Source organism: Bacillus sp. ISL-35, assembly GCF_018613355.1.
In the GTDB taxonomy this organism is placed as follows: Bacteria; Bacillota; Bacilli; order Bacillales; family Cytobacillaceae; genus Mesobacillus.
Window position 1 is genome coordinate 41,729 of sequence record NZ_JAGGQK010000028.1, and the last position, 57,671, is coordinate 99,399.

Consider the following 57,671-nt stretch of genomic DNA (forward strand, 5'->3'; position numbering starts at 1 on the left):
ACATGTTTCCCTTTTTTGTACCCGTCAGCTCTCTCTTTTCCTTCTCACGGGCACATGTTTCCCTTTTTTGTGACCGTCAGCTTTCATTTTTCCTTCTCACGGGCACATACAGATGGACTTGATAGCTTTCTTTCAACCGAACACGGGTCAGCGTCAATATATCTGATAAAAAAGCTTTCCTGGAGTACACCCAGGAAAGCAATAAAATAAATCTCTTAGTTCGTCTTAACCGCTCCTGAATAAAGCTCGAATGCTTCATGCAATGATTCGACGGCATGGACCATTTGTTTTTCGTTTACGACTGTGGAAACTTTGATTTCTGATGTGCTTACCATCTTTACCTGGATGCCGTTTCCTTCGAGGACTTCGAACATCTTCGCGGCTACACCTGGATTTGAGACCATGCCTGATCCGACGATCGATACCTTGGAAAGGCCTGTTTCTGATTCGACGGCCTGGTAGTTCAATGTTTCTTTATTGCGTTCCAATACGTCAAGTGCCTCTGAAAGGTCGTTGCTCTTGATGGAGAACGAAATATTGGCTAATCCTGCTTCTGTGCGGCTCTGGACGATAATATCCACGTTGATATGATTTTGCGCCAGTGTTGTGAAGATCGTGGAAAGCCCTTTTAATGAAGTGCTTACTCCCAAGACTGAAACTCTTGTGATCTGGTCTTCAAATGCTACTCCGCGTACAATTAGATTTTGTTCCATTTCATTCTCCTCCTCGATGATCGTGCCTCTTTCTTTTTCCATGCTGGATCTTACTTCAATCGGCAACCCGTAATTCTTGGCGAATTCGACCGCACGCGGGTGGAGCACACCTGCTCCCAGGTTCGCCAGCTCAAGCATCTCGTCATAAGAAACGCTCAGTAACTTCCTTGCGCTTTTCACAAATCTTGGATCGGTCGTAAACACGCCTGTTACATCTGTATAAATATCGCATTTGTCAGCCTTCAATGCGGCTGCAAGCGCGACAGCTGTCGTATCTGATCCGCCTCGTCCAAGTGTCGTGATTTCACCGTCATCCGTTACTCCCTGGAATCCAGCGACAATAACGATCTTTCCTGACTCTAGTTCTTTGGAAATCCTGTCTGTGTCAATATCGATAATCCGGGCGTTTCCATGGATGGCTTCAGTCTTGATTCCAGCCTGCCAGCCTGTAAATGAAACGGCCTCTATGCCACTTTGTGCAAGAGCCATCGAGTAAAGCGCGATGGTGATTTGCTCTCCCGTCGTCAAAAGCATATCCATTTCCCTTTTGGATGGCGCCTTGGAAATATCGTTCGCCATGTCGACAAGATGGTCAGTCGTCTTGCCCATTGCTGATACGACTACGACGACATTATTGCCGTTCTTCAATTCTTCTGCTGTCCTTGAGGCAGCATTCCTGATTTTCTCAACACTGCCAACCGATGTTCCGCCGAATTTCTGTACAATCAATCCCATAAGTTTCCCCTGCCTCTTTTTCAGTATTTTGCCTCTGTAAGAGCTTCATGGCTTATCCGCATATGTATTTTCCCCGTGCCTTTTAAAAAAAGAGCCGTAAAAACAGAAAAAGCAATGGAAGTGGCTCCCATTGCTTAATAAACGTCTATATACGCTGCAACATGAGATAGCACTCCAAGATGGCAATCTTGACAATCCAGCGTTTATTCAACGAAGGACCAGCGAGAAAATGGATAGGCATCTCCCCACTTCGGCAAGCATCCCCTTTCAAAGCCTTCCTCGAATCCTATAATTCTCCGGACTTTTACTCTTGAAGCTTGCACCTCTATCTTCACTTTAATACTCTAAAGTGATAGCAATATGAAATTTTTATCATTATAGCATACAAAAAAATAGATTGCTACCTTAATCCTGTAATTTCTGATATAGTTCCTGCGCAACATTCGCCGGCAGCCCGGCTGCACTCAATTCCTCAATAGAGGCTTCACGCATTTTTTTAACTGATCCGAAATGCTTCAGCAATGCTTTCTTGCGCTTCTCACCAATGCCTGCAATATCATCGAGGATCGATTGGAAAGCGCTTTTGCCTCTCAGCTGGCGGTGGAAGGTGATGGCAAAGCGGTGCACCTCATCCTGAATCCTTTGCAGCAGGTAAAATTCCTGGCTGTTCCGCGGCAATTCGATCACCTGCAACGGATTGCCATAAAGCAGCTGAGAAGTCCTGTGCTTATCATCCTTGGCCAGACCGGCTATCGGAATATCAAGACCTAATTCATTCTCCAGGACATCCCTGGCGGACTCGATATGCCCTTTCCCGCCATCGATGATGATCAAATCCGGCAGCGGCAAACCCTCTCTCAAAACACGGGTATACCGGCGGCGAACGACTTCCCTCATTGACTCGTAGTCATCCGGCCCTTTCACTGATTTGATTTTATATTTCCGGTACTCCCTTTTCTCGGGTTTTCCATCAATGAATACGATCATCGCCGAAACCGGGTCAGTCCCCTGGATATTAGAGTTATCAAATGATTCGATCCGATGCGGTGTATAAATCCCCATTTGTTTCCCAAGGTTCTCCACTGCGTTGATGGTCCTTTCCTCATCGCGCTCGATCAAGGAGAACTTTTCTTGAAGGGCGATACGGGCATTTTTTGAAGCCAGGTGGACAAGCTCTTTTTTCTTGCCGCGCTGGGGCTTGAGGACTTTTACGCCAAGCAGCCCCTCAGCCAATTCGAGATCGACGCTTTCGGGCACCAGTATCTCCTTTGGCTTGAAATGCTCATTTTTCGAATAAAATTGGCCAAGATATGTGAGAATATCTTCTTCAGGTTCATTATGGATTGGGAACATTGAAACTTCCCTTTCAATCAATTTCCCCTGGCGGATAAAAAATACCTGAACACACATCCAGCCTTTATCGACGGCATAGCCAAACACATCACGGTCGGTAAAGTCTGTCGTGGTCATCTTCTGCTTTTCCATTGTTGCTTCGATATGTGCAATCTTGTCGCGGAACTCCTTTGCCCTCTCAAAATCAAGTTCTTCGGCAGCGGCAGCCATTTTTTCCGTCAAATCAACCTTGATTTCCTTGTAACCGCCATTCAGGAATTTCGTGATTTCATCGGTAATCTGCTTGTACTCTTCCTTGCTGACGTCCTTGACACAGGGTGCCAGACATTGGCCCATATGGTAATAGAGACAGACGCGGTCTGGCAGTGTCGAGCACTTCCTGAGCGGATAAATCCTGTCGAGCAGCTTCTTCGTTTCATTCGCTGCCTGGACGTTCGGATATGGTCCAAAATATTTGCCACTGTCTTTTTTGACCTTTCGGGTAATGATCAGCTTTGGATGCCGCTCTGCAGTCAGCTTGATAAAGGGATAGCTCTTGTCATCCTTGAGCATGATATTATATTTCGGGTCATGTTTTTTGATCAGATTGATTTCAAGAAGCAGGGCTTCCATATCGGAGGAGGTGACAATATACTCAAAATCCTCGATTTCATTCACAAGCCTGAGCGTCTTGCCGTCATGCGATCCGGTAAAATAAGAGCGCACCCTGTTTTTTAAAACCTTGGCTTTTCCCACATAAATGATGGTTCCCTGCCTGTCCTTCATTAAATAACATCCTGGCTGCGCAGGGAGAAGCGCAAGCTTATTTCTGATTTGCTCATTCATGTCATTCACCTCCTGTTACGGTGTCCATTTATATAAAACAATCTCATGATAGACCGGGTCGAAAATTTCATTAGATGTAAATGTTTTTACTTTTTCAAGCTTCCCGCGAGGATAGATTCCCTGGGAGCGGAAGCCGTCTATTACACTATTTGTTAAATAAATCGTTTTTCCTTCATATAATCCCTGGTCATGAAAAAAAATCTCATAGGTGTAGATTCTTTTATGGGGATAGTGCATTCCCAGGAACTGCAGCACCCTTGTTTCCTCCCATGTATACAGGACAAAATCATCAGGCTGCCCTTCGAGATAATGCGCGAGCTGGTAGACAGCAGGTGATGACTCAGCCTGTTCCTGCACATAGCTTGATGAAACAATTGCCTGGGCAATGATTACGGCAAGAGCTAGATAGCGTGTTAAGCCCTCTGCTCTTTTTTTAAAAAAGACAAGCAAGCAAAAAAATACAATCAGCAGCGCCACGGGCAATATATGTCTCGGCTTGTCGATATTCTGGGCAAAAAGCGCCCAGCCTCCATAAGCCAGCATCAGCAATAGACTTAATTGGACACTGCTTTCCTTGAAAATCCCGCTTTTGCGAGACGGCAATAAAATAATGCTGCCAATAACTATATATAATACCATCAAAACAGTTGTTCGTGAAAATATTCCCCACCACAAAATGTTGGTAAACAAGAATGCCTTCAGTCTTGCAAAAAAGGAAAGTTCATTCGATGCCGAGGTGCCTCCCCATTCCTGAAAATGCCCGCCGGTGAATCCGAATGCAAGCTCGAGGAAGTTGGCGATGCTTCCCTCGGTTAGAATCAGTCCGCCGACCCAAATCAGCTGGAACAGGCCGGCGATGACCGCAAGTTTGATCATACCCGGAAAAGTAAGCTCCTGTTTTGTCCATTTTTTATAAAAAAGATAAATGAGGCCAATTCCCATCGGGATATAACTCAATCTGATCCCCAGCAGCACACTGAATAGAAACAGGGGAAGGAGCATCCATTTCCCTGAAGGTTTTGACTCTGCTGCTGTTATGCTCCAGAAGAACCACCAGAATGCGGCAAGTGCAGCACCTTCAGACATCGGCTGATTGACGATAATCAGAGGGTAGCTAGCCGTGTAAATGGCGGCAGCGACAAGAACGGCACTTTGCTTTGAAACGATTTTTGAGGCCAGCAGGTATACAGGCAGGATCGAGCTCGCATATACGAGTACATTGAATGCCACCAACGCCTGTCCTGGATTTTGCACGAAATTTTCCGTGAGCAATCCTCCTAAAATGAAGTAAGGATAGCCGGGAAAATGTGGTTGCATCGCCCTTAAATCGAAGCGGTCAAGCGCAAGGGCAAAATCGACCTGATCCCAGGAAGAGACGAAGGGATTCAGATTGCCAAGCTGAGTCATGAAAACATAAAGGATGGCAAGCAAACTGAACCCAGAAATGATGGTTTTGTTTAGTTTCGTGAAATTCATGGTCCAAACACCAACTTTGTTTTTACGTATGAAAAAAGTACAAGGAATTTCCCTGTACTTTTTCTGGAGAGAGGAGATTTATACCTCAAGCTTTTATTTTACCTGTGGATTCAATACATTGACCTGCTTTGCTTCGGCCGTTTTTTCAGCAGACTGCTGCTTCTTGGTGCTTTTTGATGATGTCAGCAGGAAGATTGCCGCAAAATAGCCAATATACGCGATGACTTCCTCAATGGATGGCATCGATGAATATCCGAACAACGCCTTCAGGAAGATTCCGACATCACCAGAGATAAGCGGTGCTACACCGTTGTCGCGTAGATAGTGGGCATAATCAATCGGGTGTTCAGGCAGCAGCCATGTAATATCGTAAACGTGGTACATGACGCTTCCAATCAGGTTAATGTCCTGCATCATCGAGATTGCCTGTACAAGCAAACCGGCTGAAATCAGGATGATGAATGCTCCAGTGATCTGGAAGAATGTCTTCAGGTTTACCTTCATTGTTCCCTTGAAGAACATGTAGGATACGACTACAGCAATCAGTGTTCCGGTAATCGCTCCCCATCCCTGCATTGCAGCACCGATGTTTCCGCCAGTGATCGCTGCAAAGAAGAAAACCGTCTCGATTCCTTCACGCAAGACAACGAGGAATGAGTGGATGACCATGCCGACAATATTGCCTGTCGAGATGAATTTATTCATTTTCCCTTCCATATTGCCTTTAAGGTTCTTGCTGTGGCTCGCCATCCAAAATACCATCTGGGTCAGAAGGACCGTTGATACAATCATAATTCCAATCTTCAGGTAAATCTCGCTGCCCATTGCGGCGAATCCGGTGAACACGACCTGGAACAGGATCGCTACCCCGATACTTGCCAGGACAGCTAGGCCTGCACCCAGCCACACATATTTCGTATACTTGGAATGATCCATCCTCTTTAGATAGGTTGTGATGATCCCGATAATTAACAACGCTTCCAATACTTCACGAAAAGTAATCAATAACGCTTGAACTTCCATTGCTGATTCTCCCCTCTCCAAGGTGTCATCAAAATTTATGATCTTCTTCTCTTAATGCCAATGGCCACTACTGCCGCAATCACTCCAATGATGATGATGATTGGAATCCAGTTGCGGAAATTCGATAAATCCGTCCAATCCTTTTTGCCTGTACCTTCTTGTTCAGTTGCACTTTCAGCAAAGTGACCTACTTCCAGGCTGGCAAGATTGAACTCCTTTTGTAATGAATCGAGGATTGCTTCTTTTTTTTCTTTAAAAGTCTCGATGTCAGATGGTTTTTTCCCGACTCCAAACAATCCGGGATTCCCCAATGCTTCCAGTGCAGCATCAAAATCAGCTTTGATCTGTTGATCCACTTCTGCATTTTGTGCTTCCACCTTAGGCGATAATGCCTGATATGTAGCAAATCCTTTTGCAAGGAGCTTTTTGGAATTGTCAAATTCCTCAAAATTCTTTTCGATGCTTTCAAGCCTTCTCGCTACATTTAATACGAGGAGTTTTTCCATATTCTCAATGGCTGCTTCTTTATCTTCATCATTCAGACTTTTCATGATGACTTCCCCTGGCTCAGTTCCCATATGCATGTCGATTTCTTCCTTGACTGTTCCGAACAGGGATTTAGCCGCTGAGAAATTCGGAGGGTTCTCATCCAGTTTCAATTGCATTTCCTTGTAAACTTCTGCAACTTTTTCTTCATTGGGATCCCCATATGAATACGCGCTGGCAGACAGCGGAATGCTAATGAGAATCAATATCAATGAAAAACAAAAAAATATAGCTCTTTTCATTTGTTGTTTCCCTCCTACAATGATAATGATAATGATTATCATTATGAATGTCAATCATATTTGATAACCGTCACCTTTTTGTCACTATTTTCACTGCTTTTACGTTGATATATCTCTTCTCCAGCGAGCTTTGATACCGGCCTGGACATTTCTCGATAGACGGCAGGAACCACATTCGTCATATATTTTTTAAACGAAATAAAGGATGTTCCTGTTGTCCTCACCCGGTATTGGATCGGCACCTCAAGCACCCTGAAGCCTTTTCGGACAAGGTTCAGCGTCAATACTTGCGCATAATTGTAATCATGGATGATTTCCGCATGTTTAAGGACCTGCCTCGAAAACGCCCTCATTCCTGATTGTCCGTCAAAAAGCCATTTTCTCAATAATAAGGTTTGCAAAAATGTGAAAAAATAATTCCCCATCCTGCGGTGAAATTTCATTCCTTTTATTGTGCCCATAAATCTTGAGCCCATCGTATAATCTGCTTCACCAGTCAAGATTGGTTTGACGATATCAGGAATTTGCCATGCCGGATATTCTCCATCTGCATCGATCATCACACCGACATCTGCACCCATCTTATAACACTCTTGTATTCCCTTTCGGACCGCGGCACCCAGGCCGCGGTTTTTTTCAAAGGTGATGATATGGTCTGCCCCTGCTTTTTTCGCTTCAGCAACCGTTCCATCGGTTGACCCGTCGTCGATGACCAGCACTTCCACCTGAGCAGCACCGGCAAAACTGCGGGGGATATTTCCAATCACTTCAGCTATAGATTCTTCTTCATTAAAAGCCGGCAAAAATACGATCACTTTATTCAAATCAATTCTCTTCCTTCTCTGCTTTGATTGCGTCCATTAATACTTTGCCCCTGCTGCTGGCTGGATACGGCGCTCCCATCAGATAGGAAATCGTCGGAGCCAGTGAGACAAGACTATGCTTTTCCTGGACTTTATTTCCCTTCCTGATATGCGGCCCATGCATGAAAAATGGAACAAATCTTTCACCTTCATCAAGGTGGCCATGGCCCCCAATGCCATCAGCCTGTCCATGGTCAGCACAAACGACAAGCGTTGTATTCTCCATTTTCCCTTCTGCCTCAAGCCATTCAACAAACTCCTTAATCAGCGCGTCAGCTTCTTCAATCTTTTCAATATAATCATCATAGAGTACCCCTCGGCTGTGGCCAACCTGATCTGTCCCGATCATTTGCACGATAAACAGGTCAGGATCCTGCTCGTCCATGATCTTTCTGGCCCTCGCCAGCATATTGGTGTCAGCCTTATCCTTATGCATGACAGCCGTCACGGTCTCGACATCACTTCCCATGGCATCAACAAGATGGGCAATGCCAAGCAGTCTCCCTCTTTTGCCAACTTTCCTGAGCGAGTCAAAAATGGTTTCCGTATTTACCCCAAGCTTATAGACCATATTCGACTTTATTCCATGCTCAAACGGATAGGTACCAGTAAACATGGAACTAAAGCATACCACTGTTCTCGCAGGGTACAAGGTTTCCATATTCAAATATTCCGTGCCATTCTCTTTTAACTGGTCGAGAAAAGGCGTATTCGCCTCATAAAAACGTTCCTTGCGCATGCCATCGATGACAATGACAATCACCTTGTCCGACAGGCCATTTTCAGGTACTTCAGGCCCTCCATCCTTTGTATAGGTATCGTACGCCTTCGGTTTCCAGTCAAATAAATATCTGTGCAAAATAAAGGCAAACAGCAATATAAAGCCATAAAACATTGCTAGGTCCGCCAGCGGCATACCAGAGCCGCCAGAGATCGCAGTATAAGACAATTCCCATACGGAGAGCAGCAGCAAGAACTTCGGAAGCTGTTCCTGGGCATTCCCGCTGGTCGAATCACTGTTCTTTAAAACGAGCTTCCAAAACCTCGTGAAGTTCAACCAGGAAGTGCCAATTCTTAAGTGATAATAAAACGTCCCCCAGAAAAACACAGTAAAGAAGAAATAAAGGCCGGCCGCAAACAGCAGCAAACTTAAATTTAGATTAGGCCAAACAATGATGAAAACAATAAACGGAAGCCATAGATAGTTTCTCAAAAACAACGGAAAATCATAAATAAAATACATGATAAAAAGCGGCAGGACTGTAAGCAGGGCGAGAAGAAACTCTGTGAATCTTCCAGCGCTGCCAAAATCACCGAGATGGAATAACATCATTGTGCCAACCGTGAAAATTGGCGTGAATGGCTTCCCTTCATTAAGCAGGTTCCAGCTTCGGGCCGCGAATTTTTCAAATTTAGATGCGCTTTTCATTCTAATCCTTCTTTCTTCCTGCCCCGATATTCCTTAGCTCCCTGCGAAAATATGCAGGAGAGGAAATCAATAAGAGCAGGCCAGTAAAATATGAAAAAACAAATTTAAAGCCATGGCTTAAAATGGAAGCTGTATAGGCCTCCCTGGTCCCAATATCCAAAATGGCCAAAGCGGCTGTCATAACTGATTCATATGTCGATATTCCGCCAGGAGTGATTTGGAATACCTGGCCTCCTACAGTAAGGGAATTAACCCACAAGCCTTCAATGAAAGATAGAGATATCCCCATGGACTTTGAGATATTCCAGATGACGAAGCTTTCCAACACCCAGCTGATAATGACCATTGGCAATAGATAGAGACTCCTCTTTTGGGACAAGGCATTCTTCAACATTATCAGCTGCTTTTGGACAAAACCAGGAAAAAATCGGTTCAGAAGCATAATTGCGATTATGGCGAGAATCGCGAAAGCAGCCAATAATGGCAAGGAGAGATTGAATACAAGATCTTTGCCTAAGATCAATAACCCTGCTCCAGCAATGGATGCCAATGTAACGATATCGAGGACTCGCATAAAAATGACGGAATTGGCGGATTCATCGAGGGTCAATTCCTGCTCCTTGGCGGCGAGGAAACCTGCACGGAAGAGATCTCCAGCTTTTACAGGCGTAATATGATTGATGAACAAACTTAAAAATACTCCCTGTACACAGTTCGTGAACTTTACTTGTTTCGGAATATATATTTTCCATGCCAGGGCCCTCATTAGGAAGGCAAGGAGATAGGTAAATGCAGCACCCCAAAACAGAGAAGCCGACCTCCAAAAATGAAGGCTCTCGTCTAACAATGTGCCGATATGGAAATACCTGAATGATAGTATTGCAAAAATGATCACGAGAATCATCGCAACCATTTTAAGAAGTAAGGACTTATTCCTTGCCATAGTAATCAACTGCCCATCTCACTGTCCTGGCCAACCCTTCATCAAAAGGTACTTTGGCCTGGAAATCCAGCAGTTCTTTGGCTTTTGAAGTATCAGCCCAGGTCGAGGTCACATCACCCTGCCTGAAGCCTGCATGGTGAATCTTCATATCTGGAAAATGTTTTGCAATGGCTTCAATCAATTCCTCGATGGAAACTGGCCGGGAAGATCCTAAATTCATAATATTGGTTCCGCGTGCTTTATGGATCGCTGCATAAATTCCTTCAATTATATCATCTATGTACGTATAATCACGTGACGTCCCATTGCCAAATACCGTGATTTCTTCACCGTTCAGTATTCTTTCTATAAACTTTGTGATCGCCATATCTGGCCTGCCCCAAGGGCCATACACTGTAAAGAACCTGAGGATTGTCATATCATACTGATACATGCTTGCGAATGCATGGCAAAAGGCTTCGGCACCATATTTAGCCGCAGCATAGGGGGAAATCACTTTGCCGGTTGCCATTTCTTCAGTTAACGGTTCATTCGCCTGTTCCCCGTATACAGAAGATGAGGAAGCATAAATGACCTGCTTCACATTCGACTCACCAGAGAACTTCAGGACATTGACCGTCGCTTTTACGTCATAATCCACATACTGCCCGGGGGCTTCAAGTGAGTAGCTGACTCCAGGCAAAGCTGCCAGGTGAACAACACAGTCTGCCTGAAATTCAAGGAAAATTTCCCGGATATCATCTTCATCATCCAGCAGGTTCTTTTCCTCAAACCGATACGGGCCCGCTTCTCCAATATAATTCAGCTGGTCGAGTTTTCTTTTTTTTGAGTAATAAGAATGGATTGCGTCTATGACCAGTACCTCATTGCCTTCTTCCACTAATTTTCTTGATAGGTGGCAGCCGATAAAACCAGCCCCCCCCGTAACGATAATTTTCAAAGAATACACCTCAGTCAACATTGTCTCTGCCATTCTATATTATAGAGAAATTTAGAAGCAGAGTAAAAAAGGAAAAACCTTGTCAGGGTACAAGGTTCTTCCGGCAAGCATTATTTTGCTGAATCGATTACAGTTTGGAGAGCTGCTACTACTTCTTTTCTCAAAGCCTCTCCATTTTCTTTATCCTTTGCTTTGGCAGCTTCGTAATATTTTTGGGCGTTCTCTGAAAGTGAAGCATATTCCTCTTCACCGACCAGACGCTTAATGTCTTCACCAATCATGTCAGTGAACAAAGCACCTTCAAGAGCTGTGATTACCCCTTTATCCTCGCCCCAGTTCTCTTCACTTTCTTCCAACTCATGCAGGGCGATCTTCGCAAACCCTCTGACTGCAGCATGATTGACAGCTGCCGGATCGATCGTCTTCACATCAGTCTCCAAGTTAAATTGTTTTTCAATCTTTTCTGCTTCTTCCGGCGCGTTCTTTACTAGGTAGCTGGCAATGGACTGATAAAATGCCCATCCTTCTGCCTGTTCAACTTTTGCAGCTTCAGCATCTTCTTTTGCCTTAGCTTCAGCTTTCGTTGCGTAACCATTTGGAAGTGCAGCAGTTGCAAGGTAGAATGTCTTCATTAAAGTTTTATCGACGACTTGTTGTCCAAGCTTGAAGGCCAATTGGTCATCTGCGTCTACAGCCTTTTCCATTTCAGCAAACCCGCCAGAAATGGCATCCTTCATGTTCGTGCCATAAGCGTCATCGCGCTTTTGCACAGTACCTTCAATGATTGCATAAAATTCTTTTGCCTCTTCAATTTCTTCCTTCACTGCTTCTTTATCATCCCAGTTTTCGGCTACTTCGATAAATTCATGTTTCATCGTTGTATAAAATACTTTTTGCATTAGCTTATCGAAAATTTGTTTAACAACTACCTTATCCATTGAACCGTCTTTTCCAGCCTGCAGCGCTGTCGTGATGTGCTGGTCAACTGTATCGTCAAATTCCTGATCCCTGTTTTGAACCAGGCTTTGAAGGTTTTCCGTATAAAGTTTCGTTACTTTATCAAAGTCTACTTCCTTACCTTCTTTAGCTTTTTCAAGCTCAGCGACCGCTTCCTTGTATACATCACCATATTCGACTTCAGTTTCAGCTTCTTCCGTTTCCGCTGATTCTTCCTTATTGACAGTTTCTTCTTGCTTCTTCTCATCAGGCTTTGATGCTGTGTCATTATCCGCTCCACAGCCTGCCAATACGGCACTTGCCATTATGAAACTTGCAAAAACAATTTTAAGGTCTCGTTTTTTCATGATTGTATGCCCCCATATGATTAATTTGATTTTTTAAATGATAATGATTTTCAATCACAGTTGTTATTATAATCGAGAATGATTTTCACTGTCAACGAACTTTGTGAGAAAACTTTGACAAACTATTGAACAATCCAAATGATTATACCCTATTTCAATTGAAGTTCAGCCAAAAAAAATCCCGCCTTCCAAGGGAAGGCGGGACTTCTGTATGAGATTAAATATGCTGTTGAAGACGTCCTGCAAGTGCTTCTTTTGGCTGGAAACCGATTACTTTATCAACCGGCTGTCCATCTTTAAGGACAAGCAATGTCGGGATGCTCATGATGCCGTATTGTGCTGCAGTTTCCTGATTGTCATCCACATCAAGCTTCACGATTTTGACTTTGTCGCCCATTTCTGAATCTAATTCTTCAAGCACAGGAGCGATCATCTTACAAGGGCCGCACCATGGTGCCCAAAAATCAACAAGCACTAGGCCTGATCCTGTTTCGTTAGCAAAAGTTGCGTCAGTAGCATGTGTAATAGCCATTTGAATGCCTCCTAAATAAATCTGGATAATACCGTCAGTATATCATCGTTTACCAATTGATGCTATTTATATGCTCTTGTTGTAATTTACCCTCTTTGCATTTGAATATTCCTATAAAAAATGAAAAACGGACGCTGTTCACGTCCGTTTTCATAGGTTATTTTAAGCATTGACTTTAAGCTTCTTGAACTCTTCAGTGAGCATTGGAACGACTTCGAATAAGTCACCAACGATCCCGTAGTCTGCCACTTTAAAGATGTTGGCTTCTGGATCTTTGTTGATCGCGACGATGACTTTGGAGTTTGACATACCTGCAAGGTGCTGGATTGCTCCAGAGATACCAGCAGCGATATACAGGTCAGGTGTAACAACCTTGCCTGTCTGCCCAATCTGAAGTGAATAATCACAATAGTCAGCGTCACAAGCACCACGGGAAGCGCCAACCGCTCCGCCGAGGACGTCTGCCAGTTCCTTAAGAGGTTCGAAGCCCTCTTCGCTCTTGACACCGCGTCCTCCAGCTACAACGACCTTTGCTTCTGACAGGTCTACGCCTTCAGTTGCTTTGCGGACAACATCCTTGATGATTGTTCTCAGATCCTTGATTTCTGCTGAAACAGTTGATACTTCACCAGATTTGCCTGCATCCTGTTCCAAAGGAGCAATATTGTTTGGACGGATTGTTGCAAACACTAATCCATCAGTGACAATCTTCTTTTCAAAAGCCTTCCCTGAATAGATAGGGCGAGTGAATACAAGATTGCCGCCCGCTTCCTCTACCGCTACCGCATCTGAAATGAGTCCTGAGCCCAATTTGCTTGCGACTTTCGGTGCAAGGTCTTTTCCAAGGGATGTATGTCCGAAAATGATTCCCTCAGGATTTTCCTGCTCGATGACAGCCATCAATGCCTGTGAAAACCCGTCTGGTGTATACTGTGCCAGCTTGGCATCTTCTACTGCCACAACTTTGTCGGCACCATATTGATATAGGTCATTGCCTAATGAACTTACAGATTCGCCAAGCAATACTCCAACTACTTCTCCGCCCTCAGCAACAGTTTTTGCAGCTGCGATTGCTTCGAAAGAAACATTTCTTAGTTGTCCGTCACGTGCTTCTCCCAATACTAATACTTTTCTCGCCATTTGATTTACCTCCTGCGTATTTATTCTTCCTTTATGTCTTAAACGACTTTTGCTTCTGAGTGAAGCAGGCTGACAAGTTCCTTAACCTGGTCGGCTAGCTCGCCTTGAAGGACTTTTCCTGCCTCTTTTTGCGGAGGAAGATAAATTTCGATTGTTTTCGTCTTAGCTTCCACATCGTCTTCATCCAGATCAAGATCATCCAGCTCTAGCTCTTCAAGAGGCTTCTTCTTCGCTTTCATGATCCCCGGAAGAGATGGATAACGCGGCTCGTTCAAGCCCTGCTGCGCAGTTACAAGAACTGGGAGGCTTGTCTCAATGACTTCAGAATCCCCTTCTACATCTCTAGTGATCGTAGCAGTAGTTCCGTTGATTTCCAGCTTCGTAATGGTTGTTACATATGGCATTCCAAGCTGTTCAGCAACTCGTGGCCCTACCTGTCCTGATCCGCCATCGATTGCGACATTACCGCCAAGGATCAGGTCAGCTTCTTTATCCTTCAGGTATTCAGCAATGATTTTCGCTGTAGTAAACTGGTCTCCGTCTTCAACATCGTCCTCGATATTGATCAATACTGCTTTATCTGCTCCCATCGCCAATGCAGTACGAAGCTGCTTCTCGGTTTCTTCATTCCCGACAGAAATGACTGTTACTTCTCCGCCGTGAGCATCCCTGACCTGGATTGCTTCCTCGATTGCATACTCATCATATGGATTGATGATGAATTCAGCGCCATCTTCATTGATTTTGCCGTTTGATAGTGTGATTTTTTCTTCTGTATCGAATGTCCTTTTCATTAGAACGTAGATATTCATTTGTTCCCCTCCTAAGTATTCAAACATTTTAGCTGTTCTAAAGATTAGAAAAATTTATAACAAAAAAATATTGATGCTAAAAGTTTGCTTATCTGCCTTTGAACTCCGGCTGCCTCTTTTCAAGGAATGCGCTGATCCCTTCCTGGCCATCCTCTGACAGGAAGACATCGCCGAAGAGTTTTGCCTCTTCCTTGACCCCTTTGTAAAAGGCTTCATGCTTGGTATAGTTCAAGAGTTTGATAGCTGCCCCAATGGATACAGGACTCTTCTTCGCAATCTTGCCAGCCAGCTTGTATGCGTTTTCAAGCAATTCCGCTTCTGGGTAGGCATGGTTTGCGAGGCCGAATTGGACTGCTTCCACCCCTGTGATTGGATCGCTTGTGAACAGCATTTCAGCCGCTCTCGCAACGCCGACATATCTTGGAAGACGCTGGCTTCCTGCAAACCCAGGAACCAATCCGAGCTGCAATTCTGGCAAGCCTAATTTCGCATTTTCAGCCACCAGCCTGAAGTGGCAAGCCATGGCAAGCTCCAGACCTCCGCCCAGTGCCGCACCATGGATAGCTGCGATAATCGGCTTCGGAAAATATTCCATACGTTCGAAAAGATCTTGTCCATACTCTGCTAGTTTCGCAAAGTCTTCACCAGTTTTGATTGTGGTGAATTCCTTAATGTCAGCACCTGCAGAGAAGAATCTTCCTTCCCCATGAATCAGGACTACTCTGACTTCTTCATTTCCCTCGATTTCATCAAGCACAGCTGATATTTCCTTTAGCAATCCTGAAGCAAGGGCATTCGCCGGCGGACGGGCAATCGTAATCGTTGCAATCCTGTCCTCCGCAGACCATTTGAGATACTCCACATTTTCCCCTCCTTTTACATGAAGACAGGCCTCGCACAAAGGCTTCTCCCTATGTGCGATACTGCCTTTTACGGACCATTTCCAAAAGACCTGAAAAACAGGGCATTGGAACGGACTTGATTAAAGGACCGGTTTGGCACCGTGGTAACCGCAGCCGTTGATCAGCAGCTGGTGTACCGCTTCAGCCAGGTCAGGCAGATTGTATTTCTGTTCATTCATTACCCATGAAGTCACAGTTTCATCCACCGTACCAAAAATCATTTGCCTAGCAAGACGCAAATCCAGGGAGCCTGAAAACTCACCATTCTCTATGCCTTCCAAAATGATTTTGTCGATCAGCATTAAGTAGCCTTTCAGCACCTCGTTGATTTTATGGCGGAGGTCCTTATTCGACTGCCTTAGTTCCAGCTGGGTCACAATTGCAAGATGCCGGTCCTGGGAAAGCATTTTGAAATGCGTTTCGACCAACATGTATAATTTCTCTGTTGCTGTCTTTTTTCCTGCAATTTTTTGTTCGATATTTTCTACGAAGTAACCCATCTTCTCCTGGAACAGAGAAATCAGTATGTCTTCTTTATTCTTGAAATACAAATAAATGGTCCCGTCAGCCACTCCAGCCTGCTTCGCTATTTTAGACACTTGCGCCTGGTGATAGCCGTTTTCTGCGATAACGACGACTGCTGCATCAATTATTTGCATATACTTCGGCCTGTTTTTTTTCAATTTTTTCACTCCCGCTCCAGGAAAAGCACAAGCAATAAATGCTAAAGTGGCACACTCCCGTTTACGATTTTGTCTGCATTATTTTTCACTGAATGAATCGTCATTCATATTTTTATAATAGTATTCACTCACATTTCTGTCAAGGAAATGTGTTTCATTTGGACAAGCTTTCTTTGCCAAAAAGAAAGAGCCGAGTAAGCCGGCTTTTGAAAGTTAAGCTCGCTTCTGCTGATCTTCTAAAGTTTTTGCTTTTTCTTCGTCTACAAGTGCTCTTCTGAGAATCTTGCCGACTGCTGTTTTCGGCAATTCTTTTCTGAATTCATAAAGTCTTGGGACCTTATAGGCTGCCAAATGCTTGCGTGAATACTCGTTAAGTTCTTCCTCGGTCGCTTCTGCGCCTTCTTTCAGCACAATATAGACTTTAACCGTTTCTCCTCTATAAGGATCTGGTATTCCTGCCGCCACTACCTCCTGGACCGCAGGATGCTCGTAGAGGACTTCCTCGATTTCACGCGGATAGATATTGAATCCTCCGGCAATGATCATGTCCTTCTTCCGGTCGACGATATAAAAATACCCTTCCTCATCCATATAGCCAAGGTCGCCAGTCAGAAGCCAGCCATCCTTTAGGACCTGCTCCGTTTCTTCTGGCCTGTTCCAGTAACCCTTCATTACCTGCGGACCTTTCACGGCTAATTCGCCGATTTCACCAGGCGGCAGCGGCTCACCACTCTCCATTGAGAAAATAGCGGCATCTGTATCCGGCCACGGGACGCCTATGCTTCCTTTCACACGCTTTTTATCCCATAGGAAGTTAGCATGGGTAACCGGTGACGATTCAGTCAGCCCGTATCCTTCTACAAGCTTCCCGCCAGTTACTTCCTCGAATCTTTCCTGGACCTCCACTGGCAGCGGAGCAGAGCCGCTGATACAGGAATCAATCGAAGACAGATCATATTTCTTAATATCAGGATGATTCAGCAAGCCAATGTAAATGGTTGGAGCACCAGGAAAAAGTGTCGGCTTTTGTTTTTGAATCGTCTTTAACGTCGTTTCGGCTTCGAATTTCGGCAGTAGCACCATTTTTTGTCCCTGCATGACAGACAGAATCAACACAGCTGTCATTCCATACACATGGAAAAACGGAAGGATCCCAAGGACGGTTTCTTCACCCTCTTTGCATTTATACAGCCAGGCATTGCTCATTGCCGCATTTGCTATCAGGTTTTTATGAGTCAGCATGACCCCTTTCGGAAACCCGGTTGTTCCCCCTGTATATTGCAATAAAGCCAAGTCTTCTTCAAAGTCAAGATCGTATTCCTTGATCTTGCCCGCAGGCTTTTTCATAATCTCGGTAAAAAGATGATTCTGCCCTTCATGCTTCACGTTCACGATGAGGCCATACTGTTTTTTCTGGATGTAAGGATAGACAAGATTCTTCGGGAATGGCAGATAATCTTTGATAGCGGTTACAATTACATTTTCTAAATCCGTATTGGCAATGACCTTTGACACCCTCGGGAATAAAATATCCAGGGTGATGATTGCCTTGGCACCGGAATCCTTCATCTGGTACTCCAGCTCTCGTTCCATATACAGCGGATTGGTTTGGACCACGATTCCGCCGGCCATCAGGATAGCATAGTAACTGATGATTGACTGAGGGGTATTAGGGAGCATGATCGCGACTCTGTCCCCTTTTTCAATTCCCAAGTCTTGTAAATAGGCAGCCAGTTTTTTCGCATAGTTGTAGACTTGCTTATACGTCAGTTCCTTGCCCATGAAATGGATGGCAACCTTCTCAGGATATTTCTCAGCAGTTTGCTTGAGGTAATCCTGGACAGTTGCTTCTTGGAGATCCAAATGAGCAGGGATTTCCGGGGGGTATTGCGACAGCCATGGCTTTTCTACTTCCATCATGACGCCTCCTTATTTAAAATTTTTTGAAAATTCTATCTCTCATTATAATATAATGGTCTTTTTATGACAATTAGAATAGTTTTTTGTAGGATAATAGGGACAAACACCCAGATAATAATCTACTATTCAAGATTATTCCCACTAAAAAAACCGCCAGGATAGGCGGTTTTCAACAATTTTACGCAAAAAACATCATATAGATCATGCCGACCAGCAGAAAGACTCCGCATAGGATCAGCAAGATTTTTGCCAGTTTTTCCATCTATTGAGATCCTCCTGTTTAAATTCCCGCCCCGATGATATACGACAGGCCGACAGAGATAACCATTGAAATCAGTCCAACTGCACGGTTGTCCTTTTCTATTTCTTTATCGATATTGAATTTCGGTGTCAGGAATTCAAAAATAAAGTATCCAATCAAAAGCAGCACGAAGCCGAAAACTCCCCAGCTGATCATAGTGAGAAGTGAATCATGCTGGTTGATGGAATGGCGGAATATATTCGCTACACCGAAAATTTTCCCTCCGGTGGCCATCGCGACTGAAATATTCCCTTTTTTGATTTCATCCCAGTTCCGGTATTTAGTGACCAATTCAAAGACAGCCAGGAATACAACCATGCAGAGAATTGCCACACTGTAATAACCTGCTGTCACAACATATTCATTTTCCCAGAAATGCTCCATGTCCAATCTCCCTGAATATATTTTACCCCTAAGCCTATTATAATGGTTTCTGGAGTGTATTAGTATTTTTTTATCGAGTCACTATTTGAATTCTACTACCGTTACACCTGTTCCGCCTTCTCCGGCGTCTCCGAAGCGGATTTTCTTGACGGAGCGGTGGTTGCGCAGATATTCCTGGACACCCTGTCTTAATGCTCCTGTTCCTTTTCCGTGGATGATGTTGACGCGCGGGTAGCCGGCAAGCAAGGCATCATCGATATATTTCTCGACCCTCATAAGCGCATCTTCATAGCGCTCTCCTCTTAGGTCAAGCTCAAGGCCTACATGGAAGTCCTTCCCTTTCACGGTGGCGATTGGTCTGGTTTCCACTGGCTTAGGCGTATTGATATATTCCATATCGGACTCTTTCACTTTCATTTTAAGAATGCCAATCTGGACTTGCCATTCCTTATTATTCACGCGGTCCACCAGGTGCCCTTTTTGGCCAAAGGTCAGAACATTGACCTCATCCCCTGGCTTGAATTCATGCCGCGCAGGCTTCGCCTTGCCGGCATTCTTCACCTGGTTGAGTTCCGGTGTTGCCTCACTTAGGCGCCTTTTGGCATCAATCAATTCATGCTCCTTGATTTCAGCACCTTTTTCCAGTCGCAGCTTCCTGAGCTCACGGATGACTTCTTCTGCTTCATCCTTCGCTTTTTCCACGATGGATGCTGCTTTTACTTTTGCCTTTTCGGAAAGTTCATCTTTTTTCTGATAATATTCAGCCATCTGTTTTTGCATGTCTCTATGAAGGTTTTCGGCATCCTTCAGGAGCTGATGCGCCTCATCCCTGTCCCTTTCCGCCTGCTTGCGGCTTGATTCAAGGGAAGCAATCATATTTTCAACCTCATTGCTGTCAGCGCTGATATAGGACCTGGCTGTTTCGATGACAGAATCCTTCAATCCTAGTCTCTTTGAGATCTCAAAAGCATTGCTTCGTCCTGGTACACCAATCAGGAGTTTATAAGTCGGACTCAGTGTTTCAACATCGAACTCGACGCTTGCATTGATGACACCCTCGCGATTATAGCCATATGCCTTAAGCTCCGGATAATGTGTCGTCGCAATGACTCTTGCTCCGCGCTTGTATACTTCATCGAGGATGGAAATTGCCAACGCCGCACCTTCCTGAGGATCAGTCCCGGCACCAAGTTCATCAAATAGAACAAGGCTGTTATAATCCACCTTATTTAAGATTTCCACGATATTGACCATATGGGACGAAAAGGTACTTAAGCTTTGCTCAATTGATTGTTCATCCCCGATATCCGCGTATACTGAACCAAATACAGCGACTTCCGACCCATCAAGCGCCGGGATTTGCAATCCGGCCTGGGCCATCAGTGTGCAAAGGCCGACTGTCTTCAATGTAACAGTTTTACCCCCGGTATTCGGTCCGGTTATGACAATCGTCGTATAATCACTTCCCAAAGTAACGCTGTTCGGGACAACTTCGTCCATTAAAATCAATGGATGCCTTGCCTGAAAAAGATTGATTCGGCCTTCGTCATTGACGATCGGCTTCGAACCCTTGATCTTGCTTCCATATCGGGCCTTCGCAAACATGAAATCAAGCTCGGCCATGATGCCCACGATCTCCAAGAGCTCATCATGGTAATCGGCGGTCAGTGCCGACAGTTCAGCCAAAATCCGTTCGATTTCCTGCTGTTCTTTCACCCGGATGTTCTGCAGCTCATTATTCAGCTGGACAACCGATTGCGGCTCGATGAACAGCGTCTGGCCGGAAGAGCTCTGATCATGTATGATCCCGCCGTAATGGGAACGGTATTCCTGCTTGACCGGAATGACGAAACGATCATTCCTGATGGTGATGATGGCATCAGAAAGCATTTTCGATGCATTGGATGAGCGGATCATGCTCTCCAGCTTCTCCCGCACCCTTGCTTCTCTTGTCCGCATTTGCTGGCGAAGCGACCTGAGCGCTTCACTCGCGCCATCCAGAACTTCGCCGCCTTCATCAATCGCATTCCTGATCGACTCCTCCAGGTTTGCCAGTACAATGATGCCTTCGGTGTAGCTCAGCAAAATCGGCACTTCGGTCACTTCCTGTAGATCTTCGACGAAACGCTTCATCTGTCTGCTGGCATGCACCGTGCTTGCCACTTGTACCAGTTCATGGGGACTTAGCATCCCGCCAATCTGGGCTCTTTTCACATGTGGCCTGATGTCGTGGATACCGCCTAACGGTACATTCCCTTTTAGCCTTAGAACCTTTGCTGCTTCATCCGTTTCTTCCTGCAAGCGTGAAACTTCGGCAAAATCGATTGAAGGCAACAATGCCACTGCCTTATCCCGTCCCAATGAGGATGATGTATGTTCTACCAGCTGGCTCCTGATTTTATCAAATTCCAATGTTTTCAAAACTCGTTGCTGCACAAAAATTTCCTCCTTCTTCCTAAGCGAAGGTTATTAGAAAAGCGTAAGCGCTTTGGTCAGCCCCGACAAGCGCTGCCCGCCCAAAAACGCCACGTCCTCCCAAAAGCTACCGCTTTCGGTCGTGCGATGCTTTGCTTCGAAGCTTTCCTTATCCTGTGGCTGGCGGGTCTAGCACATCGTGTGCCACGGAGGGCCGAGCAGTGAAGTCGATCTTTGACTTCATTGACAGGACCGAAATCGAAAAGTGTAGCCGACTGCCCAGAAACGCAGAAACTGGAGACTCCGACAAAGAAGCGCTTTTTGCTTCTGCCGGCGGAGTTGAAGTTTCGGAGTTTCTAGGAGGCGACACTAGACAAACGTCTCCAGAGGCTAAGCGCTGGAGCTAGACACTTCTACAAAGAACTGAGAGTCCTTATTGATCCCTGCCGTGCAGGAAATCAAGTAAACCCTTCAATTCCAAAGCATTCAGTACGGATGATTCCTTGATCCAGCCCTTTCTGGCGGCCGTTACGCCGATCTCCATATGTTCCAGCGTGTCCACTTTATGCGCGTCCGTATTGATGACGATTTTAACGCCTTCATCCTGCGCTTTTCTTAAGTATTCCGCTGCCAGATCAAGCCTGTTAGGATTGGCGTTCAGTTCAAGCGCCGTATTTGTTTCCTTCGCGAGCTTGATCAGCATATCGATATCAACAGAATATCCTTCTCTGCGGCCAATCAGCCGGCCAGTTGGATGGGCGATGATATCTACATGCGCATTCTCTAAAGCCGTCTTCAGCCGGTTCATGATTTTTTCTACCGGCTGTGAAAAAGAGGAATGGATCGATGCGATGACTAAATCAAGCTCAGCAAGCAATTCATCCTCGAAATCCAGTGTTCCATCCGGTAAAATATCCATTTCAATTCCGGTCAAAATCGCGAAGTCATTGAATTTCTTATTCAGTTCTTTCACTTCTTCTATTTGCTTCCTTAAGCGTTCGGGTGTCAAACCGTTCGCTACCTTCAGGTACTGGGAGTGATCGGTGATAGCCATGTATTTATAGCCTCTAGCGATACATTCCTTCGCCATTTCTTCAATTGAATGGCCGCCATCGCTCCATGTTGAGTGCATATGAAGATCCCCTTTGATGGCATCAAGCGCAATGAGTTCCAAATCTTTTTTGTATAACTCTACTTCCGAGCCATCCTCCCGCAATTCTGGCGGAATGAAAGGAAGGCCAAAATATTGATAAAATTCCTCTTCTGACTTGAATGTGGTGACTTCACCCGTTTCTACGTTCTCCACACCATATTCGCTGATTTTTTCTCCTTTTTCCTTCGCCAGCTGCCTCATTCTCACATTGTGGTCCTTGGACCCAGTAAAATGGTGAAGGGCGGTCGCGAATTCCACAGGATCAACAAGACGGAAATCCACATTCACATCATAATCAAGCCCAAGAGTGACAGAAACCTTCGTTTCGCCAGCAGCGATGATTTCTTTGATTTTCGGAAGCTTGACCAGCTCGTCCTTAACAGCAGAAGGATCGGTGGAAGCGATGATGAAATCAAGGTCCTTGATTGTCTCCCTCATCCTTCGCAAGCTGCCCGCTCTAGAAAATCGTTCGATATCTTTTATCTTTTGAAGATACGACTCAATTAATTCGGCAACCGGAAGCATATAGGCGAGCGGCAGCCTCTCTGGTCTTGTTCCAAAGTTTTCAACCCCAGCAAGAATCTTTTCTTCTGATTTTTTACCGAAACCTGCGAGGTCACGGATTTTCCCTGCCTTCGCAGCTTCCTCAAGGTCATGGATACTCTCCACACCCAGCTCTTTATACAGCTTGGCAATCTTTTTGCCGCCCATTCCAGGCAATTGCAGCAGCGGAATGAGGCCGCTCGGTACCTCTTCCTGCAATTCCTTCAGCTCGGTCGACTGACCTGTTTCCATGAACTCTTGGATGACTCCTGCAGTGCCTTTGCCAATTCCTTTGAGTTCAGTCAGATCGCCCATTTCCGACATGCTGCGTTCATCACCCTCAAGAGCAGCTGCAGCTTTCCGGAATGCGGAAACTTTAAATGGATTTTCTCCTTTTAATTCCATATATATAGCAATTGTTTCAAGCAATTGCACGATATCCTTTTTATTAACAGACATGATCTCCACCCGCCTTCTCAATTTCTCGACCGGTTTTATACTCCGGACTTGGTCATTGTCTTCTATTTTATAGAAAACATGCCCCACTGTGAAATTAAATGAAAATTTTTCGGCCCGATAAAAAAAACTTCTCCGCAATAGAGAAGTTATGCAGCCATGTATTCAATCCAGAGTTGTTTGATTTGCTGAGAGAATACCGGGGTATTTTTTATGATGTTTTCGGCTAGAATTGAATCGTTCAATGGTCCCTGGATCGCCTGGATTGGCAGCAGGGCCGCAATGTAAAGAACGATGAACAGCAGCAGGTAAACTTCGATAAAACCAAGAAATCCTCCTGCCCAGACATTCAACTGCTTCAAGATTGGCAGATGTGCCACAAAATCGAGCATGGATCCGATAATCTGGAGCAGGATTTTCACTGCGAAAAAGATGGCCGCAAACGCGATAGCCCGATAATAGGCATCTTCTAAATTGGCATTCTCAAAAATGAGATTCAACGTAGTATTGCTGCCGAGGTTTGGATATGGAATCCATAGAGTCAGCTTGGGAGCAAGCTGATCGTAATATAAGTACGCAACAATGAAAGCTGCGATAAAACCGGCCAAATGGATGGTTTGCAGGATGAACCCCCTCTTCAGTCCTACAATGAAGCCTATGACCAATATAGCCAAAACAGCAAGATCCAGCATGAATTATTCAGTCCTTTAACCTTTTAATTTCCGCTTCGAGCGATTCAACACGATCTTTCATTTTTATGTAATCATTAACAGCATTCACAGCCGTCAACACAGCTAATTTACTAGTATCAAGTGAAGGATTCGCTGAACCGATTTCCCGCATTTTATCATCTACCATCGAGGCAATGAGCCGGATATGGCTGGTGCTTTCTATGCCGACTATTGTATACTGCTGTCCATATATATCGACAGTCGACCGATTTTTTTTTGTGTCTGACAACATTTATGCCCCCATTCATAAGAATCCTATTCTATACTATAACATGAACGTAAAACGCTGGGAAGTAGTTGCCTGTCAGATTGATATGGTTTTTGGAAGAAAATGTCTAAATTTAATAAGGAGTGTAGAGCCATGGGAAATAGTGTCCTTCAAAAAAAACCGGAAGAAATCAGAAAGATGAAAGAGTATTACAGCAAGTTCCTGATCGATAAACTTCCGCCCGGCAGTGTTTTTGCCGCAAAAACACCTTCCTGTGCGATCACCGCCTATAAATCAGGGAAAGTTTTATTCCAGGGGAAAGACGGAGAAAGTGAAGCAGCAAAGTGGGGCACTGCAACGGCACCTGCAGCGAAAAAGAGTGCTGCGCCAGCACCGGGAGCCCATTTGCCGAAAAATATCGGAGAAATAGCGATCATCGGTTCAGATGAGGTGGGAACCGGGGACTATTTCGGGCCGATCACCGTTGTCGCCGCCTATGTCAGAAGGCAGGATATACCCGTGCTAAAAGAGCTTGGAGTCCAGGATTCCAAGAATCTCAAGGACGATAAGATCATCGAGATTGCCAGACAGCTAGTGACCTTTTTGCCTCATAGCCTGCTAACATTACATAATGAAAAATATAACCAGATGCAAATGAAGGGCATGTCGCAAGGAAAGATGAAAGCCCTGCTGCACAATCAGGCCATCAGCCATGTTCTTGATAAAATCGCCCCAGAAAAACCCGAAGCGATCCTGATTGATGAATTCGCTAAAGAACCTATATATTTTGCGCATTTGAAAGGCCAACGGAAAATCATCAGGGAAAATGTCTTGTTCAGCACAAAGGCAGAAGGAATCCATCTCGGAGTCGCAGCCGCTTCGATGATTGCCCGCTATGCATTTGTCCGCCACTTCGAAAACCTGAGCAAGCGCGCTGGATTCACCATTCCGAAAGGCGCCGGCGCAGCTGTTGATAAGGCAGCTGCCAGGCTGATTTTGGAAAAAGGTGTGGATGTACTGCCCGATTTCGTCAAACTCCATTTTGCGAATACTGAAAAAGCGAAGAAGATAGCGCGAGTGTAAAATAAAAGCTGGAATTTTGCTCGGGTGTTGACCTGAAATTTGGAAAATCACTCGGGAGTTGACCTGAGAACTGGAAAAAACGAGCTGTTTTTTCCAGTTCTCGAAATTATGGGTGTTTTTCGCGGAATCGAAGTCAGTTTTCGCGGAATCAGGCTCAAGTTTCGCGGGAATCTCTAGCTGGATCGCGGAATCCCATTGCTAGTAGAGTACAAAAGCTATAATTTACTGTAACCACGTTGATTTTCCTCGTTGATTATCTATTAACCAAGAACTTCACCTGGTCTTTGGATCATATTTTCCCGATTCTCCCTCACAATCACATAATAAAAAGGCAGCCCGCGGGCTGCCTTTTTAAATTTTATCCTCTTAATACTGCTCCAGCTTTTTCTTCAAGTGCAGCAAGGACTTTATTATGTGCTTTTGCAATGTCTTCATCCGTCAATGTCTTTTCAGGATCAAAGTATTTCAAGGAGAACGCAAGGGATTTCTTGCCCTGCTCCATTTTTTCACCTTCGTAAAGGTCGAAAACATTTACTTCTTTTAAAAGTGATCCGCCAGCTTCGGTGATGATCGTCTCCAGGTCACCTGCTGCCGTTGCTTTGTCAACAACAAGGGCAATATCCCTTGTGATCGACGGGAAGCGCGGGATGGCTGTGTATTGAAGCGGTGCCGTTTCAGCTTCCAACAGAGCTTTAAGCGATAATTCAAAAACATACGTTTCTTTCAGGTCTAGTGACTTTTGCATCGTCGGGTGAACCTGTCCGATGAAGCCAATCACTTTGCCGTTCAGCAAAATTTCACCCGTTCGTCCAGGGTGCAATCCATCAAGCGCAGCCTTCTGGAATCCAAGCTGACTTTCAATGCCGAGTTTGGCAAACAAAGCTTCCACGATTCCTTTTAGAACGAAGAAATCAACAGGCTTCTTCTCGCCCTGCCATGGATGGCTTTCCCACAGGCCAGTAATCGCAGCAGCCAGGTGCTCTCGCTCTTCAGGCAGCTCGTCATTAGTGTTCTTCAGGAAGACTGCTCCTGTTTCATAAACAGCGACACTGTCAATCTGGCGAGCATTATTGTATTTCAGCACTTCCAGCAGCTGAGGCACAATGCTCAGGCGCAGAAGGCTTCTGTCTTCACTCATCGGCATGGCCAGTTCAACCGGTTCGCGATGATCCAACGCATACTGTGTTGCTTTTTCAGCACTTGTCAGTGAATAAGTAACTGCCTGATACAACCCTGCTCCCTCCATGAAACGGCGGACCACACGGCGCTTTTTCTGGTATTCGGAAAGATGTCCCGGTGTAGATGGGCCTACAGGAAGAGTAGTTGGCAGATTGTCATAGCCATACAGGCGGCCAACCTCTTCGATTAAGTCTTCTTCGATGGTGATGTCTCCGCGACGTGTCGGCACTGTCACCGTGATTGTCTCATTGTCGACAGATATTTCAAACTTCAGGCGGGCAAAAATTTCTTCGACCTGCTTCATTTCAAGTTCTGTACCTAGAACTTTATTGATTTTTCCAAGAGTGGCTGAAACAACTGCTGGCCTTACCTCCAAAGCATCTGCTTCGACAACTCCGCCTAGGAGTTCACCGCCGGCGAGCTCGATCATTAGTTCAGCAGCACGCTCCGCAGCCGGACGGACTCTCTCAGGATCGACACCTTTTTCATAGCGAGAGCTTGCTTCGCTTCGCAAGCCATGGTCTTTTGAAGCCTTACGGATGGCTCCTCCTGTGAAATAAGCGGACTCCAGCATAACAGTCGTTGTATCGCTGCTGACTTCGGAATTCGCTCCGCCCATTACACCTGCAAGCGCTACTGGCTCCGTACCGTTCGTGATGACAAGGTGATCAGGAGTCAATGTGCGTTTCACATCATCAAGCGTTTCAATCACTTCCCCATCCTTTGCGCGGCGGACAAGGATTTCTTTTGAACCGAGCTTATCGTAATCGAATGCGTGTAGCGGCTGTCCGTACTCCAATAAAATGAAGTTTGTGATATCTACTACGTTATTGTGTGGACGGATACCAGCAGCCATCAGCCTTGTTTGCAGCCAGACTGGTGATGGCCCGACTTTGACATTCTTGATCACTTTTGCAACATATAGTGGATTATCTTCTTTTGCCTCAACTGTTACGTTGATATAATCACTTGCTTGTTCTGATGAAGTTTCAGGCTGTGGATTTGGCAGCTTAACGTCTTTTCCAAGAATAGCTCCAACCTCATATGCAACACCAAGCATGCTCATCGCATCAGCACGGTTTGGCGTCAGACCAAGCTCAAGGATTTCATCATCCCTGTTCAGGACTTCAAGAGCGTCCTGGCCGACTTCTGTGTCAGGAGTGAAATTGTAGATTCCTTCTGCATACTCCTTCGGCGCAAGCTTGCCTTCGATTCCAAGTTCCTGAAGTGAGCAAATCATCCCGTGGGATTCTTCACCGCGAAGTTTTGCTTTTTTAATTTTGAAGTTGCCCGGCAAAACAGCACCAACCGTTGCAACCGCCACTTTTTGCCCTTTGCCGACATTAGGCGCGCCGCAAATGATCTGTACCGGCTCACCGTTACCAATGTCAACAAGCGTCTTGTTCAGTTTTTCAGCATTTGGATGCTTCTCGCATTCAAGCACATGGCCGACAACGACGCCCTTCAAGCCTTCATTTAATTTTTCTACGCCTTCAACTTCGATGCCGCTTTTCGTGATTTTTTCGGCAAGCTCTTCAGCAGATACGCCTTCCAAATCGATATATTCCTGCAGCCATTTATATGATACCAACATGGTTTTTCCCTCCTAATCCTTATTCTTCAACTGAAAATTGCTTCAAGAAGCGGACGTCGTTCGTATAGAAGTGACGGATGTCATCGACTCCATACTTGAGCATCGCAATACGCTCAGGTCCCATTCCGAATGCAAAGCCAGTGTATTTCTTTGAATCATAGCCTGCCATTTCAAGTACGTTCGGGTGAACCATTCCTGCTCCGAGGATCTCGATCCAGCCGGTTCCCTTACATACGCTGCAGCCTGATCCGCCGCAAATTTTACAGGAGATATCCATTTCGACAGATGGCTCAGTGAAAGGAAAGAAGCTAGGACGCAAACGGATTTCGCGGTCTTCGCCGAACATTTTCTTAGCAAAAACTTCAAGCGTTCCTTTAAGGTCGCTCATTCTTACATTTTCATCGACAACAAGGCCTTCAATCTGCATGAACTGGTGGGAGTGCGTTGCATCGTCGTTATCGCGGCGATAAACTTTCCCTGGGCAGATGATTTTCACAGGACCCTTGCCCTGGTGTTTTTCCATTGTCCTTGCCTGGACAGGAGAAGTGTGTGTGCGCATCAATGTTTCTTCGGTGATGTAGAAGGAATCCTGCATATCACGTGCCGGATGCCCTTTCGGAAGGTTCAGCGCTTCAAAGTTATAATAGTCTTTTTCGACTTCAGGTCCTTCTTCAACTGTATAGCCCATGCCGATGAAAAGATCTTCGATTTCCTCGATGATGCTTGTCAGCGGATGATGGCTGCCCGTCTTAACAGGTCTGCCTGGAAGAGTGATATCAATTTCTTCTGCTGCCAATTGCTTTTGGACAGCAGTTTCCTCAAGCTCCTTTTGCTTCACTTCGATCTGGCCGGAAATCGCATCGCGGACTTCGTTGGCCAGGGCACCCATCTTCGGTCTTTCTTCAGCCGATAACTTGCCCATTCCTTTCAATACTTCTGTGATTGGACCTTTTTTTCCAAGATAGGAAACGCGAATATCATTCAATTCCTTAAGGTCAGCAGCTGCGGCAACTTTTTCAAGAGCCTCAGCCTGCAGTTCTTTTAAACGATCCTGCATGGTAAATCCTCCTTCAAATTCTACTTTTTTGAACACAAAAAGACCTCATCCCTGATAAAGGGACGAGGTCTTGGTTTCGCGGTACCACCCTTTTTAACAGGCAATACAGTTATGTATCACGTGTTCGCTTCATTGAGATAACGGCTTGTGCCGATGCATCTTTACACTTTTGAAAAAAGCGGTCCTGATGCCAACTCTGGAGGTGAACTTCACTTGCCTGATCCATAAAAATGCTTCCAGTCACCGGCATTTTCTCCCTGAATGGCCATCTTCAAGCTACTCTTCTCCGTCATCGTTTTTGAAATATTAATTTTGCTGTTAATTATAGTATATTCTTTCCGCAGTATCAAATGGTTTTAAGAAAAAACGAGCCTATTTTGCTGTTTTCAAATAATATAGCAGGATACCTGCTGCGACTGCGACATTCAGCGATTCGCTTTGGCCGTAGATGGGGATATAAAGATTTTGCGTTGTTTTGGTCAACAGTTCTTTATTTACACCGCTTCCCTCATTGCCCACGAGCAGTGCGAAGGTTTCCCTGGTGTCAGCCTCTGTAAAAACGACTCCATTCTCAAGTGCCGTCCCGAAAACAGGAATATGATCAGCGCTCAGTTTCACGATCCACTCGGATAGATCCCCGCTTAAAACCGGTAAATGGAAGTGGCTTCCCTGCGCGGAACGAAGGACCTTCGGGTTATACATATCGACACTGCCTTTGCCGACGATGACCATATCGATACCCGCTGCATCAGCCGTCCTGATCATCGTGCCCAGATTACCTGGATCCTGGACAGAATCAATCAGCAAATAGGTTTTCCCAGTTGTATGCGTCTGCTTCGGCTGCCGGCATACGGCAAAAATCCCCTGAGTCGTCTCCGTGTCAGCAAGCTGTTTGCTAATATCATCTGTCACGACCGTAACTGGTACGGATCCGTAATCAAGGCCCGGCGGCAGTTCGGTTTTTTCGCTTAAAATGATTTCTTCTACATCGTCTTTTCTTGTCAATGCTTCCTCAACCAGGTGAAAGCCTTCAACAAGGAACATCCCCGTCTTATCGCGCTCTTTTCTGGTCTTCAGCTTCTTCCATTGTTTGACTTGCGGATTTTTATCAGATTGAATGTACTTCAAGTCTGGCTCTCCTTTATTATGGCTTGTTCAATTTTACTATTATAGCTCAAAACGAATACATAATAAAACCAAAATTGTTAAAGCTATAACCAGCAATGGAAATTTGAAAGGAGTTTGAGCAAGGATGAACCTTAACCTTAGAAACGCTGTCATTTCAAATGTAGCAGGAAATACGCAGGACGAACTTAAAGATACAATCGTCGATGCCATCCAGAACGGCGAGGAAAAAATGCTTCCAGGACTGGGAGTACTGTTCGAAGTCATCTGGCAGAATGCCTCTGATCAAGAGAAGCAGGAAATGCTGGATGCTCTGGAATCAGGCTTGAAAGGGAAATAGCTTTTTGGAAAGGACTCCTTAATGTTAAGGGGTTCTTTTATTTTGGTCTTTATAGTAAGAGTGCTGCTGGGTGTTTCGTTTACCCAAATAGTGGAAAAAGTAGTGATTATGTTACATTTCGTAGTGATTATAGTTGATTTCGTAGTGATTAGGCTTCATTTCGTAGTGATTATGGTTGATTCCGTAGTGATTAGTCTAATTCCGTAGTGATTAGGCTAATTTCGTAGTGATTAGGCTTAATTACGCAGTGATTATGGATTAATTCGTAGTGTTTCTCAGCAATATCGTAGTGATAAATTCCAAAACGACGTGCCCCACGAAAAAACGGCAGATCAAACGTTTTTAGGCACAAAAAAGTTGTCCAGAAAACATTCTCTGGACAACTAAATCTTAACTTTTATTCAAAAGTAAGTTTTTCAACTGTTTCTTTATCAAGACGCTTGATGACTTCAATGATCAATTTCACTGCGTTTTCGTAGTCATCACGGTGTAGCATCGCTGCGTGTGAATGAATGTAGCGTGTCGCGATTGTGATGGACAGTGCCGGTACACCGCGGTGTGTCAGGTGAATCGCACCTGAGTCTGTACCGCCGCCAGCTACTGCGTCGAACTGGTATGGAATGTTCAGCTCGTCTGCCAAATCCGTTACAAAATCACGAAGTCCTTTGTGTGACACCATTGATGCATCATAAATGATGATTTGCGGACCGTCACCCATTTTGCTGAGGGCTTCTTTTTCGGTTACACCTGGAGTGTCTCCGGCGATTCCTACATCAACTCCGAAAGCGATATCAGGCTCGATCATTTGAGCGGAAGTTTTAGCGCCGCGCAAGCCTACTTCCTCCTGAACGGTTCCAACCCCAAAAACCACGTTTGGATGCTCAGCATCCTTAAGGCCTTTCAGGACATCGATGGCAATCGCACAGCCTATTCGGTTATCCCAAGCCTTAGCAAGCAGCATCTTTTCATTGTTCATAACTGTGAATTCGAAGTAAGGAACGACCATGTCGCCGGGAGTGACTCCCCATTCCTTCGCTTCGTCACGGCTTGATGCACCGATATCAATGAACATATCCTTGATATCAACCGGCTTTTTGCGCGCTTCTGCCGGAAGGATGTGAGGCGGTTTAGAACCGATGACCCCAGTGATTTCCCCTTTGCGGGTAACGATTGTCACGCGCTGTGCAAGCATGACCTGACTCCACCAGCCGCCGACTGTCTGGAAGCGGATGAATCCTTTGTCATCGATGCTTGTCACCATGAAGCCAACTTCGTCCAGGTGGCCGGCAACCATGATTTTCGGTCCATTCTCATTTCCGACTTTCTTTGCAACCAGGCTGCCAAGGCCGTCCGTAGTTACTTCATCAGCGAATGGAGTTATGTATTTCTTCATTACTTCTCTAGGCTCACGCTCATTGCCGGGAATACCTTTGGCATCGGTTAAATCTTTTAGCATTGTTAATGTTTCATCTAATTTAGCCATTATTTCGACTCCCTTAATATGTATTTTCGAAACCTATTATACTAGACATGAGGGGCAATGTACAAAAAATTCTGCCTAATACCCATTTCGCTGCCTATCATAATTTACTTCATTTTTTTGAATATATGCCTGTTCAATTTGAGCTTCTTGTAATCCTATCAGTTCCGCAAGTCTCATGTAACTCCCAAAAAGGTCGATATAATCTTTCTTACTTCGGCTATCCCTGAATTTTTGTACAGACTCATATACTGCAAGGAACTGGCTGCTTGTGTCTGTCACCGTCGATCTGTTTTGGGTGATGTCTTCAATATCTTCATAACCACACTCAATGCCCAGCGACAAGATGAAATGAACGCCATCCACAAATTCCTCAAGGACGATATCCTGTTCAGATGAAGGTTTCACACTCCAGAACTTGAAGCACCTTGTCTCATTAGCAAGCTCTCCGATTTCAACAAGCAGCGCCAGGATCTTCCTGTCAAATAAATCATCATTCTCTAACTTATGCTGCAATTCAATATGACTATCCAGTGCTTTTTGCATTTTAAAAAGTGTTATTGTATCCATGATTCAACTCCATCGTGTTATTATCACTAAAAGCAGGCTTCTGGATTCCACCATACAGGTTTTCTCACTTTAACAACCCGGCTCTGCAATAAAAAGTATATATTAATTATAAATTTGTTGAAACTATTTGGAATCTCATCCGTAAATAAGGAAAGTTCGCATTGGAGGGGCAGTCATGATTCTGCTTTTACGTCTTATTTTCTTGCTATTATTCATTTTCCTGATATACAGCGGAGTAAAGTATTTATTCCACCCGAAACGAAAGCTGGAGCTTGCTCATGAGCAGAAGCGCTTCTTTTTACTGGATGACCCGGACAATGTTCGCAAAAATTTTCTGCTGACTTATAAGGGTGTTTTGTTCGAGGGTGAAAAGTATTTAGGTACGACTCCGTCTGCATTTGAAGTCGTTTCCATTTTCATCTGGCCTAAGAAAACGTCTGCCTTGAAGGGACTCGTGCTTGAAGACTTCCAGTTTATCGAACGAAAAATCCGCGAGAACTATCCTGTCGCCAAAATCGACTGGAAAAGCCCGATCAAGGAATTTATGGCGAATCATGGGCCAGAAGCAGATTAATCAAGATAAAAGCGTCCGATCATACTTCGGACGCTTTTCCTATTGTGCCTTCATTCCTTCTTTAAGATGTAGTATCAAAGAATTCCCGCCATTTAATCAGTGAGCTCTTCTCTCTCAAAAGATAAGCGAGCACGAGCATGCCAATGATCAGAAAGCTTCCCGCGATTGCATCAAAATCTCCAATACTCTCCCCGAAGATTGTAAAAAAGATCACGAATGGAATATTCGCCAGGAATGAGGCGAGCATAAATTCCTTAAAATCTTTTTTCCGCTCATACAGGCAAAAGCTCAGCAGTTGATAATGAATCAGCGGAATCAGTCTCAGCAACGCAACCTGTGTTACGGTTAGATCCCTGAACCGCCCTACCAAACGCTGTTTCAGTCTGGTTAACTTTTGCATGGTGTCCGGAATTTTTTTCATCAAAAAATAGAATAATATACTGGCCCCCGTCAAACCAATCAGTGAATAGATGATTCCCGGAACCACCCCAAAAAGAAGACCGCCCGCGACGCAGACAACTGCAGGCGGAATGAAAATGAACTGACGGAAAACATGAAGAAGTACAAACAAAACAGGTGCAAACCAGCTTCCAGATTCCACAATAATCAGCAGCGTCGACCACGCATCATCCATTTATGTCACCTGCCTGCGAATCTCTGTTGCTACTAGCATATAGAATCACCCAAGCTGTTATGCCAACAGCATAAACAAATATATAATAATACCAATCTCTAAAACAGCCAGCACAGGCAAACCATATTTGAACTGGGCATGTTTCGTCTTATGCCTGAAATGATTCATGCCTGCAGTGGCCCCGATTGCCCCTCCAAGCAAAGCAATATTCCATAACGTCCTTTCGCTGATTCGATAATCATTGTTTTTTGCCCGTTTTTTATCTATGCTCATGATCAAAAAACCAGCAAGATTCATTACGATAATTAAACTGGCCAATATCCAGATTCCCACGTCTTCACGTCCTCTTAAAATGATGTTTGTACTGCTTTCATTATAACTGCCATGGATCTTTATCGGACATTTCCCACGAGAATTCGCTCTGTTTGTCCATTAAAGACCTTCTATCGGACATTTTTCTCACGTTTTCATTTATGTTTGTTTGTTCGTTAGAGCCCTTCTATCGGACAGTTTCCAAGAGATTTCGCTTCTGTTTGTCCATTAGGGCTCCTCTATCGGACAGCTTCTCAGGGATTCCACTTCTGTTTGTCCGTTAAAGCCCTACTATCGGACAATTTTCAGGAGATATCGTTTCTGTTTGTCCGTTAGAGCCTCTCTATCGGACACTTTCTCAGGGATTCTACTTCTGTTTGTCCGTTAAAGCCATTCTATCGGACACTTTTCACGAGATTCCGCTTCCGTTTGTCCATTAGAGCCATTCTATCGGACACTTTCCACGAGATTTCGCTTCTGTTGGTCCCTTAGAGCCTCTCTATCGGACACTATCCCAAAACTACGCTTACACTTGTCCGATAAAAATAACGACCGCGCATGCTTATGTATCCAAAAAGAAAAAACCATCCTCAATATTGAGAATGGTTCATCTTATCGTTTTATTACTTGTTGAACTGTTGCTTAGCTGTTTCAGCCAATTGAGCGAATGCTGCTGCATCGCTTACTGCTAGTTCAGCAAGCATCTTGCGGTTTACTTCGATACCTGCAAGCTTAAGGCCGTGCATCATACGGCTGTAAGAAAGGCCGTTCATGCGAGCTGCTGCGTTGATACGAGCAATCCAAAGTTTGCGGAAGTCGCGCTTCTTCTGGCGACGGTCGCGGAATGCATACATTAGGGATTTCATAACCTGCTGGTTAGCAACTTTGTATAATGTATGTTTTGAACCATAATAACCTTTAGCTAATTTAATGACTTTTTTACGACGCTTGCGCGTAACTGTACCGCCTTTTACACGTGGCATGTAATTTCCCTCCTATATAAATCGAGATTCCTCGAGTTTACTTAATGTTGTCAAGCATGTGACGAATACGTTTGAAATCGCCTTTTGAAACAATTGCAGATTTGCGAAGCTTACGCTTAGCTTTTGTAGATTTGTTAGCGAATAAGTGGCTAGTGTAAGCGTGTGAACGCTTAAGCTTGCCAGTTCCAGTTTTCTTGAAACGCTTGGCAGTGCCGCGGTGTGTTTTCATTTTTGGCATAGGGACTTCCTCCTCGTTACTTTTCAGTTTTAGGTGCTAGTACCAAGAACATGCTTCGGCCATCCATCTTTGGATGTGATTCGATTGTCGCTACTTCTTTGCAAGCTTCAGAGAAGCGATCAAGAACACGCTGACCGATTTCCTTGTGAGTGATAGCACGGCCTTTAAAACGGATTGATGCTTTAACTTTATCGCCTTTTTCCAGGAATTTGATAGCATTGCGCAACTTCGTGTTGAAGTCATGCTCATCAATTGTCGGGCTAAGACGGACTTCTTTGGTTGTGATGATTTTTTGGTTCTTACGTGCTTCTTTCTCTTTCTTTTGCTGTTCGAACTTGAATTTTCCGTAGTCCATGATTCGGCCTACAGGAGGCTTCGCGTTCGGAGCAACAAGCACAAGATCAAGATTGACCCGCGCTGCGATCTCAAGAGCCTCAGCTTTGGATTTGATTCCTAATTGCTCGCCGTTTTGATCGATCAGACGAATTTCGCGAGCACGAATTCCCTCGTTTAATAACATCGCATCTTTGCTAATAATTAGCCACCTCCAAGGTTTTATCGAATACATTGTCAAGGAGAAGAAGTACATTGCAAGGACTAAGCCTTTATCTTGCTCACACAATGACATACGATATAGTCCATTTTTATTTTGCAATAAAAAAAGTGCAGGCGACGACACCCACACTTACGGAAACAAAATAATTAGACGTTTACGTATTACCTGCCAACAGCCCAATTGCGTCAGCCAGGTGAGAAGCGGGTGCTTCTTCTTTCCTAAAACTTGTATTCAGTTCACTCTTGCTAATATAGCATAAAGAAATTGATGTGTCAAACGAATCACTTTTCGTTAACTGCAACAAAAAGTATTGTATCAGATAGGAATTCAGGCTGCAATACTTTTTTTCAAGCGTAATTAAACTTATCTGCAAAAGGTATGGCACAGAATCATAACTTTATGTTAATTCGTCACTGCCTAATTGCTGCTTTCTTGGTATAATGATTGGTAGAAATAGACAAGAAAGCTGGTGTAGAAATGCTGATCGCGATTATCATCACCGGTGTGATCACTGGACTGCTCGCTGGTACTGCATTGAAATTTTTCAGGACTGGCTATGGTTTTTCTAATGATATTGATAATACGCCTGTTAACATAAAATCCTGCCGGAATTGCGGTGAAAGAATCCAGCGCAGCTATACAAAAAATCTATGTCCCACCTGTTGCAAACCTATTGAATAATCCAATAAAAATAAGAGGAGCCAGTTGGCCCCTCTTTTTTTGTCCAGCTCCAGCGCCTAGCCCCTCGAGACGCTTGTCTAGCTGCGGCTCCNNGCAGTCGCCTCCGCTTTTCTTATTTCTTCGCTTCCTTCCTGAATGATTCAAGGAATTCGTCGAAGGAGATTGTTTCGGAATTTTGTTCGCCGTATTTACGGACGTTGACTGCTTTATCAGCAACTTCATTGTCACCGACAACCAGCATATAAGGTACTTTCTGCATTTGCGCTTCACGGATTTTGTAGCCGATTTTTTCGTCACGGCCATCAATTTCAACGCGGAAGCCTTCTGCTTTCAGCTTATCCTGGATTTCCCTTGCATAGTCATAGTGGACTGCTGGTGAAACAGGGATGATTTGTGCCTGGACAGGAGCCAGCCATGTTGGGAACGCTCCTTTGTATTCTTCAATCAGGAAGGCTACAAAACGTTCCATTGTCGATACGACACCGCGGTGGATGACAACCGGACGGTGATGCTTGCCGTCTTCACCGATATAAGTCAGGTCGAAGCGCTCAGGAAGCAAGAAGTCGAGCTGTACAGTGGACAGTGTCTCCTCTTTGCCAAGCGCAGTCTTGACCTGGACATCAAGCTTCGGACCGTAGAATGCCGCTTCACCCTCTGCCTCGAAATAGTCAAGTCCCATTTCATCCATTGCCTCTTTAAGCATGGATTGAGCCTTTTCCCACATCTCGTCATCATCGAAATATTTCTCTTTGTCTTCTGGATCGCGGTAGGACAGACGGAACGAGTAATCATTCATGTCAAAATCCTTGTAAACTTCAAGCACAAGCTCAACGACACGTTTGAACTCTTCCTTGATCTGATCCGGGCGGACAAAAAGGTGAGCATCGTTCAGAGTCATCCCGCGTACACGCTGCAAGCCAGCCAACGCGCCTGACATTTCATAGCGGTGCATAGTTCCAAGCTCGGCAATCCTGATTGGAAGCTCCCTGTAGCTATGGATGCTATTTTTGTACACCATCATATGGTGCGGGCAGTTCATTGGTCTTAAAACGAGCTGTTCATTTTCCATTTCCATGACCGGGAACATGTTTTCCTGATAGTGGTCCCAGTGGCCGGAAGTTTTATAAAGCTCGACACTTCCCATTACCGGAGTGTAGACATGGTCATAGCCAAGGCTGACTTCTTTATCGACAATATAGCGCTCAATGATGCGGCGGATCGTCGCGCCTTTCGGAAGCCAAAGCGGAAGTCCCTGACCAACCTTCTGCGAGTTTGTGAACAGGCTAAGCTCTTTGCCAAGCTTGCGGTGATCGCGTTCCTTCGCTTCTTCAAGCAGTCTTAAGTGCTCCTTCAGATCTTCCTTCTTGAAAAACGCTGTTCCATAAATACGCTGCAGCATTTTATTGTCGCTGTCACCGCGCCAGTAAGCACCGGCAATGCTCAGCAATTTGAATTCCTTCAGCTTTCCAGTGGATGGAACATGGACTCCGCGGCAAAGGTCGACAAAATCTCCCTGCTCATAAAGAGTGACTTTTTCATCCGCCGGAATCGCTTCAATCAATTCAAGCTTATATGGGTCACCAAGCTCCTTGAAGAACTTGACTGCCTCCTCACGGCTTACTTCTTTACGGACAATCTCAATGTTCTCATTGATGATTTTCTTCATTTCCTTTTCAATTTCCGGCAAATCTTCCGGAGAAAGGGAATGTTCCATATCGATATCATAGTAGAATCCGCCTTCAATCACTGGCCCTACTCCGAGGTTCACATCTTTATACAGGCGTTTGACTGCCTGTGCCATTAAGTGAGCTGTGCTGTGGCGCAGGATTTCAAGTGCTTCCGGGTGATCGGGAGTGATGATTTCAATCGAAGCATCTTCCTCGATGGGTCTCCTGAAATCATACGGCTTTCCATTTACCAGACCGGCAATGGCTTTTTTCTTAAGGCCCGGGCTGATTGAACCGGCAATGTCTTCAGTTGTTGTGCCTGCAGGAAACTCCTTCACTGCTCCATCTGGAAACGATATTTTCAACATGTCTGCCATTGGCTTTTCCTCCTTTTCATATGTGGCGCAATATTTGCGCGAAAAATAAAAAAACCCGTCCCTGAAACAGGGACGAGTTTGATCACACGTGGTTCCACCCAATTCCCACTCATGCGCATAACTAACGCAGGAATGGCTCTGGTTGCGATAACGGCTTCTGCCGCCAGCCAATACTTGCCTTGCAGGCGTTCACAGCTGGAGTTCAGAGGTGGTAAGCGTTTCTTTCGTGTTAGGAAGTTTTCAGCCGTGCCTTCCCTCTCTGCAAACCTTTCAAGAATGCCCATATCCTCATCATTACATTTACTATTGGTTTAGTATGTACGTAATTATAGTTTGTAATGTTTTGAAAATCAAGTGGGCTATCGTATATTTTCATGATCCTCATTGAAAAAATTCAATCTTTCCTCCTCAAAAGCGGAAATTGGGTTAATTTTGACCCGCTCTTCAAACAGGTTGATAATCGTTCGCACTAATGGCTGGTGCGCATCGTCGGTATACAGGAAAATGGTTTGCGGCGCAATCGACAGGAGCGGCGCGATCGTTCCAGAATCGACGTAGATGGGGTGATTGACAAGCAGCCTTCGGTCAATCGTTTTGAACAATTCGCTACGCTTCATCTCCGTGAACTCCTGATTAAAGAATGTCATATTTTCATCGATGACCAAGTACAAATAAGGCATTTGCGGTTTTCTGTCTTTCAGAAAACTTCTCAATGTATGAAGGAATACCTGGTATTCCTGTTCCATTTTATACTCATCGATTGCGACCTCTACCCAATTCGAAAGCTGCTCGAAATATGACTTCAGCCTGAATACGACAAAGGAATCAAACGAGAACGAGACCCTCTCATCAAGAATTTCATTGATTGATTTTTTAACGACCCCTGGCTCTTCAACTCCCTCCATAAAAGGTGCTAGATCCTTTCGGTTCCCTTCCATGACAGAGTAGATAATATCCAGGATTTGATCCTGCTCTTCACTTTCCGTGTAAAAATAAGATTCTGCCAGGATGTTTCTTAGCCAGTCATCTCGTTTCAGCTTCAGAATAAAATCATATACACATTTCTTCAGTTCGGCTAATTTTTCTTTTACAAAAAAATCTTCTGGAATCAGCACTCTATTTTGATCTTCATTAAGAAGAATTGAATTCTTTTCCTGCAATGAAGCAAGCCTGGCGACTAAATGATGGTATAAATTCCAGGCATCCTGCTTTTTTTGGAAGATGATTTCAATCAACCATATCCCCCCTTTTAAATAATCCCTGATTATATATATGGGGGACTTGGACAATTTAGAAGTATCCATATTGCCGCTGAATGATTAAACCGCAAAAAAAATAGGCTGCAGCCTGTTTCGCCGCAGCCTATTTTTAAACTCTCCGATTCTTGCCTTCTACTTTTACCGGTTGCGCAAGGTACTTGATCCGTTCCATGATTCTTGCTGCCTTGAGCTGCTCCTCTTCCCCCCGCTGGCTGTGCGTCAGATGGTGCTCAAGCCCGCTAAGGTCGAAGTTTGAAGTAAAGAATGTTGGAAGATTCTCGAGCATGCGGAATTGCAGGATGGTTCCAAGGATTTCATCCCTGGCCCAGCTGCTCATCGTTTCCGCTCCGATATCATCGAGCATCAGGACATCGGCCTTTTTGATTGCTTCCAGCTTGTCGTTGACCGAATGATCCCCGATCGCATTCTTCATTTCCCTGAAAAATTCCGGTACATATACAATCAATGAACTGATCTGGTTCTGTGCCAATTCGTTCGCAATGGCGCCAAGCAGATATGACTTGCCAGTTCCGAACGGTCCATGCAGGAACAAACCTTTTTGCTTTTGGCCGGATTCATAATTCTCAACAAAATCCTTCGCCATTTTGATGGCCTTGAATCTTCCGGCGTCATCAAGCTCAATATCCCCGAACGACGCTTTCAGAATTTCCTTCGGCACATAGATGCTGTTAATCAGCTTGGCATTCTTTTGCTTCTCATCATACATGACCTTCTTTTTACAACGGTCATATTTGACATCAATATAATTCCCTTTGATGAAAAGCTGTGGCTCATAGCCTTTAATCATATTCTTGCAGGCTGCAAGACTTTCGCATTTATCACAGTCCTTGCTCTGGGTGGAAAACTCATACAGCTTGGACATGCTGCCATCAAGCATTTCCCTGGTGATATAGTCCGCATTCTCATCAAGGAATTGCTTTATATGCTGATCCTGCATGACCTGTCTTTTAAGTGTTTCATACCGTTCCTGAAAGTTTTGGTTATTAGCAAGCTTCTTCAGCGTTTCATTTATGTTTTGCAACTGAATCACCTCCCGGATTTGAATTTTTTCAGTTCTTCTTCAAGCTTTTTCTTTTCTATTTCAAAGTCAGGATCCTCTCCAGCAGCAGAACTTTGCTGTTGGTCCGGTCCATTCTCGCTCTTTTTCTCAAACCAATCCGGCAAGACTTCCTTGCGTACAGGTTTCCGTTTTCCTGATGCAACGGGCGTTTTCTTTCCTTCTGCCCAATCAAGGTATTGTCTGTGCTCACTTTTCGCCAGCTCCATGGCATCCTTTACAGTCGAGATTTTCTTCCTCGACCAATGGCTGGCGATTTTCTCAATATAGCCTTTTGACAGCTTCATATCCGTTCTGATCATAACATATTGGACTAAAACATTCACGACACCCGGAAGCAGCTTTTGCTTGAACATCACTTCTTCGATGATCTGCAGGTCGGATTTTGAAGGCTCGGCACCGCCTGATAAGTCGATCAGCAGCTGTCTTGGTGATGTTTTTTCAAAATAAAGGACTAATTCTTCTTCTTTTGTTTTCGGCTTCTCGATTCCGGCTTTGTGCTGGAAAGGCTGGGTCCGGTCCAGCAGCGCCGGCAACTGGTCCTGGTATTCAAATTGGTACCAGTCCCGTGCTGCCTTTCTCAGCTCCTCAATATCGATATCATTTTCAGCAGTAACGGCACTCAAAACGATATTTTTCATCTTCAATGCATCAATCCCATAAAGGAAGGCGAGATTGCTGATTGCTTCTTTGACCTTCGTTGTAAAAGCCTTTTTGGGAATCAAAGAATCCTGAAGGCCTCCCAATAACAAATCGAAATTAAATTCCGCAGGGTCAATCTGAATTTTGCCAGATTCCCTCCTGCCGATGAAGGATTGCGCTTCTTCTTCACCAAGGTCGGCAGCTGAATCCTCATTATGCATGAGAGCTTGAGGAGGAACAGACAGGAACACATCCTGAAAAGCCCTGGTAATTTCAGAATATCCCGCTTCTGTCTCGGGCAGCTTGTCACTGAAAAACCGTTTAAGCCTCAAAAACTGATTCTTTCCGATTTTTCGATACAGATAGACATTCAACATGCCATCCAGGAAAAATTGTTCCGGAGTCAGCGGCGGCTGTAATTCATAAATGAATGAACGGCCATCTTCATTATTTTTGACATAAGTCTTCAGCAAACCCATTCCCTCAAGCTTCTGGCGGGCGTGATAAATCTCCTTCAAATTCATATCCATGATCGTCATCAGGTTATGATGGGTACCAGACTGAGACCATAGCCGATTTTCTTCAAGTTCAGCCCATAAGGTCAAATAAAGGCTCAAACAAGCTGGCCCAATCAACGGCTGGTACAAAAAGGTGAGCACCTTGCGATCATAATCATGCAGCAGACCGCCGGATGCAACAATATATTGGTCTACAGGCAAAGTCTCCTGCCAATGCTGAGCCATCCTATTCCCCTCCACTCTGTCTGGTTAAAATCTATAACAATCCCACTACGCGGAAAATCATATCGTTTAAGTTGCTCCGTGGTTTCATGCACGCCTTAAAAAGAGCCGAAGTTTCCTTCAGCTCCTTCATAGAAAAGCTTAAGCGCCTTGGTCAGCCCCGACAAGCGTTGGAGGGCCTGGCAGTGAAGTCGCTCTTTGTCTTCATTGCCAGGACCGAAACGTCTCGAGGGGCTAGGCGCTGGAGCTAGACAATTCACTAAGTGATAATTTAAAATTTCCTCTTAGATAAAAAGCTTAAGCGCCTTGGTTAATATCATTCATTAGTCTGGACTCCAGGCTTATCATTGTTCTTTCTTCAATAACTCTTTCAATTCATCGATGAATACATTGATATCCTTGAATTGCCGGTAAACGGAAGCGAAACGGACATAGGCGACTTCATCGATTTTAGCCAGCCTGTCCATCACCATCTCTCCCACTGCTTCGCTCTTCACTTCGGATACTCCATGGCTTCTCAGTTCTTTTTCTACCTCGGAGACCAAATCCTCGAGCTCTTTTAGGGCGACCGGCCTCTTTTCACATGCTTTCAGCAAACCGCGAAGGAGTTTCTCTCGATTGAACTCCTCGCGAGTACCTTCTTTTTTGACCACAATCAATGGGATTTCTTCAACTTTCTCAAAAGTGGTAAAGCGAAATCCGCAAGCTTCACATTCACGTCTGCGTCGAATTGATCGGCTATCGTCAACCGGTCTTGAATCAAGAACCCGGGTAGAGTTATTTTGGCAAGTTGGACATTTCATCTCGATCAGCTCCGAATATTTTGAAATATAGAATGAGCGAAGGACCATTCGCTTTATCCACCAATACGTCCATAAGCATTATCCTTACTATTATCTTATAAAAAAGATGCTGATGGGACAAGAGGAACTATTGATTTCCATATTTGCCTGAACCGATGAACGTAAGTGTTTTATCCAACTTTCCATAAACCTTGATTAATTCTTGTCTCAATGCAGGATTGATTCCTGCCAAAGAAAACTTTTCCGTTGAGATATGTAAATCGACCGCTGTTTCAAATGGTTTTGTCGTAATGACGGTTGCGGTTAAAAAACCCTTGATCCTGCCGTTTAGCTCCGCTGAGATTTCTCCATGTTCCTTTGATACACTGGTGATCCGGGTTTTAGAGTCAGCTTTAAGCAGATCCTCGACTGACTGGAATACCTGATTAAAATTCGCTTTATAATAATGGGTCCGCAATTGTTCATCACTGTTATTTTCACTCGTCCCGCTGAATTTCTCGTATCTTCCTGTTATGGATTTCAAAAAAGACATCAAAAATCCTCCTGCACATTATTTCTATCTACAGTTTACCTTAATTTTTGCACAAAATAAAAAGAGGTGTATCGCTACACCCCTTGTAAATTTTCATATTTTCAATTATAGAGCCTTCGCTTGTGCCTGTTTCACATGCACAGGACCCATGCCGCGTGGAATTTCGATATTCTCGCGTGTTTGAGCGCCAAGAGCTTCAGCAATATAGTCAGCTGCAATATTAGGATCAAGATCGCCGCAAGTGTAAACATCAATGCTGGCGTATCCGTGCTCCGGGAAGCTGTGAATAGTTAAATGAGATTCAGAAATAATGACAACTCCGCTTACACCCTGTGGTGCAAATTTGTGGAAAGCCACTTCGCGGATTTCAGCACCAGATTTCAAAGCTGCTGAAACGAACGTTTGTTCAATAAAGTTCATATCATTCAATTTTTCAAAATCGCAACCCCAAAGTTCAGAAATTACATGACGACCCATTGTTTCCATATTCAATTTCCCCCTCTAACAATATTAGAATGAAATTCCTAGTTTCAATGGTATCTTAACTACCACGGGGGAAAGTTAGTCCAGAGAGGTCCTAACCCTTTAAGTAGCCAATTGGTACCGTTATTAAGAAGTTCACGATGACTAGTATACTTTGTTTATATTTTTTTTGCAACACATGAAAATAAAATTTTTTCAATGAATTTCAATGTTCTATACGCACAGTTTCATAGATAGCTATACAGCATGTATGCAGAGTTTTTCATACTGCAAAAAAGCCTGCCGGGATCGGCAGGCTTTTTACATATAACCCTGTATGGTTTGACACTTTTATTTATCCAACTTTCACGGTTGCTGAAGCAGACATTGCCTCGGCAACATGCTTTGTCAGGTCTACAACCCTGCTTGAGTATCCCCATTCATTGTCATACCAGGCGAGTACCTTGACTTTGTTGGCGCCAATGACCATAGTGGACAGTCCATCAATGATCGCTGAGTGCTCGTTCGTGTTGAAGTCAATGGAAACCAGTGGATCTGTGGTGATATCCAGTACACCCTTAAGCTTCCCTTTTGCAGCAGAGTAGAACGCATCGTTCACTTCATCCACAGTTACCTCTCGCTTCAAGTCAACAACCAGGTCAACAAGTGATACGTTTGGCGTCGGCACCCTTAGTGACATACCGTGAAGCTTTCCTTTCAGCTGTGGAAGAACGAGTGACAGCGCCTTTGCCGCCCCTGTTGAAGTAGGGATGATTGATTGTCCGCAAGAACGCGCCCTGCGCAAATCTTTGTGCGGATTATCGATATTATTTTGGTCATTTGTGTAGGCATGGACAGTTGTCATCAAGCCGTTTTCAATGCCGAAAGTATCATCCAGCACTTTTGCCACTGGTGCCAGGCAGTTCGTTGTGCATGAAGCATTGGAAATAACGTCATGCTCTTCAATTTTTAATGCGCTTTCATTTACGCCCATCACAATTGTAATATCTTCATTTGTGCCAGGGGCTGTTATAATGACTTTTTTTGCGCCGGCCTCCAAATGAAGTGCTGCCTTGTCACGTGAGTTGAACTTTCCTGTGGCCTCTATGACAATATCAATCTTCATTTCTTTCCACGGAAGCTCAGCAGGATTGCGATTGCTCAATAGTTTGACAGTTTTCCCATTAACGACAAGGTGATCATCAGCAGGGATGATTTCACCTGCAAATTGGCCATGTGTTGAATCATATTTAATCAAATGCGCCAGTGTTTCAGCCGGATAGCTCGCATTAATCGCCACAACCTCAAGATTTTCTTCAAGAATGGCTCTTCTGAATACCATTCTTCCAATTCTCCCAAAACCGTTTATCGCTATTCTCGCCTTCATTGTACGGCCCCTTCCGAATTAGTGTTATACTTAATAACCCTTTGTTATGGTATTAGTATAACATATTAAAAAATATTTGTGATATATAATTGCACACATTTAAAATTTAAAATAATTCTGATAATATTCATTGGTGAAGACAAGTATTTCAATGCGCGGATTTTAAGGAAACAAGGAATAAATTATCTGAATCAGGGATTATATTCGCTCCAACAGGGATTATCTTAGGATTAACCAGGATTGATGGCAAAAGAAAAAAGAGCCCATTTCGGCTCTTTAGATTCCCCATTTATGCAAAACTTTAATTAGTTGCTGTCTTGATTGTTCGATGGTTCCGGTGTTGTCGATGACTTCATCAGCCAAATTCACTTTATCCTTCAAAGGCATCTGTGATTTGATACGTGAAAGGGCTTCATCCTCGGAGAATCCATTCCTCTCCATCAGCCTCTCCAACTGGGTCTTCTCATCCACGTAGACAACGATGATTTTTTCGACCATGCCTGTTAGCTTGCTTTCAAAAAGCAATGGTATATCCAGGACCACGGCCTTTTCATTTGCCGCTTCTGCTTGCTGCCTTTTCATAGCCATCCGCTCGCGTACGGCAGGATGGACGATTGAGTTAAGCTGCAGCCTTTTTTCCTCGTTGTTAAAAATGATTGACCCTAAGGCGGGGCGATTGATGCTGCCATCTTCTTCTAAAACTTCTGTGCCAAAATGGCTGACAATATCATTATATGCTTTTTCTCCTGGCTCAACAGCAAGCCGCGCTTCGATATCGGCGTCGATCACCGTGATGCCAAGCTCAGTGAACATCGCTGATACCGTGCTTTTCCCGCTTGCTATACCTCCTGTTAATCCAATGATTAATGACATCCTCTTTTATCCTTTCAAACAGTCTCCTAGAGCTTGAGCAGTCCAATTATGATCAATAAGATTCCCGGTACAAAAGAAAACTTCTGCAGCCAGCTCCTCTCTGAAAAATAGCTGCCCATTCTCATGCCGGCATAGACGAACAACGAACTCATGAAGGCAACCGTCAGAGCCAGATAGCCGGGTGAAAAGCCCAATAAGGCCGCGCCGATCCCTGCTCCAAATGCATCAAGAGACAGGGCAAGACCAAGCATGACGGCTTCAATTCCATTGATTGTACCCGAACGGTCGAAGTCTGCCGACATTGGTTTCTTCAAAATATTGATAACAATGCCAAGTGATTTAATCTCAAAATTCAGGATGATTTTTTCATGACAGAGCATCTCTGACTGGTCATCCCGGAAGAACTGGAATAAAACCCATCCGCCCAATACGATCAAGACAGTGCCACCCAGCTTCTCTGCCAATTCAGGTGAAAAAAAGCTCTCGAGAAAATGCCCAATCATCATGGCAGCCATCAGAACGGCTGCTGAACAGACCGCAATAACGGCAATCGATTTAACCGGGATTTTCATTTTCCGCAATCCATACGTTAACCCTACACTGAAACTGTCAAGACTGACAGCGAATGCAAGTAAAAGCAGGGAGATTATTTGTGCCATAAACTGAGCTCCTTCCTGTCAATCGCTACGTTAGTATATGGAAGGAGCCTAGATATGGTGAGAAAATCAACAGGCGATTATATGTTCACAGTTTTTGGCATGTTGGACAAAAGTGGGTCCCCCGTCCACCGACGACTGTTTTTTCCAGTGGTGTGCCGCACACCTTGCATGGTTCATTTTTACGTCCGTACACCAGCAGCTGGAGCTGGAACATACCAATCTGCCCCTGGGAATTGACATAGGAGCGGATGGTACTGCCGCCCTTCTCTACAGCCTCAGAAAGAGTACTGACAATTTCCCTGTAAAGAACAACTTCTTCTTCCTGGGACAACGAGTTCGCAATCCGTTCCGGGTGGATTTTCGCCCGGAAAAGCGCCTCATCAACATAAATATTCCCAAGACCGACAAGGATTTTTTGGTCAAGCAGCGCAGGCTTTAATTTCCGATTGGTCCTTTTAAGCTTTTCAGACAGCCATTCTACGGAGAAATCGGCTGAAAATGGTTCAGGTCCCAAATCAGCGAGCGGCTGCGAATCGAATTCCGTCCCTTTGGCGTATAGGTGCATCGTCCCGAATTTGCGGACATCCTTATAGCGCAATTCTTTCCCATCGGTAAAATGAAAAATGACATGTGTATGTTTTTCAACAGGTTCGTCTGCGCTGAACAAACCATATTTCCCTTCCATCCTAAGATGGGAGACAAGCGCATAGTCATCTGTATAAAAGATCAGGAATTTGCCTCTCCTGCCGATTTCATTGATTGTCTGGCCGCGAAGGGCATCATTAAATTGCTCAACTTCACTTGGCTTTTTGATCATCTTGGGCCAAAAAACCGATACATGCCCGATTTCTTTGCCCACTGCAAGCACCTCAAGCGTGCGCCTGACGGTTTCTACTTCTGGAAGCTCAGGCATCCTATCCCGCCTTTCCTTACCTTTCTTGTCTTTCCTTTACTTCGCATCATACCAGGTTGGACCGTATGAGAAGTCCACCTTCAAAGGAACTTTTAATTCTATCGCATTTTCCATGACATCCGGGACTATTTCCTTCAGCAGCTCAATTTCATCCTGCGGCGCCTCGAAGATCAATTCATCGTGCACCTGAAGAAGCAGTCTCGTCTTCAGCCCTTCTTCGCGCAGCCTTTCAGCCATATCGATCATGGCCTTTTTGATAATATCAGCAGCACTTCCCTGGATTGGCGTATTCATCGCTGTCCGTTCCGCAAAACTTCTCAGGTTGAAGTTGCGCGCCGTGATTTCCGGTATATACCTGCGACGGTGCAACAGTGTCTGGACATACCCTTTCGCCTTGGCATCTTTCACGATTTCATCCATATACTCTTTTACGCCTGGGTAGCTCTCAAGATAGCGTTCGATGAATTCCCCAGCCTCTTTCCTCGTAATGTTCAGGCTCTGCGATAAACCATAATCGCTGATTCCGTACACAATCCCGAAGTTTACCGCTTTCGCATGTCGGCGCATGTTCGAAGTGACCTCATCTTTTCCGACGTGGAAAACTTCCATCGCTGTCTTTGTATGGATATCCATGTCATGACGGAATGCATCAATCAATTTTTCGTCCCCGGCAATATGGGCAAGTACTCGCAGTTCAATTTGCGAATAGTCAGCAGCGAATATCACCCAGTCTTTTTCTGAAGGAACGAATGCCTGCCTGATTTTCCTGCCTTCTTCAAGTCGGATCGGAATATTCTGCAGGTTAGGGTCCGTTGAACTAAGCCTTCCTGTCGCAGTCAGCGCCTGGTTGAACCTTGTATGGACTTTTTCCGTTTCCTTATTCACGACCTTTTGCAGACCTTCAATATAGGTTGACTGCAGCTTGCCAAGCTGGCGGTAGTTCAAGATTTCTTCAATGATTTTGTGCTTCGGCGCCAATTTTTCCAGGACGTCTGCTGAAGTTGAATAACCGGTTTTCGTCTTTTTGGCAGCAGGAAGTCCCAGTTTTTCGAACAGAATGACACCTAATTGCTTCGGTGAATTGATATTGAATTGTTCGCCTGCCATTTCAAAAATCTTCGTTTCGATTTCGGCAAGACGGCCTTTGATTTCTTCGCCCATGTTTTCAAGACGGACCATATCGAGCTTGATACCGAGGTATTCCATATCTGCAAGCACCAGTGACAATGGCATTTCAAGGCTGCTGAACAGATCGTGCTGGTCATTATCCCACAGCTCCTGCTCAAGCTTTTCTTTCAAGGACACCAGAACATCTGCCTTACGCACCAGGTGCTCCCCAAGTATTGTTTCATCGGGGATTTTTCGTCTGGCGCCTTTTCCATAGACCGATTCGTCAGCCTGTACGCTCATGAAGCCATGCTGTCTGGCGATGGCAGCCAGGTCGTCCGGCGATTCGGAAGGATTGATGATATAGGATGCTAGTGCCACATCGAATTCAGCACCTTTCAGATGGATGCCGTGATGGCGCAAGGAAACCTCGGAACGTTTCGCATCATAGACTGTCTTTTTGCTGGTCTCATCTTCTGCCCACTTTTTGAATTCTTCAGACTCCAAAGCGGTTTTCACAGGCAGATAATAGTGCCCATTTTCATTCACAACCGCGAAACCGACGATATCAGCATAATGATAGTTATCCTCAAGCACCTCGACGTAAAAGCCGTTTTCTATCGCAAAAATGTTTGGGTCGACTGTATCGAGCTGTTTGAACTCAATGTCTTCAAGCTCGACATTTTCAGGTACTGCCTCCGCACCAAGCTTGTCCAATAACGAGTTGAACCCGAGTTCCTTGAAGATTTTGACCAGCTTCTCGTTCTCTGCGCCTTCATATTCAAGTTCGCTTAACTCGATTCCCACCGGAGCTTCACGAGTGATGGTCGCAAGTTCTTTGCTCATGACGGCCTGGTCTTTGAATTCCTCAAGCTTTTCCTTGAGTTTTTTTCCGCTGACCTGGTCGATCGATTCAATCAGCTTTTCAAGCGTGCCATGTTCCTTCAGCAGCTTGATCGCCGTCTTTTCCCCTACACCAGGAACTCCCGGTATATTATCGGATGCATCCCCCATGAGTCCTTTCATATCAATGATTTGTTGTGCCGTCAGCCCATACTTCTCCTTAATATGTTCGGGGGTATACTCCTCGATATCCGTAATGCCTTTCCGGGTGATGCTGACAGTTGTTTTGTCGGAGCTCAACTGTGTCAAGTCCTTATCACCGGATATGACCTTCGTTTCAAAGTCTTCTTTTTCAGCGAGCAAACTTAAAGTACCAATGATATCATCGGCTTCATAATTTTCCAGCTCATATTGGGCGATTCCGTAAGCTGTCAATAATTCACGAATAAATGGGAATTGCTCGGAAAGTTCCGGCGGCGTCTTTTGCCTGCCACCTTTATATTCACTGAACGTTTTATGCCTGAACGTCGTTTTTCCCGCATCAAATGCGACAAGAATATGACTAGGCTTTTCATCCTCGAGAATTTTCATCAGCATCATGGTAAAACCGTAAACTGCATTCGTATGTATCCCTTTTTCATTATTCAACAGCGGCAAAGCAAAAAACGCGCGGTAGGCGATACTATTGCCGTCGATCAATACAAGCTTCTTGGACATGTCATTCCTCCTCCAGGACCATGTAGATTTTATATAAAAAAAAGACCGTTAGATTCCTTCCTATTTTATCATGAGAGATGATAGAAAGAAAAATAACGGCCTTTGTCAGCCTTCTATTAATCTGTGTAGCCCATCAGCATCCTTGCGTATGGTGAATCGGATGGGAGGACAATCACGGTCTCGCCGTTGATTGTCTTTTTATAGGATTCAAGAGTACGGAACATGGTATAAAACTCAGGATCCTTTGAGAACGTTTGGTTATATACTTTTGCAGCTTCCCCTTCTCCTTCACCGCGGATGGTTTCTGCGTCAGCTGTTGCCTTAGCCAAAATCTCTTTCACTTCACGGTCTGTCTGGGCAATGACCCTGTTCTTTTCAGCATCCCCCATTGATAGATATTCCTGGGCCTTTGTTTCACGTTCAGAGATCATACGGGTAAAAACTGATTTTTCGTTCTCTCCAGGTAGATCTGTTCTTTTCATCCGGACATCTGTAACTACGACACCATAGTTACCGCCGTCAAGCAATTCATTGACCTTTTCAGTTACCCTGTCATTCAACGAACCACGGGAGGAATTTTCATCATTGATGATTTCATCATAGTCAAGCTGCCCCAGTTCAGAACGGACAACAGAGTAGATGAATTCTTCCATGCGCGATTCCGCACCCTCCAGAGTCCTTGCATTGGAAATCATCTTTTTCGGATCCTCAATACGCCAGATTGCATAATTATCGATGAGGATTCTCTTTTTGTCCTTTGTATTGATTTCCGCCTGTGAGACATCATAAGTCATTTGATACTTTGGCAGGGTGGACACACTCTGGATGAATGGAACTTTATAATTAAGTCCAGGTTCCTTTACAATTCTGACAACCTCACCGAACTGTCTCACTACTTTATATTCGCCTTGTTTAACAACGAAAACATTGGTGAAGATAAAAACCAGAAGGGCAATGAGAATAATCAGGAAAATCCCCAACTTCGTATAGTTTCTCCAATTGAACGAACCGCCGCCGCGTTCCTTCAAATCAATCACGTTTTGATCAGCCATTATTCTTTTCACTGCCTTCCTGCTCTGACTTAGGCTTATCTGCTTCAAGCGGGCGAATCGGGAAGTACTTCATTGTGTTGCCGTCATCGTTCATGATGTATATTTCCGTTCCCGGCAGCACCTGCTCAAGTGTTTCCAATATCAGACGCTGTCTGGTGATTTCCGGATTTGATTTGTATTCAACATACATCTTATTGAATACCGCCACGTCACCGCGCGCCCGTTCGATTCTGGCAGCTTTGTCACCTTCTGCCCTTGAAATAAGCGCATCCTTTTCACCCTTCGCTTCGTTCAATTTCTGGTTGCGGTACTTCTTTGCTTCATTTATTTTTGTATTCATCGTCTCACGAGCATCTGTTACATCTGTAAAAGCTTTGCGGACTTCTTGATTTGGCAGTTCAACATCCTGGAGCTTTACCCCAAGGACGGAAACACCCATATCATACTTTTCAATCAAGGATGACAATAAGTCACGGACATCCGCTTCAATTTCTGCTTTCCCGGAGGTCAGGGCGTCATCTATTTTGGAGCTGCCAATGATGCTTCTGACAGAGGCCGAAGTTGAATCATACAAAATCTCTCTTGGATTATCAGCATTGTATAAATATTTTGCCGGATCAGTAATTTTCCATTGAACAACCAGATCGGCCAGCACAATATTCTCGTCACCCGTAATCATCTTCGTTTCATCCGGAAACTCGACGATTTCACCGTTTTTCTCTTCATAGCCGAACTGAAGGCTGAATGTTTCCTTCGATAATGTCTCAACACTCTGGATTGGCCAAGGAAGCTTGAAGTGCAAGCCAGGTTCACTAATTCCCGCCTCTACCTTCCCAAATGTCAAAATGACCGCCTGTTCTGATTCATCGACTGTATACCAGGTCGTGAAAGCAGATAGGCCCAAAATAATGGCAAGAACGACAATACCGCCCGTCACGTAAATCTTTTTTAAGCTTACCATCGAATTCCCCTCTTCCTATGTTTCTGTCTATGTTTGTTTTTACGATTATAAGTCACAAAAGTTTCAAAAAGTATGATTTTTGTAATATAGTTTTGCATCATTAGCTTTTTAGGGGAATGAAAAAAGCACAAGCGGGGTCTGCTTGTGCTTCTTTCGGCTCCTTGGATGAAGGGGTTTTCACTAATGATGATAGCAAGAAAGTGTTAAGAAAAAATAAACCTCTTGTTAAGACTATGTAAATTTGGAAAACCTTTCTCATCCAAAGCTTTATTCTGGTCAATGGAGGATTTACACCTTTAGAGCTCCGCGGAACCCTCTTGCAGCATAGTACGAATCTGCTCCATTGTGATATAAGAACACCGTATCGTAACGGCGGTCACAAAAAAGTGCGCCTCCAAGGCTTCTAATATGATCCGGCGTTTGCACCCAGCTCGACGTTTTCAAATCGAAATTCCCGAGCTCTTGCAATTCTCTGTATTGCTGCTCTGTTAAAAGTTCGATCCCCATGTCAGCTGCCATGTCCATGGCGTTATTTTCAGGTTTATGCTTTTTCCTGGACTCGAGCGCTTCACGATCATAACAAACACTTCTGCGGCCTTTAGGGCTTTCAGCTGAGCAGTCATAGAAAATGACTGCTCCTGTCTCTTTCTCTTGGCCAACAACATCCGGTTCTCCGCCTGTTCTTTCCATTTGGTTGAGTGTCCACATTTTTTCCATATTCATTTCAAGCCTCGCTTGAACATCCGCCCAGACAATACCTTTATGACGATCCATATTTTTTTCAAAACGTGTTTTTAAAATCAAGAGCAGGTCCTCTTGCTCTTCCGGTAATAATTCCGTCGTTCTATCTGGCATACAAATTCCTCCTATTCATAAAAGGCTCTGCTTGCACTTCTCTTAAGCAGGCATGAACACCTTCTTATTGAGGCAGCTTCTTATAAAGCTTAATGGTAAAGGTGGTTCCTTTCCCGACATCACTTGTTACTTCAATTTGCCCTCTATGGGCTTCCACGATATGTTTGACGATGGCTAGGCCAAGGCCTGTTCCCCCTGAATTCCGGCTCCTTGCCTTATCCACCCGGTAAAAACGTTCAAAAATCCTTGGAATCTCACTTTTTTCAATGCCAATTCCTGAATCCTTTACCACAACGGAAACAGTGTCTTCGTGGTCAATTAACGAGATTTCCACACTGCCGCCATTTAGGGAATAAGTGATGGCATTGCTGACGAGGTTGATCAGTACCTGCTTCAGTCTGTCAGCATCTCCTTCAATGGTCGCCTGCTGTTCTGGCCCATCAAGCATAAGCGTGATATCCTTTTCTGCAGCTTTTCCTTCTAAAATCTCAATGACTTCAGCTGCTTGCTGGCGGAGATCCACACTTCCAGCTGAAAGATGGAAACCATGCTGTTCAATCTTGGAGAGGTCAAGCAATTCCTGTATCAATACTTGCAGTCGGTCACTTTCTTTCAGGATAATTTCAAGAAAAGCTTCCAATGTATCTTTATCATGCATCGCTCCATCCAGAAGTGTTTCCGAAAAGCCCTTGATCGAGGTGATGGGTGTCTTAAGCTCATGCGAGACATTGGCCACAAAGTCTTTTCTCATCTGCTCGAGTTTTTTCAGCTCGGAAATGTCATGGAATACAAGAAGAATTCCTTTCCAGACATTGTTTGTCCCGATGATTGGCACTCCGTACACTTCAAAATGGCGCCTTTCTATCTCAATAGGAAGAACGACTTGCTTCCTTACTTTTTGCTCAGTCATGAAAATCTCTTCGACCATCCTGATGATTTCCTCATGGTCAATGACTTCATAATAAAGTTTATACAGGTATTCAGAAGACTCCACATTGAAGATTTCCTTATAGGGCTTATTGATCAAGTTAATAAATCCCCTGCTGTCAATCAAGATCAGGCCGCTGCCCATATTTTCGATCAATGCCGTCAACCTGTCCTGCTGTGATTCCTTCAGCTTCATCAGTTCCTGAAGGTTTCTGGCAAGGATATTGATGGAAGAACTCAGCATCCCCGTTTCGTCTATATGATCCTCATATGTCCTTGCACGGTAGTTCCCTTTAGCCAGCTCGATCGCGACATTTGTCGCAGACTCGATTGGTTTCGTATAGCGGTTCGTGATCCTTGTACCGAGGAGGATGATCACGACCAATGCCATGCCAAGACTAATGGTAAGTATCCACCAGATTTGGCGATACGCTTTCTGCAGTTCATCAATCTTTGTTGTCAGAAATACATAACCTTCTTTTTCACCGTTATGAATGAGGGGGTTCCAATAGTAATGCAAGTCAAAGCCCCCGCCAACTTCAAGATCGCTCTGCGTTTTAGGCGTCTCTTCCACGATATCCCCAATAATATCCTTATGTCTGCTGATTTTTGTGCTTGATAGTTCACCAGTGTCATAATGGATATCACCGTCAAGGTCAACGATGGTAATCCTGGCGTTCAGCAACCGGCCCATCCTTAGGATTTCTTCTCGGTCCAGTGAGCCAAGCCCTCCATTTTGCTCAATATTGGAGGTTAAAAGATTCATTTCAATCTTCAGGCGTTCATTGAATGAATTGATATAATAATTCTTGAATAATTGCCCCAACACAAGGCCAAGGCCTATTAACACGATGATGATCAAGGTAATAAGGGCAAATAAGAGCCGTGTCCTGTACTTTGTCATTCTCCCTTCGGTTCCTCCAGCTTATAGCCAAGGCCGCGGATTGTTTTGATATAGGAAGGCTTCTTTGTGTTCTGTTCGATTTTTTCGCGCAAGTGGCTTATATGTACATCTACAATTCTTGTATCACCGGCAAAGTCATAATTCCAGACCGCGCTTAACAGTTGGTCCCGCGTCAGAACCCGGCCTTTATTTTTGGCCAGATAGAGAAGCAATTCGAATTCCTTCGGTGTCAATTCGAGCAGGTCTTCCATGAAATACGCTTCATAGAAATCCGGCATGATCCTGAGTTCGCCAATTTTGATCTGTCCCTCGTCCTCCTGCTTCTCCTCGACAGGATCCGGCACTGCCTGCACCCTTCTAAGGATCGCTTTTACCCTTGCCACAACCTCCCGCGGGCTGAACGGCTTCGTCATGTAATCGTCTGCACCCAGCTCCAGGCCAAGCACTTTGTCAAACTCGTCATCCTTTGCCGTCAGCATTAAAATCGGGACATTGATTTTCTGCTGCCTAAGCAGCTTGCATACTTCCATGCCGTCAAGCTTCGGAAGCATCAAATCCAGGACCATTAAATCCGGTTTTTCTTCTGCAGCAAGGCGGATCCCTTCCTCACCGTCCATTCCGGTCACAACGGAATAACCAGCCTGTTCCAGATTATACTTCAGCAGCGTCACAATAGATTGTTCATCATCTACAACCAAGACCTTCTTGTTCATATAAGCCTCCAAAAAAGTTATTACCCCTGATTCATCCAATTAACTCTATCTACATTATAATATCAACCCGCCGTGTAAAATCAAATTTTAAAAAAATGAAAAAGGATGTACAAATGAATGTACATCCCGAAGCTCAAAAATTCTCCAGTGCCTTACCGTCCATTCGCTGCACTGGATATGGCGGACAGACGAGCATCTGACCCTTTACCACTGTCTCATCATCTTCATTTTTTCCAGTAACCGTAATCACAACATTATGCTTGCTCCTGATGACTTCGGTCACTTCAAACAGGAATTGCACGGTTCCATAATGATAGACAGGTTTCACATATTCTATATCCTGCTTAAGAATATGGCTTCCAGGTCCCGGAAGATATTTGGAAACAGCCGAAGTGATGATGCCATTCAGCATGATTGCAGGAACAATCGGCTTTTCATATGGTGTTTGCGAAGCATAATCATGCTGGATATACAAAGGATTCGCATCATTGGTCAAACCCAAATACAACAGGAGGTCTTTGTCCTCGATTTTCTCTGTTAGTGTCAATTTTTCTCCGACAGTGATTTCTTCTATTTTCCTGCCAAGCTTACGTTTTCTTCCAAGCAGCATAGCGTTTACCCCTTTGCAATAGAAGTTCGATTTAGTTGCATTATATTCCCCTGTCCGAAAACAATATACGTCCCATATTGGAAAAAAAATCGGGGAAGGTTCCCCGATTCTTTTTTAGGCTGTTTTCGAATCGATTGATTCATGGCACGTGATGTAATAAGTTTAGCTCTGTTAAATCAGACTGTTGATTTTCGTTCCAGGCGCTTCGCTTTCCGCTGGAAGAATAATGAAAAAGCCCAACTGCCGGCTTTTTCAAAAAGCAATTCTTCCTGGCTGGCGCTGAGCCTCCTCGTCGCTTTGCTCCTGCGGGGTCTCACCTGACCAGCTATGCCCGCAGGACATTGAATTGGCTTCTTCGAACCTGCCCACGCACGATGGAAATGCGGTAGCATTTTCGGAGGAGTCTTCGCGCCTTCCACTACAATCAACAGGAGTAAAAACGACATTGGGCTTTAACAGAGCCAATTTTTTTACGAATCAGTGTCCGTTTTAAGCCAAAACCGCCATAACATTACGCACTGCTTCTGCTGATTTATCGAGTGCGGCTTTTTCATCTTCTTTCAGTTCGAGTTCAATTACTTTCTCGATTCCGCCGGCTCCAAGGATTGTCGG

At 44.6% G+C, this 57,671-nt stretch carries 55 protein-coding genes, 1 riboswitch and 2 other annotated features (1 of these 58 cut by a window edge); of the genes, 4 read left to right on the forward strand and 51 right to left on the reverse strand.

Going from position 1 to position 57,671, the window contains the following annotated elements:
- Positions 1–215: 215 nt before the first annotated feature.
- The 21 genes from J7E38_RS23260 to zapA all read right to left on the reverse strand — a co-directional run bounded on the left by J7E38_RS23260 (position 216) and on the right by zapA (position 24,593).
- Positions 216–1,448, reverse strand: a complete 1,233-nt coding sequence (locus J7E38_RS23260; RefSeq protein ID WP_214704751.1) for an aspartate kinase — start codon at positions 1,446–1,448, stop codon at positions 216–218.
- 159 nt (positions 1,449–1,607) lie between these two features.
- A riboswitch (Lysine riboswitch) is annotated at positions 1,608–1,784 on the reverse strand.
- A gap of 69 nt (positions 1,785–1,853) precedes the next feature.
- A complete protein-coding gene (gene uvrC / locus J7E38_RS23265) occupies positions 1,854–3,626 on the reverse strand; it encodes an excinuclease ABC subunit UvrC (protein ID WP_214704752.1) in 1,773 nt (590 codons plus the stop codon).
- 15 nt (positions 3,627–3,641) lie between these two features.
- Positions 3,642–5,102, reverse strand: a complete 1,461-nt coding sequence (locus tag J7E38_RS23270) for a glycosyltransferase family 39 protein (protein ID WP_214704753.1) — start codon at positions 5,100–5,102, stop codon at positions 3,642–3,644.
- Between the two features lie 93 nt (positions 5,103–5,195).
- A complete protein-coding gene (locus J7E38_RS23275) occupies positions 5,196–6,125 on the reverse strand; it encodes an FTR1 family iron permease (protein ID WP_214704754.1) in 930 nt (309 codons plus the stop codon).
- Positions 6,126–6,160: 35 nt separating this feature from the next.
- Complete coding sequence (locus J7E38_RS23280; protein ID WP_214704755.1) at positions 6,161–6,913, reverse strand: hypothetical protein; 753 nt, start codon at positions 6,911–6,913, stop codon at positions 6,161–6,163.
- Between the two features lie 50 nt (positions 6,914–6,963).
- Positions 6,964–7,743 (reverse strand): glycosyltransferase family 2 protein, encoded by a 780-nt coding sequence (locus tag J7E38_RS23285; RefSeq protein ID WP_215039003.1) that lies wholly within the window; start codon positions 7,741–7,743, stop codon positions 6,964–6,966.
- Positions 7,739–9,205: an alkaline phosphatase family protein gene (locus tag J7E38_RS23290; protein ID WP_214704757.1), complete on the reverse strand. Its 1,467-nt coding sequence runs from the start codon at positions 9,203–9,205 to the stop codon at positions 7,739–7,741. The genes J7E38_RS23285 and J7E38_RS23290 overlap by 5 nt, the downstream gene beginning before the upstream one ends.
- A 1-nt stretch (position 9,206) precedes the next feature.
- Positions 9,207–10,148, reverse strand: coding sequence for a lysylphosphatidylglycerol synthase transmembrane domain-containing protein (locus J7E38_RS23295; RefSeq protein WP_214704758.1), 942 nt, complete (start codon positions 10,146–10,148; stop codon positions 9,207–9,209).
- The gene (locus tag J7E38_RS23300) at positions 10,135–11,088 is read right to left on the reverse strand and encodes an NAD-dependent epimerase/dehydratase family protein (RefSeq protein ID WP_214704759.1); all 954 of its coding nucleotides are present in this window, start codon (positions 11,086–11,088) and stop codon (positions 10,135–10,137) included. The genes J7E38_RS23295 and J7E38_RS23300 overlap by 14 nt, the downstream gene beginning before the upstream one ends.
- Positions 11,089–11,198: 110 nt before the next feature.
- On the reverse strand, positions 11,199–12,392 hold the full coding sequence (locus J7E38_RS23305; RefSeq protein ID WP_214704760.1) for a hypothetical protein: 1,194 nt from the start codon (positions 12,390–12,392) through the stop codon (positions 11,199–11,201).
- 217 nt (positions 12,393–12,609) lie between these two features.
- Positions 12,610–12,924: a thioredoxin gene (trxA, locus tag J7E38_RS23310; protein ID WP_144477543.1), complete on the reverse strand. Its 315-nt coding sequence runs from the start codon at positions 12,922–12,924 to the stop codon at positions 12,610–12,612.
- Positions 12,925–13,086: 162 nt separating this feature from the next.
- Positions 13,087–14,064, reverse strand: coding sequence for an electron transfer flavoprotein subunit alpha/FixB family protein (locus tag J7E38_RS23315; protein ID WP_214704761.1), 978 nt, complete (start codon positions 14,062–14,064; stop codon positions 13,087–13,089).
- A 38-nt stretch (positions 14,065–14,102) separates the two neighbouring features.
- Complete coding sequence (locus J7E38_RS23320) at positions 14,103–14,876, reverse strand: electron transfer flavoprotein subunit beta/FixA family protein (protein ID WP_214704762.1); 774 nt, start codon at positions 14,874–14,876, stop codon at positions 14,103–14,105.
- Between the two features lie 88 nt (positions 14,877–14,964).
- Positions 14,965–15,738 carry an enoyl-CoA hydratase gene (locus J7E38_RS23325; RefSeq protein WP_214704763.1) on the reverse strand — a complete coding sequence of 258 codons (774 nt, stop codon included), beginning with the start codon at positions 15,736–15,738 and terminating at the stop codon, positions 14,965–14,967.
- A 120-nt stretch (positions 15,739–15,858) separates the two neighbouring features.
- On the reverse strand, positions 15,859–16,461 hold the full coding sequence (locus J7E38_RS23330) for a fatty acid metabolism transcriptional regulator FadR (protein WP_214704764.1): 603 nt from the start codon (positions 16,459–16,461) through the stop codon (positions 15,859–15,861).
- 213 nt (positions 16,462–16,674) lie between these two features.
- Entirely contained in the window at positions 16,675–18,378 is a 1,704-nt protein-coding gene (locus tag J7E38_RS23335) for a long-chain-fatty-acid--CoA ligase (protein WP_214704823.1), read from the reverse strand.
- 283 nt (positions 18,379–18,661) lie between these two features.
- Complete coding sequence (locus tag J7E38_RS23340; RefSeq protein ID WP_214704765.1) at positions 18,662–19,066, reverse strand: DUF350 domain-containing protein; 405 nt, start codon at positions 19,064–19,066, stop codon at positions 18,662–18,664.
- An 81-nt stretch (positions 19,067–19,147) separates the two neighbouring features.
- The gene (locus tag J7E38_RS23345; protein WP_214704766.1) at positions 19,148–21,502 is read right to left on the reverse strand and encodes an endonuclease MutS2; all 2,355 of its coding nucleotides are present in this window, start codon (positions 21,500–21,502) and stop codon (positions 19,148–19,150) included.
- 412 nt (positions 21,503–21,914) lie between these two features.
- Entirely contained in the window at positions 21,915–23,636 is a 1,722-nt protein-coding gene (polX, locus tag J7E38_RS23350) for a DNA polymerase/3'-5' exonuclease PolX (protein ID WP_214704767.1), read from the reverse strand.
- A gap of 146 nt (positions 23,637–23,782) precedes the next feature.
- Positions 23,783–24,325, reverse strand: coding sequence for a CvpA family protein (locus J7E38_RS23355; protein ID WP_214704768.1), 543 nt, complete (start codon positions 24,323–24,325; stop codon positions 23,783–23,785).
- Positions 24,326–24,332: 7 nt separating this feature from the next.
- Positions 24,333–24,593, reverse strand: coding sequence for a cell division protein ZapA (gene zapA, locus J7E38_RS23360; RefSeq protein ID WP_144477805.1), 261 nt, complete (start codon positions 24,591–24,593; stop codon positions 24,333–24,335).
- Between the two features lie 132 nt (positions 24,594–24,725).
- On the opposite strand from zapA, the gene rnhC reads away from it, so the two are divergent.
- A complete protein-coding gene (gene rnhC, locus J7E38_RS23365) occupies positions 24,726–25,655 on the forward strand; it encodes a ribonuclease HIII (protein WP_214704769.1) in 930 nt (309 codons plus the stop codon).
- Between the two features lie 358 nt (positions 25,656–26,013).
- Here the strand turns inward: rnhC and pheT are convergent, their stop codons facing one another.
- From pheT to J7E38_RS23380, 3 genes are all read right to left on the reverse strand, one after another.
- On the reverse strand, positions 26,014–28,428 hold the full coding sequence (gene pheT, locus J7E38_RS23370) for a phenylalanine--tRNA ligase subunit beta (RefSeq protein WP_214704770.1): 2,415 nt from the start codon (positions 28,426–28,428) through the stop codon (positions 26,014–26,016).
- A 19-nt stretch (positions 28,429–28,447) separates the two neighbouring features.
- Complete coding sequence (gene pheS / locus J7E38_RS23375) at positions 28,448–29,485, reverse strand: phenylalanine--tRNA ligase subunit alpha (RefSeq protein WP_214704771.1); 1,038 nt, start codon at positions 29,483–29,485, stop codon at positions 28,448–28,450.
- A gap of 55 nt (positions 29,486–29,540) precedes the next feature.
- Positions 29,541–29,787 (reverse strand) — a binding site (T-box leader).
- Between the two features lie 70 nt (positions 29,788–29,857).
- Positions 29,858–30,613 (reverse strand): TrmH family RNA methyltransferase, encoded by a 756-nt coding sequence (locus J7E38_RS23380; protein ID WP_214704772.1) that lies wholly within the window; start codon positions 30,611–30,613, stop codon positions 29,858–29,860.
- Positions 30,614–30,737: 124 nt separating this feature from the next.
- Between J7E38_RS23380 and sspI the strand changes: the two genes are divergently transcribed.
- On the forward strand, positions 30,738–30,950 hold the full coding sequence (gene sspI / locus J7E38_RS23385) for a small acid-soluble spore protein SspI (protein WP_214704773.1): 213 nt from the start codon (positions 30,738–30,740) through the stop codon (positions 30,948–30,950).
- A gap of 397 nt (positions 30,951–31,347) precedes the next feature.
- Here sspI and J7E38_RS23390 read toward each other — a convergent pair whose 3' ends face one another.
- Together J7E38_RS23390 and J7E38_RS23395 are read right to left on the reverse strand one after the other, a co-directional pair.
- Entirely contained in the window at positions 31,348–32,433 is a 1,086-nt protein-coding gene (locus J7E38_RS23390; protein WP_215038997.1) for a M42 family metallopeptidase, read from the reverse strand.
- Between the two features lie 75 nt (positions 32,434–32,508).
- Positions 32,509–33,000, reverse strand: coding sequence for a dUTP diphosphatase (locus J7E38_RS23395; protein WP_214704774.1), 492 nt, complete (start codon positions 32,998–33,000; stop codon positions 32,509–32,511).
- A gap of 175 nt (positions 33,001–33,175) precedes the next feature.
- Between J7E38_RS23395 and J7E38_RS23400 the strand changes: the two genes are divergently transcribed.
- Positions 33,176–33,574, forward strand: coding sequence for a hypothetical protein (locus J7E38_RS23400; protein WP_214704775.1), 399 nt, complete (start codon positions 33,176–33,178; stop codon positions 33,572–33,574).
- A gap of 61 nt (positions 33,575–33,635) precedes the next feature.
- Here J7E38_RS23400 and J7E38_RS23405 read toward each other — a convergent pair whose 3' ends face one another.
- The 5 genes from J7E38_RS23405 to infC all read right to left on the reverse strand — a co-directional run bounded on the left by J7E38_RS23405 (position 33,636) and on the right by infC (position 36,279).
- Positions 33,636–34,208: a TVP38/TMEM64 family protein gene (locus J7E38_RS23405; RefSeq protein WP_214704776.1), complete on the reverse strand. Its 573-nt coding sequence runs from the start codon at positions 34,206–34,208 to the stop codon at positions 33,636–33,638.
- 57 nt (positions 34,209–34,265) lie between these two features.
- Positions 34,266–34,541, reverse strand: a complete 276-nt coding sequence (locus J7E38_RS23410; RefSeq protein ID WP_214704777.1) for a DUF1294 domain-containing protein — start codon at positions 34,539–34,541, stop codon at positions 34,266–34,268.
- 602 nt (positions 34,542–35,143) lie between these two features.
- A complete protein-coding gene (gene rplT / locus J7E38_RS23415) occupies positions 35,144–35,503 on the reverse strand; it encodes a 50S ribosomal protein L20 (protein WP_041967619.1) in 360 nt (119 codons plus the stop codon).
- 37 nt (positions 35,504–35,540) lie between these two features.
- Entirely contained in the window at positions 35,541–35,741 is a 201-nt protein-coding gene (gene rpmI, locus J7E38_RS23420; protein WP_023627047.1) for a 50S ribosomal protein L35, read from the reverse strand.
- Between the two features lie 16 nt (positions 35,742–35,757).
- Positions 35,758–36,279: a translation initiation factor IF-3 gene (gene infC, locus J7E38_RS23425; protein WP_215039005.1), complete on the reverse strand. Its 522-nt coding sequence runs from the start codon at positions 36,277–36,279 to the stop codon at positions 35,758–35,760.
- Between the two features lie 113 nt (positions 36,280–36,392).
- Positions 36,393–36,519 (reverse strand) — a sequence feature (ribosomal protein L20 leader region).
- Between the two features lie 222 nt (positions 36,520–36,741).
- Here infC and J7E38_RS23430 point away from each other — a divergent pair.
- On the forward strand, positions 36,742–36,978 hold the full coding sequence (locus J7E38_RS23430; RefSeq protein ID WP_215038999.1) for a hypothetical protein: 237 nt from the start codon (positions 36,742–36,744) through the stop codon (positions 36,976–36,978).
- Positions 36,979–37,090: 112 nt separating this feature from the next.
- On the opposite strand, the gene thrS is transcribed toward J7E38_RS23430, so the two are convergent.
- The 20 genes from thrS to mdh all read right to left on the reverse strand — a co-directional run.
- Positions 37,091–39,022: a threonine--tRNA ligase gene (thrS, locus tag J7E38_RS23435; protein ID WP_214704779.1), complete on the reverse strand. Its 1,932-nt coding sequence runs from the start codon at positions 39,020–39,022 to the stop codon at positions 37,091–37,093.
- Positions 39,023–39,381: 359 nt separating this feature from the next.
- Positions 39,382–40,257: a sporulation protein YtxC gene (gene ytxC, locus J7E38_RS23440; RefSeq protein WP_214704780.1), complete on the reverse strand. Its 876-nt coding sequence runs from the start codon at positions 40,255–40,257 to the stop codon at positions 39,382–39,384.
- A 133-nt stretch (positions 40,258–40,390) separates the two neighbouring features.
- Entirely contained in the window at positions 40,391–41,323 is a 933-nt protein-coding gene (gene dnaI, locus J7E38_RS23445; RefSeq protein WP_214704781.1) for a primosomal protein DnaI, read from the reverse strand.
- 5 nt (positions 41,324–41,328) lie between these two features.
- Complete coding sequence (locus J7E38_RS23450) at positions 41,329–42,744, reverse strand: replication initiation and membrane attachment family protein (RefSeq protein ID WP_214704782.1); 1,416 nt, start codon at positions 42,742–42,744, stop codon at positions 41,329–41,331.
- 341 nt (positions 42,745–43,085) lie between these two features.
- Positions 43,086–43,544, reverse strand: coding sequence for a transcriptional regulator NrdR (gene nrdR, locus J7E38_RS23455; RefSeq protein ID WP_144477801.1), 459 nt, complete (start codon positions 43,542–43,544; stop codon positions 43,086–43,088).
- A gap of 127 nt (positions 43,545–43,671) precedes the next feature.
- The gene (locus tag J7E38_RS23460; protein WP_214704783.1) at positions 43,672–44,076 is read right to left on the reverse strand and encodes a hypothetical protein; all 405 of its coding nucleotides are present in this window, start codon (positions 44,074–44,076) and stop codon (positions 43,672–43,674) included.
- 105 nt (positions 44,077–44,181) lie between these two features.
- Positions 44,182–44,562 carry an adenosylmethionine decarboxylase gene (gene speD / locus J7E38_RS23465; RefSeq protein ID WP_214704784.1) on the reverse strand — a complete coding sequence of 127 codons (381 nt, stop codon included), beginning with the start codon at positions 44,560–44,562 and terminating at the stop codon, positions 44,182–44,184.
- A gap of 331 nt (positions 44,563–44,893) precedes the next feature.
- A complete protein-coding gene (locus tag J7E38_RS23470) occupies positions 44,894–45,925 on the reverse strand; it encodes a glyceraldehyde-3-phosphate dehydrogenase (protein WP_214704785.1) in 1,032 nt (343 codons plus the stop codon).
- Positions 45,926–46,201: 276 nt separating this feature from the next.
- Positions 46,202–46,798, reverse strand: coding sequence for a dephospho-CoA kinase (gene coaE, locus J7E38_RS23475; protein ID WP_214704786.1), 597 nt, complete (start codon positions 46,796–46,798; stop codon positions 46,202–46,204).
- A 26-nt stretch (positions 46,799–46,824) separates the two neighbouring features.
- On the reverse strand, positions 46,825–47,457 hold the full coding sequence (gene ytaF / locus J7E38_RS23480; protein ID WP_214704787.1) for a sporulation membrane protein YtaF: 633 nt from the start codon (positions 47,455–47,457) through the stop codon (positions 46,825–46,827).
- 85 nt (positions 47,458–47,542) lie between these two features.
- Complete coding sequence (mutM, locus tag J7E38_RS23485) at positions 47,543–48,370, reverse strand: DNA-formamidopyrimidine glycosylase (RefSeq protein ID WP_214704788.1); 828 nt, start codon at positions 48,368–48,370, stop codon at positions 47,543–47,545.
- Positions 48,371–48,406: 36 nt separating this feature from the next.
- Positions 48,407–51,037: a DNA polymerase I gene (gene polA, locus J7E38_RS23490; protein ID WP_214704789.1), complete on the reverse strand. Its 2,631-nt coding sequence runs from the start codon at positions 51,035–51,037 to the stop codon at positions 48,407–48,409.
- 116 nt (positions 51,038–51,153) lie between these two features.
- Complete coding sequence (gene hflC, locus J7E38_RS23495; RefSeq protein WP_215039006.1) at positions 51,154–52,089, reverse strand: protease modulator HflC; 936 nt, start codon at positions 52,087–52,089, stop codon at positions 51,154–51,156.
- Positions 52,082–53,050: an FtsH protease activity modulator HflK gene (gene hflK / locus J7E38_RS23500; RefSeq protein ID WP_214704791.1), complete on the reverse strand. Its 969-nt coding sequence runs from the start codon at positions 53,048–53,050 to the stop codon at positions 52,082–52,084. The genes hflC and hflK overlap by 8 nt, the downstream gene beginning before the upstream one ends.
- A gap of 288 nt (positions 53,051–53,338) precedes the next feature.
- Positions 53,339–53,905: a DUF4256 domain-containing protein gene (locus J7E38_RS23505; RefSeq protein ID WP_214704792.1), complete on the reverse strand. Its 567-nt coding sequence runs from the start codon at positions 53,903–53,905 to the stop codon at positions 53,339–53,341.
- Between the two features lie 64 nt (positions 53,906–53,969).
- Entirely contained in the window at positions 53,970–55,736 is a 1,767-nt protein-coding gene (pnpS, locus tag J7E38_RS23510; RefSeq protein WP_214704793.1) for a two-component system histidine kinase PnpS, read from the reverse strand.
- Positions 55,733–56,449: a response regulator transcription factor gene (locus J7E38_RS23515; protein WP_214704794.1), complete on the reverse strand. Its 717-nt coding sequence runs from the start codon at positions 56,447–56,449 to the stop codon at positions 55,733–55,735. Before J7E38_RS23515 ends, pnpS begins: the two co-directional genes overlap by 4 nt.
- A 133-nt stretch (positions 56,450–56,582) precedes the next feature.
- On the reverse strand, positions 56,583–57,059 hold the full coding sequence (locus tag J7E38_RS23520) for a MaoC/PaaZ C-terminal domain-containing protein (protein ID WP_214704795.1): 477 nt from the start codon (positions 57,057–57,059) through the stop codon (positions 56,583–56,585).
- Positions 57,060–57,235: 176 nt separating this feature from the next.
- A complete protein-coding gene (locus J7E38_RS23525) occupies positions 57,236–57,505 on the reverse strand; it encodes a hypothetical protein (protein WP_214704796.1) in 270 nt (89 codons plus the stop codon).
- Positions 57,506–57,548: 43 nt separating this feature from the next.
- On the reverse strand, positions 57,549–57,671 hold the 3' end of the coding sequence (mdh, locus tag J7E38_RS23530) for a malate dehydrogenase (RefSeq protein WP_214704797.1). 816 nt of this gene lie beyond the right edge of the window; only the last 123 of its 939 coding nucleotides appear in the window; its start codon lies off the right edge, out of view — the gene reads right to left on this strand; its stop codon occupies positions 57,549–57,551.

Bases quoted from the DNA above. Each gene is read 5' to 3' on its own strand.
- polX (WP_214704767.1), bottom strand. From the start codon at position 23,636: ATGTCTGTTAATAAAAAGGATATCGTGCAATTGCTTGAAACAATTGCT.
- hflC (WP_215039006.1), bottom strand. From the start codon at position 52,089: ATGGCTGATCAAAACGTGATTGATTTGAAGGAACGCGGCGGCGGTTCG.
- J7E38_RS23400 (WP_214704775.1), top strand. From the start codon at position 33,176: ATGATTCTGCTTTTACGTCTTATTTTCTTGCTATTATTCATTTTCCTG.
- J7E38_RS23470 (WP_214704785.1), bottom strand. From the start codon at position 45,925: ATGAAGGCGAGAATAGCGATAAACGGTTTTGGGAGAATTGGAAGAATG.
- sspI (WP_214704773.1), top strand. From the start codon at position 30,738: ATGAACCTTAACCTTAGAAACGCTGTCATTTCAAATGTAGCAGGAAAT.
- polA (WP_214704789.1), bottom strand. From the start codon at position 51,037: ATGTCCAAGAAGCTTGTATTGATCGACGGCAATAGTATCGCCTACCGC.
- trxA (WP_144477543.1), bottom strand. From the start codon at position 12,924: ATGGCTATTACACATGCTACTGACGCAACTTTTGCTAACGAAACAGGA.
- mutM (WP_214704788.1), bottom strand. From the start codon at position 48,370: ATGCCTGAGCTTCCAGAAGTAGAAACCGTCAGGCGCACGCTTGAGGTG.
- thrS (WP_214704779.1), bottom strand. From the start codon at position 39,022: ATGGCAGACATGTTGAAAATATCGTTTCCAGATGGAGCAGTGAAGGAG.
- J7E38_RS23315 (WP_214704761.1), bottom strand. From the start codon at position 14,064: ATGGCGAGAAAAGTATTAGTATTGGGAGAAGCACGTGACGGACAACTA.
- uvrC (WP_214704752.1), bottom strand. From the start codon at position 3,626: ATGAATGAGCAAATCAGAAATAAGCTTGCGCTTCTCCCTGCGCAGCCA.
- J7E38_RS23395 (WP_214704774.1), bottom strand. From the start codon at position 33,000: ATGGATACAATAACACTTTTTAAAATGCAAAAAGCACTGGATAGTCAT.
- nrdR (WP_144477801.1), bottom strand. From the start codon at position 43,544: ATGAAATGTCCAACTTGCCAAAATAACTCTACCCGGGTTCTTGATTCA.
- pheS (WP_214704771.1), bottom strand. From the start codon at position 29,485: ATGCAGGATCGTTTAAAAGAACTGCAGGCTGAGGCTCTTGAAAAAGTT.
- rpmI (WP_023627047.1), bottom strand. From the start codon at position 35,741: ATGCCAAAAATGAAAACACACCGCGGCACTGCCAAGCGTTTCAAGAAA.
- J7E38_RS23515 (WP_214704794.1), bottom strand. From the start codon at position 56,449: ATGAACAAGAAGGTCTTGGTTGTAGATGATGAACAATCTATTGTGACG.
- J7E38_RS23520 (WP_214704795.1), bottom strand. From the start codon at position 57,059: ATGCTGCTTGGAAGAAAACGTAAGCTTGGCAGGAAAATAGAAGAAATC.
- J7E38_RS23260 (WP_214704751.1), bottom strand. From the start codon at position 1,448: ATGGGATTGATTGTACAGAAATTCGGCGGAACATCGGTTGGCAGTGTT.
- J7E38_RS23505 (WP_214704792.1), bottom strand. From the start codon at position 53,905: ATGCCAGATAGAACGACGGAATTATTACCGGAAGAGCAAGAGGACCTG.
- J7E38_RS23320 (WP_214704762.1), bottom strand. From the start codon at position 14,876: ATGAATATCTACGTTCTAATGAAAAGGACATTCGATACAGAAGAAAAA.
- J7E38_RS23270 (WP_214704753.1), bottom strand. From the start codon at position 5,102: ATGAATTTCACGAAACTAAACAAAACCATCATTTCTGGGTTCAGTTTG.
- J7E38_RS23280 (WP_214704755.1), bottom strand. From the start codon at position 6,913: ATGAAAAGAGCTATATTTTTTTGTTTTTCATTGATATTGATTCTCATT.
- J7E38_RS23290 (WP_214704757.1), bottom strand. From the start codon at position 9,205: ATGAAAAGCGCATCTAAATTTGAAAAATTCGCGGCCCGAAGCTGGAAC.
- rnhC (WP_214704769.1), top strand. From the start codon at position 24,726: ATGGGAAATAGTGTCCTTCAAAAAAAACCGGAAGAAATCAGAAAGATG.
- J7E38_RS23460 (WP_214704783.1), bottom strand. From the start codon at position 44,076: ATGTCTTTTTTGAAATCCATAACAGGAAGATACGAGAAATTCAGCGGG.
- rplT (WP_041967619.1), bottom strand. From the start codon at position 35,503: ATGCCACGTGTAAAAGGCGGTACAGTTACGCGCAAGCGTCGTAAAAAA.
- J7E38_RS23295 (WP_214704758.1), bottom strand. From the start codon at position 10,148: ATGGCAAGGAATAAGTCCTTACTTCTTAAAATGGTTGCGATGATTCTC.
- coaE (WP_214704786.1), bottom strand. From the start codon at position 46,798: ATGTCATTAATCATTGGATTAACAGGAGGTATAGCAAGCGGGAAAAGC.
- J7E38_RS23355 (WP_214704768.1), bottom strand. From the start codon at position 24,325: ATGCTGGATCTTGCTGTTTTGGCTATATTGGTCATAGGCTTCATTGTA.
- speD (WP_214704784.1), bottom strand. From the start codon at position 44,562: ATGGAAACAATGGGTCGTCATGTAATTTCTGAACTTTGGGGTTGCGAT.
- J7E38_RS23390 (WP_215038997.1), bottom strand. From the start codon at position 32,433: ATGGCTAAATTAGATGAAACATTAACAATGCTAAAAGATTTAACCGAT.
- J7E38_RS23305 (WP_214704760.1), bottom strand. From the start codon at position 12,392: ATGAAAAAACGAGACCTTAAAATTGTTTTTGCAAGTTTCATAATGGCA.
- pheT (WP_214704770.1), bottom strand. From the start codon at position 28,428: ATGTTGGTATCATATAAATGGCTGCAGGAATATATCGATTTGGAAGGC.
- J7E38_RS23275 (WP_214704754.1), bottom strand. From the start codon at position 6,125: ATGGAAGTTCAAGCGTTATTGATTACTTTTCGTGAAGTATTGGAAGCG.
- J7E38_RS23335 (WP_214704823.1), bottom strand. From the start codon at position 18,378: ATGGAAGTAGAAAAGCCATGGCTGTCGCAATACCCCCCGGAAATCCCT.
- J7E38_RS23340 (WP_214704765.1), bottom strand. From the start codon at position 19,066: ATGGAGCATTTCTGGGAAAATGAATATGTTGTGACAGCAGGTTATTAC.
- J7E38_RS23405 (WP_214704776.1), bottom strand. From the start codon at position 34,208: ATGGATGATGCGTGGTCGACGCTGCTGATTATTGTGGAATCTGGAAGC.
- J7E38_RS23450 (WP_214704782.1), bottom strand. From the start codon at position 42,744: ATGGCTCAGCATTGGCAGGAGACTTTGCCTGTAGACCAATATATTGTT.
- pnpS (WP_214704793.1), bottom strand. From the start codon at position 55,736: ATGACAAAGTACAGGACACGGCTCTTATTTGCCCTTATTACCTTGATC.
- hflK (WP_214704791.1), bottom strand. From the start codon at position 53,050: ATGGTAAGCTTAAAAAAGATTTACGTGACGGGCGGTATTGTCGTTCTT.
- ytaF (WP_214704787.1), bottom strand. From the start codon at position 47,457: ATGGCACAAATAATCTCCCTGCTTTTACTTGCATTCGCTGTCAGTCTT.
- J7E38_RS23525 (WP_214704796.1), bottom strand. From the start codon at position 57,505: ATGTCGTTTTTACTCCTGTTGATTGTAGTGGAAGGCGCGAAGACTCCT.